The 55,392-nt window shown below is 40.9% G+C and carries 43 protein-coding genes and 1 riboswitch (1 of these 44 cut by a window edge); of the genes, 13 read left to right on the top strand and 30 right to left on the bottom strand.

Annotated elements, in window-relative coordinates:
- Window positions 1-576 precede the first annotated feature (576 nt).
- The 3 genes from tnpA to gltB all read right to left on the bottom strand — a co-directional run bounded on the left by tnpA (window position 577) and on the right by gltB (window position 7,952).
- Entirely contained in the window at window positions 577-1,029 is a 453-nt protein-coding gene (gene tnpA / locus KDU71_RS13645; RefSeq protein ID WP_212191642.1) for an IS200/IS605 family transposase, read from the bottom strand.
- A gap of 725 nt (window positions 1,030-1,754) precedes the next feature.
- Complete coding sequence (locus tag KDU71_RS13640; protein WP_212191641.1) at window positions 1,755-3,179, bottom strand: glutamate synthase subunit beta; 1,425 nt, start codon at window positions 3,177-3,179, stop codon at window positions 1,755-1,757.
- A 255-nt stretch (window positions 3,180-3,434) separates the two neighbouring features.
- A complete protein-coding gene (gene gltB / locus KDU71_RS13635; protein WP_212191640.1) occupies window positions 3,435-7,952 on the bottom strand; it encodes a glutamate synthase large subunit in 4,518 nt (1,505 codons plus the stop codon).
- Window positions 7,953-8,549: 597 nt separating this feature from the next.
- Here gltB and KDU71_RS13630 point away from each other — a divergent pair.
- The 3 genes from KDU71_RS13630 to KDU71_RS13620 all read left to right on the top strand — a co-directional run bounded on the left by KDU71_RS13630 (window position 8,550) and on the right by KDU71_RS13620 (window position 11,353).
- Entirely contained in the window at window positions 8,550-9,584 is a 1,035-nt protein-coding gene (locus tag KDU71_RS13630) for a porin (RefSeq protein WP_212191639.1), read from the top strand.
- A 203-nt stretch (window positions 9,585-9,787) separates the two neighbouring features.
- Window positions 9,788-10,132: a P-II family nitrogen regulator gene (locus KDU71_RS13625; protein WP_212191638.1), complete on the top strand. Its 345-nt coding sequence runs from the start codon at window positions 9,788-9,790 to the stop codon at window positions 10,130-10,132.
- Between the two features lie 30 nt (window positions 10,133-10,162).
- A complete protein-coding gene (locus KDU71_RS13620) occupies window positions 10,163-11,353 on the top strand; it encodes an ammonium transporter (RefSeq protein WP_212191637.1) in 1,191 nt (396 codons plus the stop codon).
- 122 nt (window positions 11,354-11,475) lie between these two features.
- Here KDU71_RS13620 and KDU71_RS13615 read toward each other — a convergent pair whose 3' ends face one another.
- From KDU71_RS13615 to KDU71_RS13605, 3 genes are all read right to left on the bottom strand, one after another.
- Entirely contained in the window at window positions 11,476-12,846 is a 1,371-nt protein-coding gene (locus tag KDU71_RS13615; RefSeq protein WP_212191636.1) for an aspartate kinase, read from the bottom strand.
- A gap of 141 nt (window positions 12,847-12,987) precedes the next feature.
- A riboswitch (SAM riboswitch) is annotated at window positions 12,988-13,086 on the bottom strand.
- A gap of 76 nt (window positions 13,087-13,162) precedes the next feature.
- Window positions 13,163-13,978: an NAD(P)H-binding protein gene (locus tag KDU71_RS13610; protein WP_212191635.1), complete on the bottom strand. Its 816-nt coding sequence runs from the start codon at window positions 13,976-13,978 to the stop codon at window positions 13,163-13,165.
- A gap of 31 nt (window positions 13,979-14,009) precedes the next feature.
- Window positions 14,010-15,047 (bottom strand): hypothetical protein, encoded by a 1,038-nt coding sequence (locus KDU71_RS13605; protein WP_212191634.1) that lies wholly within the window; start codon window positions 15,045-15,047, stop codon window positions 14,010-14,012.
- A 70-nt stretch (window positions 15,048-15,117) separates the two neighbouring features.
- Between KDU71_RS13605 and KDU71_RS13600 the strand changes: the two genes are divergently transcribed.
- From KDU71_RS13600 to KDU71_RS13560, 9 genes are all read left to right on the top strand, one after another.
- Window positions 15,118-16,062 carry a CHAD domain-containing protein gene (locus KDU71_RS13600; protein WP_212191633.1) on the top strand — a complete coding sequence of 315 codons (945 nt, stop codon included), beginning with the start codon at window positions 15,118-15,120 and terminating at the stop codon, window positions 16,060-16,062.
- Between the two features lie 91 nt (window positions 16,063-16,153).
- Window positions 16,154-16,594, top strand: a complete 441-nt coding sequence (locus tag KDU71_RS13595) for a hypothetical protein (protein WP_212191632.1) — start codon at window positions 16,154-16,156, stop codon at window positions 16,592-16,594.
- Window positions 16,595-16,669: 75 nt separating this feature from the next.
- Window positions 16,670-17,605, top strand: coding sequence for an ABC transporter ATP-binding protein (locus KDU71_RS13590; RefSeq protein ID WP_212191631.1), 936 nt, complete (start codon window positions 16,670-16,672; stop codon window positions 17,603-17,605).
- A gap of 6 nt (window positions 17,606-17,611) precedes the next feature.
- Window positions 17,612-18,961: an ABC transporter permease gene (locus tag KDU71_RS13585; RefSeq protein ID WP_212191630.1), complete on the top strand. Its 1,350-nt coding sequence runs from the start codon at window positions 17,612-17,614 to the stop codon at window positions 18,959-18,961.
- 113 nt (window positions 18,962-19,074) lie between these two features.
- Window positions 19,075-20,004 carry a Ppx/GppA phosphatase family protein gene (locus KDU71_RS13580; RefSeq protein WP_212191629.1) on the top strand — a complete coding sequence of 310 codons (930 nt, stop codon included), beginning with the start codon at window positions 19,075-19,077 and terminating at the stop codon, window positions 20,002-20,004.
- Between the two features lie 11 nt (window positions 20,005-20,015).
- Window positions 20,016-21,179, top strand: coding sequence for a sigma-54-dependent transcriptional regulator (locus KDU71_RS13575; RefSeq protein ID WP_212191628.1), 1,164 nt, complete (start codon window positions 20,016-20,018; stop codon window positions 21,177-21,179).
- 4 nt (window positions 21,180-21,183) lie between these two features.
- Complete coding sequence (locus KDU71_RS13570; protein ID WP_212191627.1) at window positions 21,184-22,626, top strand: lyase family protein; 1,443 nt, start codon at window positions 21,184-21,186, stop codon at window positions 22,624-22,626.
- 160 nt (window positions 22,627-22,786) lie between these two features.
- Window positions 22,787-23,332: a hypothetical protein gene (locus KDU71_RS13565; RefSeq protein ID WP_212191626.1), complete on the top strand. Its 546-nt coding sequence runs from the start codon at window positions 22,787-22,789 to the stop codon at window positions 23,330-23,332.
- A 93-nt stretch (window positions 23,333-23,425) separates the two neighbouring features.
- Window positions 23,426-24,967, top strand: coding sequence for a PAS domain S-box protein (locus KDU71_RS13560; RefSeq protein WP_212191625.1), 1,542 nt, complete (start codon window positions 23,426-23,428; stop codon window positions 24,965-24,967).
- On the opposite strand, the gene KDU71_RS13555 is transcribed toward KDU71_RS13560, so the two are convergent.
- From KDU71_RS13555 to KDU71_RS13505, 11 genes are all read right to left on the bottom strand, one after another.
- A complete protein-coding gene (locus KDU71_RS13555) occupies window positions 24,964-27,438 on the bottom strand; it encodes an AMP-binding protein (RefSeq protein WP_212191624.1) in 2,475 nt (824 codons plus the stop codon). The two genes, KDU71_RS13560 and KDU71_RS13555, sit on opposite strands and share 4 nt — an antisense overlap.
- A 99-nt stretch (window positions 27,439-27,537) precedes the next feature.
- Entirely contained in the window at window positions 27,538-28,761 is a 1,224-nt protein-coding gene (gene hydF, locus KDU71_RS13550; RefSeq protein WP_212191623.1) for a [FeFe] hydrogenase H-cluster maturation GTPase HydF, read from the bottom strand.
- A 383-nt stretch (window positions 28,762-29,144) separates the two neighbouring features.
- The gene (locus tag KDU71_RS13545) at window positions 29,145-29,492 is read right to left on the bottom strand and encodes a hypothetical protein (protein WP_212191622.1); all 348 of its coding nucleotides are present in this window, start codon (window positions 29,490-29,492) and stop codon (window positions 29,145-29,147) included.
- 137 nt (window positions 29,493-29,629) lie between these two features.
- Window positions 29,630-32,833: a two-component regulator propeller domain-containing protein gene (locus KDU71_RS13540; RefSeq protein WP_212191621.1), complete on the bottom strand. Its 3,204-nt coding sequence runs from the start codon at window positions 32,831-32,833 to the stop codon at window positions 29,630-29,632.
- Window positions 32,834-32,929: 96 nt separating this feature from the next.
- Window positions 32,930-33,898: a hypothetical protein gene (locus tag KDU71_RS13535; protein ID WP_212191620.1), complete on the bottom strand. Its 969-nt coding sequence runs from the start codon at window positions 33,896-33,898 to the stop codon at window positions 32,930-32,932.
- 2 nt (window positions 33,899-33,900) lie between these two features.
- Entirely contained in the window at window positions 33,901-35,304 is a 1,404-nt protein-coding gene (locus tag KDU71_RS13530) for a PKD domain-containing protein (RefSeq protein ID WP_212191619.1), read from the bottom strand.
- Between the two features lie 9 nt (window positions 35,305-35,313).
- Complete coding sequence (locus KDU71_RS13525; RefSeq protein WP_212191618.1) at window positions 35,314-36,249, bottom strand: PorP/SprF family type IX secretion system membrane protein; 936 nt, start codon at window positions 36,247-36,249, stop codon at window positions 35,314-35,316.
- On the bottom strand, window positions 36,246-37,928 hold the full coding sequence (locus tag KDU71_RS13520; protein ID WP_212191617.1) for a T9SS type B sorting domain-containing protein: 1,683 nt from the start codon (window positions 37,926-37,928) through the stop codon (window positions 36,246-36,248). Before KDU71_RS13520 ends, KDU71_RS13525 begins: the two co-directional genes overlap by 4 nt.
- A gap of 359 nt (window positions 37,929-38,287) precedes the next feature.
- Complete coding sequence (locus tag KDU71_RS13515) at window positions 38,288-38,686, bottom strand: HIT family protein (protein ID WP_212191616.1); 399 nt, start codon at window positions 38,684-38,686, stop codon at window positions 38,288-38,290.
- 11 nt (window positions 38,687-38,697) lie between these two features.
- Window positions 38,698-39,162: a transcription elongation factor GreA gene (greA, locus tag KDU71_RS13510; protein ID WP_212191615.1), complete on the bottom strand. Its 465-nt coding sequence runs from the start codon at window positions 39,160-39,162 to the stop codon at window positions 38,698-38,700.
- A 320-nt stretch (window positions 39,163-39,482) separates the two neighbouring features.
- Window positions 39,483-39,893: a hypothetical protein gene (locus KDU71_RS13505; RefSeq protein ID WP_212191614.1), complete on the bottom strand. Its 411-nt coding sequence runs from the start codon at window positions 39,891-39,893 to the stop codon at window positions 39,483-39,485.
- A 176-nt stretch (window positions 39,894-40,069) separates the two neighbouring features.
- Between KDU71_RS13505 and KDU71_RS13500 the strand changes: the two genes are divergently transcribed.
- Window positions 40,070-40,507 (top strand): Rieske 2Fe-2S domain-containing protein, encoded by a 438-nt coding sequence (locus tag KDU71_RS13500; protein ID WP_212191613.1) that lies wholly within the window; start codon window positions 40,070-40,072, stop codon window positions 40,505-40,507.
- Between the two features lie 136 nt (window positions 40,508-40,643).
- On the opposite strand, the gene KDU71_RS13495 is transcribed toward KDU71_RS13500, so the two are convergent.
- The 13 genes from KDU71_RS13495 to KDU71_RS13435 all read right to left on the bottom strand — a co-directional run.
- On the bottom strand, window positions 40,644-41,588 hold the full coding sequence (locus KDU71_RS13495; protein WP_212191612.1) for a pyridoxal-phosphate dependent enzyme: 945 nt from the start codon (window positions 41,586-41,588) through the stop codon (window positions 40,644-40,646).
- 3 nt (window positions 41,589-41,591) lie between these two features.
- Window positions 41,592-41,822, bottom strand: a complete 231-nt coding sequence (locus KDU71_RS13490) for a putative signal transducing protein (protein ID WP_212191611.1) — start codon at window positions 41,820-41,822, stop codon at window positions 41,592-41,594.
- A 457-nt stretch (window positions 41,823-42,279) separates the two neighbouring features.
- Window positions 42,280-44,193: a TonB family protein gene (locus tag KDU71_RS13485; RefSeq protein ID WP_212191610.1), complete on the bottom strand. Its 1,914-nt coding sequence runs from the start codon at window positions 44,191-44,193 to the stop codon at window positions 42,280-42,282.
- A gap of 82 nt (window positions 44,194-44,275) precedes the next feature.
- Window positions 44,276-45,355, bottom strand: coding sequence for a glutamine-hydrolyzing carbamoyl-phosphate synthase small subunit (carA, locus tag KDU71_RS13480; RefSeq protein WP_212191609.1), 1,080 nt, complete (start codon window positions 45,353-45,355; stop codon window positions 44,276-44,278).
- Window positions 45,356-45,614: 259 nt separating this feature from the next.
- Window positions 45,615-46,955: a citrate/2-methylcitrate synthase gene (locus KDU71_RS13475; protein WP_212191608.1), complete on the bottom strand. Its 1,341-nt coding sequence runs from the start codon at window positions 46,953-46,955 to the stop codon at window positions 45,615-45,617.
- Window positions 46,956-46,963: 8 nt separating this feature from the next.
- Window positions 46,964-48,295, bottom strand: a complete 1,332-nt coding sequence (gene argH / locus KDU71_RS13470; protein ID WP_212191607.1) for an argininosuccinate lyase — start codon at window positions 48,293-48,295, stop codon at window positions 46,964-46,966.
- A 158-nt stretch (window positions 48,296-48,453) separates the two neighbouring features.
- A complete protein-coding gene (locus KDU71_RS13465) occupies window positions 48,454-49,548 on the bottom strand; it encodes a M20 family metallo-hydrolase (protein ID WP_212191606.1) in 1,095 nt (364 codons plus the stop codon).
- 1 nt (window position 49,549) lies between these two features.
- The gene (argB, locus tag KDU71_RS13460; protein WP_212191605.1) at window positions 49,550-50,335 is read right to left on the bottom strand and encodes an acetylglutamate kinase; all 786 of its coding nucleotides are present in this window, start codon (window positions 50,333-50,335) and stop codon (window positions 49,550-49,552) included.
- A 4-nt stretch (window positions 50,336-50,339) separates the two neighbouring features.
- The gene (locus KDU71_RS13455; protein WP_212191604.1) at window positions 50,340-51,290 is read right to left on the bottom strand and encodes an N-acetylornithine carbamoyltransferase; all 951 of its coding nucleotides are present in this window, start codon (window positions 51,288-51,290) and stop codon (window positions 50,340-50,342) included.
- A gap of 271 nt (window positions 51,291-51,561) precedes the next feature.
- Window positions 51,562-52,809 (bottom strand): glutamate-5-semialdehyde dehydrogenase, encoded by a 1,248-nt coding sequence (locus KDU71_RS13450; RefSeq protein ID WP_212191603.1) that lies wholly within the window; start codon window positions 52,807-52,809, stop codon window positions 51,562-51,564.
- Between the two features lie 18 nt (window positions 52,810-52,827).
- On the bottom strand, window positions 52,828-53,916 hold the full coding sequence (proB, locus tag KDU71_RS13445) for a glutamate 5-kinase (RefSeq protein WP_212191602.1): 1,089 nt from the start codon (window positions 53,914-53,916) through the stop codon (window positions 52,828-52,830).
- A 3-nt stretch (window positions 53,917-53,919) separates the two neighbouring features.
- Window positions 53,920-54,720 (bottom strand): pyrroline-5-carboxylate reductase, encoded by an 801-nt coding sequence (proC, locus tag KDU71_RS13440; RefSeq protein ID WP_212191601.1) that lies wholly within the window; start codon window positions 54,718-54,720, stop codon window positions 53,920-53,922.
- A gap of 98 nt (window positions 54,721-54,818) precedes the next feature.
- On the bottom strand, window positions 54,819-55,392 hold the 3' portion of the coding sequence (locus tag KDU71_RS13435) for an NUMOD4 domain-containing protein (RefSeq protein ID WP_212191600.1). The gene runs 17 nt beyond the window's last position; only the last 574 of its 591 coding nucleotides appear in the window; its start codon lies off the right edge, out of view; its stop codon occupies window positions 54,819-54,821.

Below are 55,392 nucleotides of genomic sequence, written 5' to 3'. Positions count from 1 at the left end.
TACGACTCCGTTAGGGGGCGAAGCCCAATAGGGAGCACACAACCTAGCGATTTGCAATCTCGGATAGGGTCTAAGGTTGATAACGCACCATTTAGGTTGAAGATACAACCCTGGATGGGGTTGAATGTTAATAGAACACCCATTAGCTAGCCATATACGACTCCGTTTGGAGTCGAAGGTCTGATACCGTAAAACAGCAATACATAGAAAAATACGCAAACCTAATACCGCCAATCCAAAGGTAAGACCCCAGCCGGGGTCGGAGGTTGATAACGTGCCTATGAGCTATTAATAGGCCACCCCGAATGGGGTCTAAGGTTGATAGAGCACCCTTTAGATAACAATAATTCGACACCTACGGGAGTCGAATATTAATAGAAAGGATACAACCTGGCAATTCGCGACTCCAATAGGAGTCGAAAGTTGATAACGCACCAATTAGCTAGCCATATACGACTCTTGTAAGAGTCGAACGTTAATAGAAAGCTCACAACCTGGCAATTTGCGACTCCGCTAAGAGTCGTAGTTTAATAAATCCAAAAACTCCTCATAATCACCTTCCACATTGCTCCAAAACTAACCCAATAAATAAGCATCGTTGTAAGCCACATCGAATAACTTAAGAAACGCCACATACTCATCCCTAAAACTCTGTTTTCGATGATGTTCTTTCTGGTGCTTAATGTATTTCACAACCGAATCAATCTGTGAATGCCCATACGAAAAGGCACCAAAACCTTCCTGCCATCTAAAATCAAACTTACAATAGGCCTTTTCCTTTATCATGTTGGTAGATGCCTTCTTTACCTCACGCACCAAATCAGATAAACAACAAGCTGGCTTTATCCCAATAAAAATATGAATATGATCTTCTGTTCCATTAATAGCCATTAGCTTTTGCCCCTTATTCCTGATTACACCTGTTATGTATTTATACAATTCTTCTTCCCACGTTGGCTGAATCATTGCATCACGATTCTGAACAGCAAATACAATCTGGATATAAATGCGAGAGTAGGTATTAGGCATGGTTCTCTGTTTTAAGATTTAAAAGAATAAAAACCAAGATACAAAAGAACCTGACACGAATCCACCATAAAGCAAAGCTCATTGCGTTGATTTGCAAGCGCAAACCAAAATCCCCCACCCTCCAAAGATACGACCCCATCCGGGGTCGGAGGTTTATAGCAAACCCATCTGCTAGTAACAGACGACTCCGCCAGGAGTCGAACAATAATAGAAGGCTCATAACCTAGTAATATACAACCCCGCATGGGGTTGAAGGTTAATTGAACACCCATAAGCTACCAACATACGACTCTTGTAAGAGTCGAACGTTAATAGAAATCTCACAATCTGGTAATTCGCGACTCCGGTAGGAGTCGAAGGTCTGATACCAAAGCAGAAGAATATAGAAAAACCCCATCAACAGCAATTCCAAATCACTACATAGAAAAACCTCCATTAATCCTAAGATACGACCCCAGCCGGGGTCGGAAGTTAATAACGTGCCTACGAGCTATTAATATACGACCCCGGACAGGGTCGAAGGTTGATGACGCACCATTTAGCTAGTAACACACAACCCCGATGGGGTTGAAGGTTAATTGAACACCAATTGGTTGGCAATATCCGACTCCAGTAGGAGTCGAAGGTTAACACCTCCCCTTCACCGCACAAAAAAAGCCGCCCCAAAACGGAACGACTTCTCTTTGTAACAACCCTAATTAACCTCAGCCATTGGCTGATATTTTTTATTCTTTCGTCAGGAACTCATGTACACTTTTGGCAGCCTCACGCCCTTTGGCAATGGCGGTAACCACCAGGCTGGCGCCATTAGAGGCATCACCTGCAGCAAACACATTGGCCTTACTGGTCTGATACTGGGCATCTACTTTAATATTGCCACGCGCATCCAAGTCCAAACCAAACTCCTTCACCAAGCCTTCATGCACCGGGCTCACAAATCCCATGGACAGCAATACCAACTCGGCATCCATAATATAAGCAGTCTCTGGCTTTTCACTCATCTGCCACTGGCCATTATCTCCCCTTGTCCATTCCACCTCAACCAGCTCTACCTGCTTCAGCTTGCCGTTTTCACCAATGAAACGCTTGGTATTGAGGCTCCATTTACGCTCGCAGCCTTCTGCATGCGAAGTAGATGTTTTAAGCGTGGTTGGCCAGTATGGCCATGGGTTTCCTTCGGCTCTTTTTTGTGGTGGCTTAGGCAAAATCTCTATCTGCGTCACCGAGCTTGCTTTCTGACGGTTGGAGGTACCAACACAGTCGGAACCGGTGTCTCCACCACCAATCACCAATACATTTTTACCGGTTGCCAAAAGGCGATCACCATTGGTAAACACTTCACCTCTGTTGACCTTATTTTGCTGTTTCAGAAAATCCATCGCAAAATGCACCCCATCCAAATCGCGTCCTTCAACAAGCAAATCTCGTGGTTGCATAGCACCAATGGTTAGTACCACGGCATCATATTCTTTTGCCAGCTCTTCTCCTTTTACGGTTTCGCCAACACTCACATTGGTTTTAAACTGTATGCCTTCTTTTTCGAAGATAGCCACACGGCGATCAATCACCTTTTTATTGAGCTTAAAATCAGGAATACCATAGCGCAATAATCCGCCCACTGCATCATCCCTTTCAAACACAGTCACTGAATGCCCCGCCTGATTGAGCAGATCGGCTACCGACAAACCGGCCGGACCCGAGCCTACAACAGCCACTTTTTTCCCTGTTCTATGTGCAGGTATACGTGGCTCGATATACCCCTCTTCAAAAGCACGCTCCACCACCGAGCACTCATTCTCACGAATGGTTACGGCTTCTTCATGAATTGCCAACACGCATGATTTCTCACACGGGTTTGGACAGATGCGTCCTGTAAATTCAGGAAAGCTATTGGTTGAATGCAGGATATCACTTGCCAGCTTCCATTCTCCTTTATACACAGCATCCTGCCACTCGGGTATTTTACTCCCAACCGGGCAAGCCCAGTGACAAAATGGAATACCGCAATCCATACATCGAGATGCCTGGAGGGTGCGATCAGCCACATTAAGTGTTTGCTCCACCTCACCATAATCATCTACACGTTCGGCTACAGGACGGTAACCACCTTCTTTACGTCCATATTTTATAAAACCTTTTGGATCTGCCATAATCGTATTTTTTAAAGAAATCGGGGTGGCTCCTTTGAGCCTTTTATCACTCATTCTCCTTTTGTCCCCCGATGTTCTTTTATTTATAGCTGATAGCTACTTAATCTTTTTAACTACAAGCTGAATATTTATCTTAATCTATACCCCCACTCCCTTCGGGTATCTCCCCAAGGGGAGAACTGTCCATGACCTCTAAAAATCTTCCCCTGGGGGAAGTGCCTAAAGGCGATGGGGGGCAATAAGCGTTCAAACACCCTATTCCCTGATGTAAGGAGCATCTTCTGTTTCGCGCAGCTTACGCTCCAGCTCCTTTATCTTTTGCTCTTGTAATACCTTTTTATATTCAAAAGGAATCACCTTCACAAATTTTGGCAGGTATGACGTCCAGTTCACCAGCACTTCCTGAGCCTTACTACTATTAGTATGCAGCAGATGCTTATTGAGCATAAACTGAAGTTCCTGTACATCAGCGGCATCTTCAACCGGCGTTAAGTCCACCAGGCCTTTATTACAGTAGTAATCCAGGTTACCTTCTTCATCGAGCACATAGGCAATACCACCACTCATACCAGCTGCAAAGTTGCGTCCCGTTGGTCCAAGTACTACCACTCGACCGCCTGTCATGTACTCACAACAGTGGTCACCAACACCCTCGACAACGGCATGAGCTCCTGAGTTACGCACAGCAAAGCGCTCGCCTGCCACACCTCTCACATAAATAAATCCACTTGTGGCACCATACAGAACCGTGTTACCGATAATAATATTCTCTTCGGGCTTAAAGCTTGAACCATTTGGTGGTACAACTATAATCTTACCACCGGATAACCCTTTGGCCATGTAATCATTGGCATCACCCTCCAGACGGAAACTGACTCCTTTAGCCAGGAAGGCACCAAAACTCTGACCAGCCGAACCATGGAAGGTACAGTTAATCGTATTCTTAGGCAGGCCTTCTTCGCCATACTTCTTAGATACTTCACCCGATAGCATGGCTCCCACTGTGCGGTCGGTGTTGATGATATCGCTTGCCATCCACACCTTCTGCTTATTAATCAGCGCAGGCTGTGCCTGTTTAATCAGGCTCCGATCCAATACCTCATCCAGCTTATGATCCTGCTCAGTGGTATTACGGATTGGGTATTTCTTCCCTTCCTCAGGGAAGTATAGTAAACGACTTAAATCAACGCCTTTTGATTTCCAGTTAGAAATATTTGCATCCTGCTCCAGTAAATCTGTACGGCCAATCACTTCATCAAGCGATTTAAAACCAAGTTGAGCCAGGTACTCACGCACTTCTTCAGCAATGAAGTTAAAGAAGTTAACGACGTATTTATATTTACCGATAAAACGCTTACGTAGCTCCTCATCCTGGGTAGCAATACCTGCCGGACAAGTATTCAGGTGACACTTACGCATCATCACACAACCCAAGGTCACCAGGGCCGAAGTGGCAAAACCATACTCTTCTGCACCCAACATAGCCATCTTCATCACGTCAAGACCGGTCTTTAGCTGACCATCCGTCTGTAATTTAACACGGCCACGAAGATTATTCATCACCAGCGTCTGCTGTGTTTCCGATAAACCTATCTCTACTGGCAACCCGGCATGTTTGATTGAACTGGTTGGGCTGGCACCCGTTCCACCTTCTGTACCGCTGATAACAATCAGGTCGGCATGTGCTTTAGCAACACCCGCTGCAACAGTACCTACACCATTTTCCGATACCAGCTTCACGCTCACACGTGCCGATGGGTTGGTACTCTTCAGGTCGTAGATAAGCTGTGCCAAATCCTCGATTGAATAAATATCGTGGTGAGGAGGAGGCGAAATTAATGTGATACCAGGTGTAGAATTACGCAGACGTGCAATAATCTTATCCACCTTAAATCCTGGCAGCTGCCCACCTTCACCAGGCTTGGCGCCCTGAGCAATTTTAATCTGCAGCTCATCGGCATTGGTCAGGTAGTTGTTGGTTACCCCAAAACGACCACTGGCAATCTGCTTAATGGAGCTGCGTGCAGGACTCTTAAAACGTTCTGCATCTTCACCACCTTCACCGGTATTGCTTCGTCCACCCACTTCATTCATGGCCAATGCCATGGCTTCGTGCGCCTCTTTCGAAATAGAACCATATGACATGGCCCCCGTTACAAAGCGCTTCATAATCTCCGAAGCCGGCTCCACTTCACTGATATCAATCGGCTTTCTGTCTTTCAGCTTCATCAGGCCGCGAATAAACAATGGTGTTTTATTATCAGCATCTACCTGACGGCTGTATTCTTTGTATTTACTATAGTCTCCTTCGGAAGTAGCCCATTGCAGTAACCCAACAGTTTCGGGATTCCACCCGTGCTTTTCGCCATATTTTCGGTAGGCATAGCTACCTTTTGTATCAAATGGATTACTCTGAAAAGCAGGTTTAAATGCTTTTTTGTGATCAAGGATACTCTCCTGTGCAATTTCATCAAGCCCTACACCTCCAATCTTGGTAGGTGTACCAATGAAGTATTTACTGATCACCTCTTCTGAAACGCCAATAGCCTCGAAGATCTGGGCGCCATGATATGAACGCAGGGTACTGATACCCATTTTCGACAATACTTTCAACAGGCCTTTATCAACTGCTTTGATATAGTTTTCGCGTGCGGTTGCATAATCCATGTCAATCTTACCTGCTTTCACCATTTCGTTGATGGCTGCAAAACACACATATGGATTAATTACACTGGCTCCAAAACCAAGCAATAAAGCAAAATGCATCACTTCGCGGGCTTCACCCGTTTCTACAACCAAACCTACCTGCATACGCTTTTTGGCTTTAATCAGGTGGTGGTGCGTAGCTGCAACAGCCAGCAAGGATGGTACAGGCGCATGCTGCTCATCAATATCACGGTCGCTCAGAATGATGTAATTCATGCCATCATCAACCGCTTTTTCGGCTGCCTGACAGATGGATTCCAAAGCATCCTCCAGTCCTTTACCACCTTTATCAACAGGGAAAGTCATCGGAATTTTAACATGCGTAAACTCCTCACGCATATAATCCTTAATCTTACCCAAGTCAGTATTGGTCATCAGCGGGCTCTCAAATTTAATCGAGCGACACTGTGATGGCTCTTCTCGTAACAGGTTCTTTGAAACGGAACCAATATAGTTGGTTAATGCCATTACCAATCCTTCACGAATAGGATCGATAGGTGGATTGGTTACCTGGGCAAACAGCTGACGGAAGTACGAGAAAAAGCGTTGCGGCTTATCAGACAATACAGCAATGGGTGTATCGTTACCCATTGAACCAATAGGCTCACCGGCTGTATTGGCCATTGGCGCAATAATATGTTCAAAATCTTCGCGGTTATAACCAAAGGCTTTTATATAGGCATCATACTTTTCACCCAAACCTGATGGTACGCGTTCTTGCACATCAATATCGCGCATACGAATGCGATTCTCTTTCAACCAGTTACCATATGGGTGACGCTTAGCCAGCTGTGACTTAATTTCTTCATCAGGTATAATAACACCCAATTGTGTATCAACCAACAACAGCTTACCAGGCTTCAATCGCCCTTTTTCTTTGATGTCTTCTGCAGAGAATGTCTGAACACCAACTTCAGAACCCATCACTATCATGTCATCTTTGGTAATGACGTAACGCGACGGACGTAATCCATTTCTATCCAAAGTACCTCCCACATAGCGTCCATCGGAGAACACGATAGAAGCAGGACCATCCCATGGCTCCATAATGGTGGAATGGTATTCGTAATATGCTTTTAAACTTTTCGGAATCGGGTTCTTACTATTCCATGATTCAGGCACCAGCATACTCAGCGCATGAGGTAAAGAACGTCCTGTCAGGAACAGGAACTCCAGCACGTTATCCAGCGATGCTGAGTCACTCATATTGGGTGTCACCACCGGGAATAGTTTCTTTAGATCATCGCCAAATAAATCAGACTCTAACAGACTCTCACGCGCCTGCATCCATAAGCGGTTACCTTTAATGGTATTGATTTCACCATTGTGCGCCATGATGCGAAATGGCTGAGCCAAATCCCAGGTAGGGAAAGTATTGGTACTAAAACGTGAGTGCACTAAAGAAATGGCACTTTTTACACGCCTGTCCTTCAGATCAAGGAAATATAGGCCCAACTGCTCCGGCGTGAGCATACCTTTATATATAAATATCTTGGAAGATAAACTTGGTAAATAAAATGCTTCCTTTTCCTTTAATTCAGATGCTCTAATGGCATTTTCAGCCTGCTTTCGTGCCAAATACAAATGACGCTCCAAGGCATCTTGCTCATAGTTTCCTTTAACAAACACCTGACAAATCTTAGGCTCAGTTCCCTGGGCTATCTCCCCAATTACATCGCTATCTACCGGCACATCCCTATAGCCTATCAACTCTAATCCCTCAGCAACAAAAAACTTATCAAGGACCCCCTGACAATAGGCTGCTTCCTTTTCATCCTGAGGAAGAAACACCAATCCGGTACCATACTTACCAGCAGAAGGCAGATTAAATCCGAACGTCGTGAAGTATTCATGAGGCACCTGCATGAGAATACCAGCACCGTCTCCCGACTTATTATCAGAACTTTCGGCACCCCGGTGTGTCATATTCGTAAGCACCTCCAAGCCTCTCATCACTATTTCATTGGATTGTGTACCTTTAATATTGGCCACAAATCCAATCCCACAATTATCACGTTCATTAGCAGGATCGTACAACCCCTGAGGATTTGGAAATCTTTTTATCATACTGTTTTGTTTAAGAGAAAATCTACTTATACCCCCTTCGTAAGGAATCTCATTCTCGCCGTTGGATTGGATGAACTACAATCAAATCATCTTTCATTCAGAAAGCTTATTGTGATTTTATATTATAATTCGAAAGCAAAAATAGAATTTTCATTTATATATACCAACTTATCGGGACGAAAGCTGTATTTTTTTATGACATTTGACATGTTTATTATGAAGTGTATTTTTATTCACTCCCTTGTATGATTATTCACTTTCACTGAATTTCAAGTAATTATATCACCTAACGCCACATATCACCACCCTTATTCTTTCTAATCAAAAAATATGAGCTCATTAAAAAGGGGGCATCTCACTTTCAAATCACTCTTTTTTACCACACACCCCCTTTCAATTAGGGGGTATTTTATTATTTTTTACTTTATTTTCATATTTAACCCTATTTCAATAGGGGTGTAATTAAATATTTTTATATGTTTGCAGTGTCGACCTATGAAAAATCAGGGGTACCCACGAATAAAAAGTGTTTTTTTAGGCAGACACCCCCCAATCAACAAGATGTAAAGCAAAAATTAACTTTTTAACCGTTCATCTATGAAAACGATTTTATTGATTTTGGGATTAGGGCTTGCATTAACCACTGCTAACGCTCAAGAGGAAACAAAAAACAACCTGGAAATAACAGGTTCAGTTGACACCTATTTTAAATATGATTTTGCAGGTCAGTCAAATATTCCAACAAGTTTTGCTGACGACCATAATTCCATTTCGATTGGCATGATTGATTTAGGCTTAAGTCAAACTGTTGGAAAGGCCACTTTTGTTGGAGAACTTTCCTTTGGACCCAGAAGTTACAAATCTATACCAAGTGTTGGGTTTCTAACCACCTTTGGCGAAGTCGAAACCCAGAGTGTCAATATTCAGAATGCATACATTAGCTATGCATTAAGCGATGCTGTATCATTAACAGCAGGCTACATGGGCACATTTGTTGGCTACGAGGTTATCTCACCTGCTGCAAATTTTAACTACTCCACCTCGTACTTGTTTTCGGCAGGCCCGTTTCAAAATGCCGGATTTAAGGTGGATTGGTCGATTAGTGAAAGCATAGCCTTAATGCTTGGGGTATTTAATGATTGGAATGTTTACCAGGATATGAATGGCCTTTCTGATTTTGGAGGACAATTAGCACTATCGCCGGTTGATGGATGGGATGCATATATCAATTTCTTGACTGGGCCTGAATCTGGCACCATCATAGATTTAACAACCGGCTATCAAATTTCAGATGCGTTTTATCTTGGATTAAATGCTGCCGATTACTCAGTAGCCGACAAGTATGGCGACGCCGGGTATACAGGTTTCGCATTATATCCTCAATATAGCTTTTCTGATAAAGTGGCCATCGGTTATCGGGCCGAATATTATAAAGAAAAAGAAAACAACTGGTTAATTGATACCGAAAGTGTTTTCTCAAACACTATTACACTAAACTACTATCATGGACCTTTTACACTGTCAAGTGAACTCAGAATGGATTCTGCTAAAGATGAAATCTTCCTTGATAATAATGATGAAATCACAAAGTCTGCATCGCAATTCCTGATTGCAGCTATTTATTCATTTTAAAACACACAAACCAAATCTATGAATGAAAATAGGGGTGGCTCAATCATATTGTCCTAATTAGCTTAAACCTTTATCGCCATCAACGGGCCACTCTTATTTTCCATTCAGAATATGCCAAAGCAGGCTTGTCATATTTATCCTGTACAATTCGGATAAATAGCAAGTCTTATCACAAAGCTATTTGACCATTAAAACATTAGCACATGAAAAAGATTGAAGCAATTATCCGCTTAACACGCTTCGAAGCTGTAAAAAAAGCGCTGGAAGAACAGGACATAACATTCTTCTCATACTGGGATGTAAGAGGTACAGGCGTTGCCCGCGAGGGACATTTATACAGAGGTACAGTCTATGACACCAGTATTATTGAACGACGCCTGCTGTCAATAATTGTACGCGATGAAAATATGGACAAGACAGTAGCGGCCATTATCAACGCTGCTAAAACCGGCGAAATAGGCGACGGACGCATTTTTGTTACCGACATAGCAGACACCTTCAGGATACGCACAGGGGAGTCTGGTCCGGAAACACTTTATGAGAAATAATCGAATCGAAACCTTGAAAAATTAGAAATTATGGATGCAAATAGCGCATTAGATATATTATGGGTATTACTGGCCGGTATTTTAGTATTTTTTATGCAGGCAGGCTTTGCCATGGTGGAAGCCGGTTTTACACGAGCCAAAAACGTAGGTAACATTATCATGAAGAATTTCATGGACTTTTCAATAGGCTCCCTGATGTTCTGGATTATTGGATACAGTATTATGTACGGGGGAGAAGGTGCATTTTTTGGTTCACTTGACTTCTTTTACAATGATGGTACTGACCTGCACAACCTATTTTTCCAAACAGTATTTGCTGCCACAGCCGCCACCATTGTTTCAGGTGCCATGGCTGAACGCACAAAATTCAGCACCTATTTGTTGTTTTCACTCATTATTACAGTTGTCATCTACCCCATTTCAGGCCATTGGGTTTGGGGTGGTGGTTGGTTAAGCGAGCTCGGTTTTCACGATTTCGCCGGTTCAACCGTTGTTCACTCTGTAGGTGGATGGGCAGCCTTAGCTGGTGCCTGGACCATTGGTCCACGAATTGGCAAATACAATGGTAAAGCCAACGCCATACCTGGTCATAACATGGTCATTGGAGCTTTAGGAGTTTTTATTCTTTGGTTGGGCTGGTTTGGTTTTAACCCTGGTTCTCAGTTAGCCATCAGTGGAGACAATGCCTATGCAGTTGCCCTGATTGTTATCACCACCAACCTTGCTGCAGCAGCAGGTGCTATAGTAACTATGTTTGTTACCTGGTTCAGATACAAAAAGCCCGACTTATCGATGACCTTAAACGGTGCACTTGCAGGATTAGTAGGCATTACAGCAGGTTGCGACATTGTTTCGCCAGCAGGCGCTGTGGCCATCGGAGCCATTGCCGGACTAGTAGTTGTATTCTCCATTGAATTTATCGACCACAAACTTAAAGTGGATGATCCGGTTGGTGCCATCTCTGTACATGGTGTTTGCGGCGCCTTAGGCACTCTTTTGGTCGGCATATTTGCCACAGATGGCGGACTGCTGTATGGCGGAGGCTTTTCGTTGCTGGGTATTCAAGCAATGGGAGTGGTCAGCATCGGCATTTGGGCCTTTGCCATCGGACTAATCCTCTTCAAAGTGCTTAAAGCCACCATTGGCTTACGCGTGTCGGAACAGGAAGAACGTGAAGGATTGGATATTCACGAACACGGTCAAAGTTCCTATAACTACTAGGAAAATGTTGCTGATGAATACCATCACGCAGCAAACGCTCCTGACCAACTAGAAAAATGTTGCGTTGTTTTATTTTTATATTGAAAAGCAATGGCCTGTACGAACGGTGTACAGGCCATTCTTTACTTAAAGAATTCGTCATGTATCGCCTCAATGGCACTATCGCGATCATCTTTGGCGACCATAAAATAGCTTGCCACGGCAGATGCTCCTGATACAATCATCTGAACATTAATATCTTTACGCGCCAGAGCCATAAACAAGCGCCCAGCCACACCCGGTCGATCCAATAAGCCTTCGCCTACGACTGCAATGGTTGAAATCTGCTCTGAGGCAATCAACTCGGTTATAGAAGACAACTCCAGCTCTTCAACAATGGAATAGGCACGCTTTATATCCTTAGCGGACAACAACAGGTTAATAACAATTTGTGACGTAATCACTGACTTAATATTGATACCTGCCCGATCCAATGCAACAGTCACCTTGGCCAGCACTCCTTTTTTCAGACCAACACCAGGCCCTCTCATCTTCAGAATGCAAAAATCATCACTATAAGTCACACTTTTAATGATGCAATCGGTAACTGTTTCAGTGCCATGCACAACTGTGCGGGGAGCTACACTACCATCAAAGGCATCAATATTACCGATGTGAATAGGGATACCAACCTCTTTTAATGGTTCCACGGTGCGCGGATGCAGAATGCTAGCTCCAAAGTAGGACAACTCAGCCGCTTCGGCATATGACAGATTTGTAATGCGCTGTGGCGATGTTACTAATTTAGGATCAGCACTCATAAAGCCATCCACATCTTTCCACACATCCAGTGATTCGGCCTCAAGACATCTGGCAATTGCAGCAGCTGAATAATCACTACCTCCACGGCCCAGCAGGGTTACTTTCCCTTGTTCCGAAACGCCGTAGAAGCCAGGCACCACATATATCTTATTTTCAGCCAACCGTTTCTGAACATTGGCTGATGATATATCAAAATCTACTGTAGCATTACCAAATTCACCATCGGTAACAAGCGGCATTTGTTCAGGTAAAGCTTCCTCAGCATCAATACCATTACTTTGCAAAATGGAAGTCAGCACCAATGAACTTAATCGCTCACCATAGCTCAAAATAACATCCTCAACAAACTCAGGCACATCACCAATATAATGGATACCAGTCAGGTAACGGCTCAACTCTTTAATGCGCGACTGAACGGCATTTAAGGTTCTATCCTGCCAATCTTTATCATCAAAATTCTCCAGAATAGCCTCCTCTTTCAACTCACGCAGAAAACGCACCAGTTTTTCAATGTTTGACTCATCCTTCTTAACATCATCCATTGCCTGAATCAGGTGATTGGTTATCCCATAGAATGCAGAAACCACAATCACCATAGGGCGATCATAGGCCTTTATTACCCGCACCAGTTTTTGAATATCTTCTTTTTTCTTCAGGTTGGAACCCCCGAATTTGGCTACTACTTTTTTCATTATTTACATATAGATATAGCGGCTCAATGCCATTACAAAAAACGACTTAACATCTGATTATATCAGAAAAACGTGGAATATTAGATTACGCCCGGCCGGGCATTCGAAAGTAAAAAAGTTGCATCATCACATTATTGTTTAAATTCATTAACATCCAAAAGGAATCAGGTTTTGGCACCTGCCCAAAGGGTGGTTGCCAGAGGTTCGCCGAGCCTGTCTCTCCCCTCTTCTCAATAAACTCAAACATCTGCACCATTCGCGCAGAATTGATTGCAAACATAGGTGATTGCATTAAAACTACCAAATGCCTTTGTGGTCATTTTCTATTCCACAATGTATCATCTTTAATCATCTCCATCAGGTCGCTATGCACAAATTCGAAACCTAGTTCCTCTTTAACTTTTTGATTGGGTATTAGTTTAAAAGGTTGCTCCTTATCAGAAAAAACCGGAGGCAATTGCCCGTTAAGCTTAGCTGCCAGAGAATAAAACGCCTCTTTGGTAGGATGTGTATCAGCAACACCGTTAAAGACATGACCAAACGCATCGGCCTGTATAATACTATAAATCAACCGAACGCAATCGTTCAGGTGGATAAGGTTAATGGGCTGTTGCGCTCCGTCAACTATTCTGGCAGACGTAAAAAATCGCCCCGGATAACGCTCACCGCCAACCAATCCGCCAAAACGAACAACAGTGCATTTAAAGTCATTGCGCTGAAACAATCTCTCAATATCCAGCAGGGCATTATCACCATCTTTTATTTGTTCGGTATCTGCCTCATGCGCTGTTTGATTTAAAGACGGGTAAACAGAGGTGGAACTAATGAATATCACTTTCATTGGGCCACTTTGCTTAATCTTTTCAACCAGCGGATGGTAGTTAACCACATTGCGAAGCACTTTGGTAGGCGGAATATTAACCAATAGATATTCTGACTTAAAGAATCCATCCGCCAGAGATGCCTTATCCGTAATATCTATTTCATAAGCCTCAATCCCAATATTTGTCAACACATCCACCTTATCCGCTGAAGTGGTTGAACCTTTAACCTGCCAACCTTTATTGACAAGGTGACTGGCCAGCGGCAATCCCAGCCAGCCACATCCTAAAATACTTATTGTTTTAGCCATACCCATTTAACCAGTTTTTCGTGCCATTTGTTTAGTACCTGTTCATACACGAATTATGAATGGATCGTATAAAAGCTTCTGGCTTCTTGAGCTGTTTATAGAAGTTTGAGATATACTTATATAACTGCTTTCGGTCTCTCATATCCAGGTGCTCGAAGTTTAATATCGTTTCATAAACCTGTTCTTCTATGGCTAGAAATTCTCCAATTAAGGCATAATAATTATCATCATAATCCCTGCAACGCCCGGTATAGTCACGCTCTGTTACATCATCTGCACTCGACCACTCTGCAGGTTTTGCATAAGATGCATTAACAAATCCGGCGTGATCAAAATCGTAAGGAATAGCTGTTACCTCTTCGCGCCGATGGCCGAATCGTTTTATAAATAGCACGTTATGTCCACTCTTAATACGCCAATCGGTATTGCCAATCATGTAATTGAAAAAAGCAACACGATCGGCATCCATAGCATTAATTTCATGGTCTTTAAAGTATTCCCCATCAATCTCTATGGTATTGGTCCGCTCCGACATCATATATACAGGTTCCAGAAAAAATCCTTTTGCCTGATAATTTTTGCCGCGCTCGCCAAAGTCAAAATATTGAATGTCGCACAAACGCGTTCTTAGAGCATATGGACTAAGCAACGCCCACAGTTTATATATCAGGTATTCCTTAAGCATGTATTCCTCGTACACTTTACTACCCGAACAATGAGTGACCAACTTCAGTTTAGTAAGGTAACCATCTTCTGTAAACAGCGTATCGGGCTTGAAATTGAGCATTACAGGGGGAAAAAAACAGTTATCTTTCCGATAATTTCCCCGGGCCCTGCAGCGCACATTAATTACGGCAGAGTCGGCAGCACTATAATAGATCACCACTTTACTATCGCAATACTCCTCGCTTTTTTTGCGGATATGACTGGTAATATCAAAATACAAACTCACCTTTAGCACCTCGCCATTGTCAAACAAAGAGGGGAAAACAGGTTTATCGGCAACTTGAGCAAATAACACATTTAGCCCAAATAAAAAAGCAGTGAGCAGGCCCGTAATTTTCGTCATAATAGTCAGCAGTCGAATAATTGAGTGATAATTTATAAAAAAAATAGATGGCTAGAAAATCGGCTTGAAATTGAAAATATTAATACGTAGTTTGAAGTATCAAAAACAACTGCGTATGTATTTATTCGCCATTGACAATCAGGAAGAGCTGCAGGAAGGAATTACCAGAGTTTTAAAAGAACAGTATGAGTACATCACTTATTTGGCGACTATTCCAAAAGATATAGATCATACCGTACATGAAATAAGAAAAGCCCTTAAACGTATCAGGGCTATTTTCAGACTGGTAAGATGGGATATTGGCGAACAGTTGTTTCAACGCGAAAATATCAAATTCAGGGATTTAGCAAGACAACTTTCTGATTTACGTGACTTTCATGTGATAATCAGCTATCTGGCAGCCAACTTTGAAGCTCAGGAACTTCGCATTGAAGAATCAGCCTATATCAGACTGGTGGAACACCTCAACCAGAAAAAAGAAACGGAGCTAAAACACATCATCGAAAAGCAGACATTAGAAACAATTAAAGAACATATGGCGATTGCCAAAGAGGAATTATCCGCTTACCCCTTTGATTTTTTAGGACCACACACCATACGCCAGGGCGTCACAAACACTTACAGCCAGTGCCTTGACAAGATAGCAGAATCACAGTTAAAATTAGAAGACCTGCCACTGCACGAACTGCGTAAACGAGTTAAATACCTGCTTAATCAGATGAGTCTCATCCAGGAAGTATGGCCCGACTTCTTCAAGAACTATGCTACATCATTAAAGCGGGCATCTGACCTGCTGGGCGATGATCACAATATTTCCGAAACAGTTACAATGATGAATAAACTGCCTGAAGCGATTCTCTCAATTTCTGACAGAGCAAGTTTGACTAAATCAATGGAGGCTGAGCGAGAACATATCCATCGTGAAGTTTGGCCATTACTGGGTAAGCTCTTCACCGAAGATGCCGACACCTTTGTGAAGCGCATCACCTCATACTGGCTCATTAGTCGGGAGTAAAATCAACTGAACATCCTTTTTGCACAAGAAGCTGGTATTTTAGCAGAACAAATGGTGCTGTACTATGTTTATCTACTAAAAAAATAAACATATGTACAACGGACTATTACACGCACACAGTGGCATAAGGTATATTGCTCTAGCTTTAATGCTTATTGCTATTTTACAAGGACTTATTGGCTGGCTGACCAACAAACAGTTTGGCAAGGTGCATAAACGAATCATTAATCTCAACATGGGCGTTTTCGTTGCTCAACTGGTAATTGGAATCACCCTTTATATAATTAGTAGCAAAGTGTTGTTTGATCCAGCCATGTTCAAAAGCACTCTGCTTCGATTCTACACACTTGAGCACCCGCTAATGATGCTAATTGCCAGTATAATTGTCATACATTACTCATGCAAAGCCAAAGCAAACAGCAGCTACCACACTCATAAAAAGCTATTTATTTCACATACCATTGCTCTAATTATTATAGTTGCTTCAATTCCATGGCCATTCAGAGAGCAACTGGGAGCAGGCTGGTTTTAAGCTTTTTAACAAGCTCTTTTAAACTCGCTTCAAAAAGCTTATCTTCACTGCTCAAATAAAAACAACAACTAACCTATGATGTTTCTTGAAGCAAAGCGTGTGGTGAAGAAATACGCTAACCACCTGGCACTAAATGAAGTAGATTTGCAAGTGCCAGCAAACAGCATTTACGGTCTGCTTGGGCCGAATGGCGCAGGGAAAACAACCCTCATCCGAATTATCAACCAGATTACAGGCCCTGATTCAGGCGAAATCATTTTCAACGGCCGAACATTACAATCCAATGACGTACAACGTATAGGCTACCTGCCCGAAGAACGTGGATTGTATAAGAAAATGAAAGTGGGCGAACAAGCCATTTACCTGGCCCGCATGAAAGGTCTGTCGCGCCAAGATGCCATTAAAAAGCTAAAATACTGGTTTGAAAAATTCGAAATTCAACCCTGGTGGGACAAAAAAGTAGAAGAACTCTCTAAGGGGATGCAGCAAAAGATTCAGTTTGTTGTAACGGTTTTACATGAGCCCGAACTTCTCATTTTTGATGAACCCTTCAGTGGCTTTGATCCCATAAATGCCAATTTATTAAAACAGGAAATCTTACAGCTCAAAGAGAATGGGGCCACCATCTTATTCTCAACTCACAACATGGGCTCAGTAGAGGAATTGTGCGACCACATTACCCTCATTAATCAGTCCAAAACCATTCTAAACGGACAGATTGACCAAATCAGGCAAAGCTATAAGGACAACCTTATTAAACTTGATTTCTTGGGGGATGCCAATGCTATTTCTGCAAAACTACAGGGTAATTTCGCCATCGAGAACCTCGAAAAGGTGAACGGCCACCAAACAGCCTATGTTAAAATGCTTAATAACTCAACTATAAATTCCTTAATAAATCAGGTCATTAATGACATTGAGATAGTTGGTTTGCAGGAAGTGCTACCAACCATGAATGACATCTTTATTAAAGTAGTGGAGCAAAGTAACCTTTCTAAAACCCAAAAATAATTGACCATGAGTAAAATTTCATTGATAATACAACGTGAATACATCACGCGCGTAAAGAAGAAAAGCTTTATTGTGATGACCATTATAGGTCCAATACTATTTGCGGCTATGATGGTATTGCCTGGTTGGTTTGCTTCCATGGAAGATACCGAATCAAAGAACATTGCCGTTGTTGATCAAACCGGCAAGTATAATCAGCGCATTAAAGATACAGAGTACTTAAAATTCTCATGGCTAAACCAGCAAGATGCTGAAACCATAGCACAAGATTACCAGGACAAAGGTTATACGGCCTATCTTGTAATAGAAGATGATCTGCTGCAAAAACCCGATGCGGCCAAAATCTATTCCGAGTCACAAATAACCATAGATGTCAAAGAGCACATTGCCAGAAACCTGGAAAAACACCTGGAAAATGAGAAGCTCAACAGCTATCAGATTGATGGCTTAGATGCTATTGTAAAAGACATCTATAGTGTTGACATCAAGCTCAAAACCATCAAATTATCTGAGGATGGGTCTGAAAAAGAAAGCTCTACTGAACTGGTAATGATAGCGGCCATCATTTTTGCCATGATGATCTACATGTTTGTTCTGATCTATGGTATGCAGGTAATGCGCGGTATTATGGAAGAAAAAGTCAGCCGCATTGTAGAGGTGATTGTCTCGTCAGTTAAACCATTTCAGCTTATGATGGGGAAAATAATTGGCATTGCCCTGGTAGCATTAACTCAATTTTTCCTGTGGGTTGTTTTAACCGTTTCTATTGTAGGCACATTGCTGGCCATATTTAGTAACGATGCTACAACAATTGACACCAGCAAACAAATTGAGATGATTGGTAACGCCAATAGCCAACAAATTGATAATGCACAGGTGAATGAATTCGCCGAAGGTTTTACCAATATTGTTGACAAATTATTATCACTTGACCTCATTGGAAGCCTTGTGTTGTTCGTCTTTTACTTCCTGGGTGGTTATCTTTTGTATGCCAGTTTATTTGCCGCCATTGGAGCTGCACTGGACAATGAAGCAGATAGTCAGCAGTTTGTAATGCCAGTCATGATGCCGCTGATACTTTCTATATACGTGGCCATGGCAGCTTTTCGAAATCCAACAGGAGACATTGCTGTATGGTTTTCAATGATACCTTTTACATCACCGGTTGTAATGATGGCACGCATCCCATTCCAGCCACCTATCTGGCAAATTATAGTTTCCATGCTGCTGTTGATAGGCACTTTTATCTTAACCACATGGTTTGCCGGCCGTATTTATCGTACAGGTATTCTAATGTATGGCAAAAAGGTTTCCTACAAAGAATTATGGAAGTGGTTTAAGTACTCAGGCCGATAATTAGCACATAAAAAAATATCGCTTCATGAGGTTGTTTCAGGCATTTTGAAACAGCCTCTTTTCATATCTACAGCCTAATTATGTATTTTAGTCGGTCCAATTTATAGCATCATATGAGAATAGCAATTATAGACCTGGGAACCAACACCTTTAACTTATTAATAGCTGAACAAACCGAAGACAGCTACTCGATACTGTTGGAAAAAAAATATCCGGCCAAGCTTGGGAAAGGAGGCATCAACGATAAACGCATCCTGCCTGATGCCATGGAAAGGGGAATAGCAGCTCTTCAATCGCATCTGAGCACCATGGAACCATTTAAAGTTGATAAGGTGGTATGCATGGCTACAGCCGCTATTCGAAGTGCAGTCAATGGTCAGGATTTTGTAGACAGGGTTAAAAAAGAACTTGGACTTACCATTAATGTTATTGATGGCCAGAAAGAGGCAGAGTTAATATTCGACGGCGTGAAGCAGGTAGTACCAATTGGCGAAGAACGTGTCATGATATTAGATATTGGCGGAGGTTCTAATGAGTTTATTATTGCCAATAAAGACGGTGTGCTGTGGAAACACAGTTTTGACTTAGGCATAGCTCGCCTGCTCGACCGCTTTGCACCTTCAGATCCAATTACTGATTCAGAAATTGCAGCAGTGGAGGAGTTTATTCAGAAAGAACTGGAACTCCTCTATAAAGCAATGGAACAATTCCCTACTTCTACATTAATTGGTTCTTCGGGTTCGTTTGACACGATTGCCGGTATGCTGGCAGCTAAGCATCATCCGCATTTAGATATGAGCAAAACGATGACCTACCTAATACCATTACCTCATGCCCGCCAGTTACACGAGCTTTTCTTAAAGTCGACAGTAGAAGAACGTAAAAACATGAAGCGCATGGACTTACATCGCGTCGAAATGATTGTTTTGGCCAGTATTTTTATTAACTTCATCGTTAAAGAATTTGATATTAAAGAGATGTGGCAATGTGGCTTTGCTTTAAAAGAAGGTACCATCTTTCAACTAATAAACAATCAACTATAACTCCATAAAATATGGCAAAAATACTAGTAATAGACGATCAACGCAGCATTAGAAATACACTTAAAGATATACTTGAATACGAAAGTCACTCGGTAGATTTAGCTGAAGATGGAGAACAGGGACTCGAACAGTTCAAGGCCGGAAAATACGATGTAGTGCTTTGCGATATTAAAATGCCGAATATGGATGGCATGGAGGCACTCGATAAACTGCATGAATTAAACCCTGACACACCGGTTATTATGATTTCGGGACATGGTAATATTGATACAGCCGTGGAAGCCATTAAAAAAGGTGCTTACGACTTTATTGAAAAGCCCCTGGACCTGAATCGCATGCTGGTGACCATTCGCAATGCCATAGAGAAGAAAGATCTGGTGACCGAAACAAAGGTATTAAAACGCAAGGTAAGCAAGACCTATGATATGATAGGGGAATCGGAGCCTATTGCGCGTGTTAAGGAAATGATTGATAAAGTAGCACCAACGGATGCACGTGTACTTATTACTGGAGAAAATGGTACGGGTAAAGAGCTTGTGGCTCGCTGGCTGCACGAAAAGAGTAACCGTGCAGGTCAACCGTTTATCGAGGTTAACTGCGCTGCCATTCCATCCGAACTGATTGAGAGTGAGTTATTTGGCCACGAAAAGGGAGCGTTTACTTCAGCACACAAACAGCGGAAAGGAAAATTTGAGCAAGCCAACGGCGGCACCATCTTTCTGGATGAGATTGGCGATATGAGCCTGCCAGCACAAGCCAAAGTACTTCGTGCACTACAGGAGAATATTGTAAGCCGGGTAGGTAGTGATAAAGATATAAAGGTAGATGTACGTGTTTTAGCCGCCACCAATAAAAACCTGAAGGATGAAATAGCCAACAGTAACTTCAGAGAAGATTTGTACCACCGCCTAAGTGTGATACTGATACATGTGCCGGCACTCAACGACCGTAAGGATGATATTCCACTACTCACTGAGCATTTTAAAGACATCATCTGTGATGAGCTGGGAATGCCCAAAAAAGAGTTTACTGATGATGCCATTGATGAGCTAAAAGCAATTAACTGGACAGGTAACATTCGCGAATTCAGAAACGTTATTGAACGCTTAATAATTTTGGGCCAGACAACTATTTCCAAAGAAGATGTAATGGCATATGCCCGCCCTATGAACTAAGCCAATGAGGACAGAGAAGGATTTTTTAGGCGAATTACAGCTGCCTGATGATGCCTTGTATGGCATCCACTCGGTACGAGCAGTTGAAAACTTCATGGACCAAACACCATTTTCATATGAATGGTATAAAGCGGTTGGTATTGTCAAACTCGCTTGTTACCAAACATATCAAAAGTTTAAGTCTGCAGCTGTAGATAAATTCGAAGAAGAAGTTCTTCCCATCCGCTTTTTTGATGACAAAATCATTGATGCACTTTCAATAAGCGCATCAGAAGTAAGTAATGGGGATTATTTCAAACACTTCATTGTTCCCGCTATCCAGGGTGGAGCTGGCACCTCTATTAACATGAACGTTAATGAGATAATTACAAATGTTGCCTTGCAACAGCTAAACCAGCCAATCGGCAACTATTCTGTTATCGATCCGTTTGAACAAGCCAATGTCTTTCAGTCTACCAACGATGTGATACCAACAGCATTGACAGTCGCTGCCATGCACCTGTTAAACACCCTTGAAGATGCAATTAATAATCTAAGGCAAAAGGTAGAACAGCAGGAAAGCCGATTCAGAAATGTTTTACGTCAAGGCTACACTCAAATGCAGGCTGCCGTCCCAAGCACCTATGATAAATTATTTAGCTCCTACAACAACGCTCTATCGCGCGACTGGTGGCGGGTTTCAAAATGCTTGGAGCGCATCAAAGAAGTCAACTTGGGTGGAGGTGCCATTGGCACCGGCATCAGCATTCCGCGTTTTTTTATCATGCAGGTTGTAAGTGAATTACAGCATCTGACAGGTTTGCCACTTACACGTAGTGAAAACCTGAGCGATGCCACAGCTAACCTCGACAGATTTGTGGAGGTACACGCCATACTGAAAGCTCATGCAGTTAATCTCGAAAAGATGGTAAATGACTTGCGGCTAATGAGCTCCGACCTCTTTACCACTCGCGAGTTAAGCATCCCGCAACGTCAGGTGGGCAGCTCAATAATGCCTGGGAAAGTCAATCCCGTCATACCTGAATTTGTAATAAGTGCTGTGCATAAAGTATATGCCAATGATCAAATGATAGCTGCTTTGTGCGGGCAAGGATGTCTGGAACTCAACGCCTATTTGCCCAGCATTGGACACGCATTGCTTGAATCACTCAAACTTCTTATCAACAGTAACACAACACTCCGAAAGCACCTGTTTGATAACCTGAGTATTGAATCGGCCAACAAAAAAAACCACCCTTGCTATTTCAATCCTGCTATCACCACTGCATTAACACCTTATGTAGGCTATCATCAGGCAGCTCAATTAGCCAAATTGATGAAAAATGAACAGATTAGCATATTTGAAGCAAACCTGTTGATGAAACTCATTAGCAGTGATAAGCTTGATGAACTAATGAAACCTGAATCATTAATACGCCAGGGCTATAGCCTTAATGATTTGAAATAACTTGCTGAAAGCCAAAAAAAAGCACTTTCTTGCTTTAATCTCAAAGTTCTTTCATATATTTAGCAACAAAATATCACTAAACCAACTCTTTAACACCCAATAAAGCGTGGACCGCAACACAAATGAGTACAATAATGCATCTATTATTAATAACTCAGGAATGAAGCAACCTTTTCATTTCACATATAATCTCACAGGTGTTGGTCAGGTTGAGGGACTTGTTCAAGCAAATAATCAATCAGTAGATTTCAAGCTAACTAATAGCAGCAATCCTTTAAATGATCTGCTGAAAGGTATGATCAAATTAATCTTTGAACCTTCTCATATATGGGGAGAAGACAATATTAGCTGGGTTGACTGGTATGAAGAAAACGGTGGCATTAAATGGGTGTTATCAACCGAAGACGGTCACGTGGTTCATGTCAAGATAATTCGCTATGAGGATTTCTTTGATGAATCAACAGGTAAAGTTGTTTTAGACACAGCCCTGAGTTTACTGGATTTTTACTACGCCATTATTCAACAGCTTGATATATTACTTAAAAAAGTAGGGCTACTCAACTACGAACAGAAATGGCAGAAAGATGAATTTCCGTTTACCTACTTCTTGCTCCTGAAGAAATTCCTTATTGAAAAGGGACACTGGATTCCTACAAAGGAGCGCCTTGGCACTTTGAGTGACGAAATAGATTTTCTGCTGACGTAGTTTATCACATCAAACGATGCATCTATCAATATATTTTAATTAATTCACTCATTTTTTGCTACCTTAATTGAACCAAATACAAGTTCAATTGCTATGCATAACGCCCCCTCATATGACGATCTTCTTAAACGCATTAAGGAGCTTGAAAACATCATTACCAATCATGCATTTAAGGAATACAACCAAGCTATAAAAGATAGTGAAGAACGCTTCAGAGCCTTATCAGAAGCGGCTACTGAAGGTATCTTTATCACCGAAAACGGTTACTGCCTGGAGGCTAATAAAAGTGGCTGTGAGTTATTTGGTTATGAGCATGATGAACTGGTAGGCATGCTAGCCACAGAAGTATTTGACAAAGAATCAAGGCAATTAGTGATAGACCACATCAAAGAAGAGTACGAGGATAAATACGAAGCTATTGGTCTCAGAAAGGACGGTAGTAAGTTCCTGGCTGAGATACACGGGCAGAATTATATTTACAGAGGCAAAAATGTCAGAATCACTTCGATAAGAGATGTAACCGAACACCGCCATGCGCAAAGGGCACTAACGGAAAGTGAAGAAAAGTATCGCGAAGTAGTTGAAAATGCAGGCGACGGTATTTTACTTGGTAATTTAAAGGGCGAAATCATTGAGGTTAACAAAGCCTTTTTAAAAATGACGGGTTATACCATGCAGGATTTACTCAACAGGCACATTAAAAACCTATTTAAACCCGATGTATTGGATGAGAAACCATTACGTTTTGACTTGCTGAATAAAGGCCAGTCAGTATTGATTGAAAGGGAGATAATAGGTAAAGATGGCACAATAATTCCTGTGGAGATGAACTCTAAACGACCGCACGACCAATATTACCTGGCCATTATCCGGGACCTGAGAGAACGAAAAAAAGCCGAAAAGCACCTCCAACAAACCAATGAACAACTACGCATAGCCAAAGAAAAAGCTGAAGAAAGTGATCGGCTTAAATCGGCATTCCTGGCCAACATGAGTCATGAGATTAGAACCCCGATGAATGGCATTATCGGTTTTGCGGAACTGTTAAAGTCAGATGTTGGGAGATATGGCAAACAAGCCGATTATGTTGATATCATTATCAAAAGTGGTAACCAACTGCTTAATATCATAAACGATGTGCTGGAAATATCGCGCATTGAAACCGGACAGATTCAATTAAACTACAGTCAATTTAGCATCGGGCTGCTCATTAATGAGCTCAGAGCCTTTTTTGAGCCAATTGCCCATAAACAGCATAATATTATTCAAACTCAGCTACCAAATAAAGAACTACTTATCAACTGTGATGAAATCAAGGTCAAGCAAATTTTGACCAACCTCATCTCTAACGCCAATAAGTTCACTCAGAACGGCATCATCATCATTAGCATTCAAGAAGTTGATGAGCACATTTTGGTATCTGTCAAAGACACTGGAATTGGGATTCCCTCCGAATACCTTGACAAAATATTTGAACGCTTTCTGCAGGCAGAGAACAAAAACATCATGCACAATGGCACTGGTTTAGGCTTGTCTATATGCAGAAAGTATCTGGAATTAATGCAAGGTAAAATTTGGGTTGAGTCAACCCTGGGTGTTGGCTCAACCTTTACCTTTTCGCTACCAAAAACTTAACCATTAGCCAGTTTCTGATTAACTGAAATACTATTGTAAACCAGCTCAGACAATCGTTCGTATGATTCGTCGCTTGGATATACAGGCTTTAAAAATTCTACACTGACCTTTTTAAACGGCCGAGGAAATTTAGACCCTCTCGGCAAAGCATTCACAGCACCCTTAATGGACACAGGAACGATTGGCACATTCAGCTCTCGACTTAGAATTGCAAATGTTTTCTTGAATTCACCCAAAGAACCATCAAACGAGCGTGTACCCTCAGGGAAAATGATAAGGTTCTTCTTTTTCTTTAAAGCTTCGCCCATCTTCTGAATCGATTCTTTAAGATCTTTATTCAGATCCATGATAATGATATGGTGCCGGTTGGCAAAGAACTTAAGGAAACGAGATTTAATATGTTTCTCTTTGGCATAAAAGTATGTGTTACGTATGCTTTTATTCTTTAACCACGAAGCAACAAACAAGCCGTCAAAATAGCTCTGATGATTTGGCGCTATAATACATGGACCTTCTGGTATATTGGCCGTTCCTTTACCTTTGAATCGAAAGTAAAGGTGAAAAAAATACTTGGAAGCCTTTAAAAACAATGCACCAGTAAACCAGGTACGTGGCAACTGCAGATGCACCTTCTCTTTCAATATCTTCGACCAGTTAATCTTTTCAACGGCTAACTTTGTCCGCTTCTCTGCTATATATTCACTCAATTCCAATACCGAACCAAAGCTCACCAACTGCTCTACTTCCATCTCAATACCAAAGGTAGATTGTATAAACACCAATAAACCAACTTTATCGAGCGAATCAAGAGCCAAATCATATTCGATATGATCGCCTGGTCTTACATTACAATTCTTCTCACTACTTATAAAATCAACCAGCACTTTATATTCTTCCAAGGTAATCTTCTCTATAATGGCTGGCTCGATCTCTTTATCGGCCTTAGCCAACTCGGCTAATTTGAAGCGCTGAAGTTTACCCAATCGTGTTCGAGGCAAGTCATCATCACTAACTGAGAAATCCATGATCTTTTTATAGGGAGAAACAGACTTATTGTAAGCATCAATCACCTCCCATTTCAGCTTATCCTCTACCTGCTCGTTGCTAAGTCCTTTCAGCTCCGCTCTGTTAGGAACAATAATGGCTTTTAATTGATCCAGATCGGCATAAACCCCTATCTCTGCAACACAGGCAGCCATATTTTCTATCTTGGTCTCTACCTCAGATGGATTGATATTCTTCCCATTGGATAATACAATAATTTCTTTTTTACGACCCGTAATATACAGGTAGCCTTCCTCATCCATTCGGCCCAAATCACCGGTATACAACCAGCCATCTTTTAGCACCTCTGCAGTTTCCTCAGGGCGATTAAAGTAGCCCTGCATCACATTTGGCCCCTTAACTACAACTTCACTGTCACGTATCTCAATCTGAGCTCCAGGCAAAGCCTCACCAGGACTTCCAATACGCACTCTGCCAGGCCTTGTAAAGGTAATCATTGGCGCAGCTTCGGTCATTCCAAATCCTTCCAACACCTCAAACCCAAGGGTCTTAAAATCATCACCCACTTCAGGATCAAGTGCGGCACCACCACTCACCATAAACTTTACAGCTCCACCAAACTTTTGATGAGCCGATTTAAACACCTTCCTGGAGAAGCTCTTTGAGTTAAGAGACTTGGCCAGGCTAAACAAAGCCCTGGCAATGGGACTGCTATCAATCTTTGTTCGGATTCCTTTTCGAATAGCCGAATATAAACGAGGCACGCCAATAATAATGGACACCTTATTATCCTGAAGTGTTTTCATAATATCTTCAGACGCCATAGATGGCGAAACAGCGATGGTACCACCAACAAAAAGTGGTGCTATCATTGTTCCCATAAGCGGAAAAATATGATGCATCGGCAAAAGCATCATTACAACCTCATCCTTAGTGTAAATATTTATTTGGTTCGAAACAGCATCAACGTTGGCCATCAGATTAGTGTAAGAAAGCATCACCCCTTTAGGACTGCCAGTTGTTCCGGAGGTATAAATGATGACAGCTGTCTTATCGTCAGATGTATCTATGGTTCCTAATGAATTAACATCTGCAAGTAGAAGCTCATTGCACTCCTCTATTACAAAAATACGAGTAGTAATACCAGCCTTTTCAATTGCCGTCTCAAGGTGAGCTTTTTTATCTTTTGAGGTAAAAACAACCTCAGGATAGCAATCTTTAAGAATGTACGCCACCTCGTCTTCTGAAGACATAAAGTCAATAGGTACAATTGTGGCATTATTATACCAACCGGCATAAAAGGAATAAATCCAACCCACCTGATTTTCAGAAAAAACAGCAACTCTGTTTAAAGGTATATCATTTAAAAGCTGAGCAAATGTGGCTATCTTAACTTTTAAATCATCGTAACTGATCTTTGTATCACCACATGATACCGCTGTTTTATTACCTGCATTATAAATCATATTCAATATCCTTTCCGTTGTTTTCGTTCCAACAAACCTACTTTAATATTCTGACATTTAATAAAGTAATTAGAATACAAATGGTTCATTGGTACCCGATTATAAATAATCGGGCGCTATCATATTTTTAGTTTTCACAAAGGGACTTATTGCCCTGTTATAAATTCCCTGCACATAAGCAATTGCCATGCCATAGTTGGTGATTGCTATATCACTGGCTTTGGCTGGACCAAGACGATTATGAAGCTGCTTGCGGGTTATCATGCAGCCACCACATTGGATAACCAAGGCATAATCATCAATCGGGCGCTCTACATTATTTAAGCCTGCTACCACATCAAATTCAAGCTGACGGCCTGTATAAGCAGCTATCCACCTGGGGATTTTCACTCTGCCAATGTCATCGCAGGCCACATGATGCGAACACGATTCAAGCATCAGCACACGATCACCATCTTTTAGTTCATCAATTTTAGGTGTGCCTTTAAGGTAATTACTGAAATCACCCTTAAAGTGAGCCAGGAGTATACTAAAACTGGTCAATGGTATTTCCTTAGGAATAGAAGCATCTGCCTTTAGGAAAATCTGGCTATCGGTTATTGCCAAAGTCGGCTTAATGTTAGTTTTGCGCAGGAAGGCGTCAACCTCTCGCTCTTTAAGTACAACACAAATAGCATCATTATCAAGAATATCACGAATTGCCTGCACCTGCGGCAAAATTAGCCTACCTTCAGGTGCTTCAATATCAATAGGTGTGATTAACAAAACAATATCGCCATAACTAACCAAATCGCCCACTAGTGACGGCACTGAATAAGCCGACTCAGGAATAGCTTCTTTAATCGCTCTGATTAAAGGCTCAGCATCTCCGTTAAGGGCATTAAAAGAAACCACTGACAAACACCCCAACTCATGACACTTATGGCTAAAAATAGCAGTATTTTGAACCAAATCACATTTATTGTGCACAACAATAAAGGGTGTATCCTGATCATTAAATTGCTTCACAAGAGACATCTCTTCATCTGACCATTGGTTATTCGTCACCACCAATATGGCCAAATCAACGAGCTTAATGGCTCCCAAGGTTTTCTTAATGCGCTGTTGACCTAAATCGCCAACATCATCAATACCTGCTGTATCAATTAGCACTACAGGGCCAAACCCTGAAATTTCAAACGACTTTTTAACCGGATCGGTAGTTGTACCAGCATGGTCCGATACTATTGCAATATCTTGATTAGCTATTCTGTTAATGATGGAGCTCTTCCCGTTATTACGTCGGCCAAAAAGTCCAATATGAGGTGTTCTTTCTCTACCCATCCTGATTAGTTGCGATTGTATGCAAATTTAAAAATAATAATTTCAATTTAATACACACTTAAACAACTACCATAGTGATGCTTACAACACAGAGTGAAAAACAACAATAAAAAAAATGATAATAATGTCACCCCTTTTATTAAATGGAGTGTCTATATAACTGAATGCGAAAGCGTATTAAGCTATTGGCGTAAGTGAATAGTTTCTCATGGGTTTAGAAGGGCTGTGGATTTTTTATTCTTTTTAATACACTAAAGGTTTAAGCAAATACTAGGATATTCCACAGCCCGTTTTTTGTAGCGTATTTTAAGATGGAATGGGCAACATTTTATCCCTTAAACAATTAACCTCAAAAGGGGATTACTTAAGTAATCCCCTTTTTTTTAGCCAACGAATCCCATCATATTCTGATTCATAAAGATACGATAAGTCAGACTATCAATTTGCTTGAATGGTAACACTGCCATATGATCAAACTTAAGATGGTGCTCAAATGGTAATAAGATTTCATCGATATTTTTGGCGTAAGCAGGATACAACTCTTTAAGTCTTTTACAGGTTTGTCGAACGATTTCAACTTTTACATCATTTTCTTCATGAGGTGTGGCTATGGCAGCCAATCGATCTTTGACGGTATTTAGTACATGAATTTTTTTTGCTCTCTCTGATTCGATGTCACTCCATATAGTAGTTGCCTTCTGAACGAGCTTATTTAAAATGATATTTTTCATTGTTATGCCTGGTTTTGTGTTTCTTTACTTATTAATAGCAAAAAACACAAAACGTAACACTTTTTAGTAATTTTTGGACATGAAAAAAGCTGCATCACACTGAGCAGCTTTATTTTAGCATTTTTATCATATTATATTTATAGCTTCACACCTATAAACAGCACATCGTCAATTTGCTCCAGTTCCCCTTTCCATTTCTCAAAGTTCTCTTTAACAGTTGTATACTGTTCCTCACCAGATTGTTGATGCATATTATGAATCAGGTTTTGCACACCTACCTTCATAAACTTCTTACCCAATGGCCCACCAAACTGGTCAGGATAACCATCGGAAAACATATAAATCTGATCGCCCCGTTTGCAATTATACTCAACATTAATGTAGGGGCTCAATTGCGCTTCATAACTATCTCCAATACTTCTCCGACTTCCTTTATACACAGTTAGCTCATCGTTCATAATAAGATATACAGGGCGTTTAGCCGATGCCAACCTCACACGTCTCGTGGGTATATGCACCTCCAACACTGAAATATCCATGCCGTCCATACTTTCGTTACCCTGGTTTTTCTGAAGCAATTTTTTAACCTCTTCATCTAGTTTTTCAAGTATAGCGGCTGGTGAATCAATGGATGGTAAGCGGTATATATCATTTAATATTGTTGTACCAATCATTGACATAAAAGCACCAGGAACACCATGCCCCGTACAATCGGCACAACAGGCAACAAAGTAGTCTTTAGAACGATTAAACCAGTAGAAATCCCCACTAACGATGTCGCGAGGGAGAAAATAAACAAACGAATCCGGAAACACATTCATCAAATCATCCATAGAAGGCAAGATGGATGATTGAATCTTCTTGGCATAATTAATACTGTCAGTAATATCCCGGTTCTTCCGCTCAATCTCAGCTTTCTGCTCTCTTAACACAACTGTTTGAGAGGCCACCTCCTGCTGCAGTAACTGCTTCTGGCGAATCAAGGCTTTCTCACGGTATTTTATCAATCCATAAATGGCCAATACCAAAAGACAGCCTGCTAAAATCAAAAACCAGGTGGTAAACCAGATTGGTGGTGCAACCTCAACCGTAATAACCCGAGATAAACTACTCTCCTGTCCATCTGCATTGAAAGCTCTCAATCGTATTTTATAACTACCTGGCCTCAGATAATCAATCTCCTTACTATTTACTTCATTCAGCTTCGACCATTTTACGGACTCACCTTTCTCACCTTCTTCTTCGATCTTGATTTCGTAGCTGACTTCCTCGGGGTTTTTAAAGCTAATCGCTCTAAACTCTAATCTGAGTTTATAATACCCTTTCCCATATGGAAATTTTAACTTTAGTCGATTGGTCAATGGTATTGGTTCATCATTTAAATACAAAGCCGTTAAATTGAGAATTGGAGCTACTGTATTTGGCCGATCATTCTCGGGTAAGTAATTTACCACTCCTTCATTTGATGTCAGCCAAACTGTGCCCTCATCATCCTGACGTACCTGATAAAAAACACTGCCTAAGTCATCATTATGCCCATAGGTAGAAATAACATGCTTATCATCACTTGCTGGTTCTATTCTGGATAGTCCGCCATCATGAATGATCCATAAACGCTTTTTAATATCCCGCTGTATACCATAGCAAAAGTCTTTTTTAAGCCCATCGGCAGTTGTAATCTGATGCTTAACACTTCCATTAACGTAACAGATGACGCCCTCACCTTTTGTGCTAATCCATAGCTTTCCTTCATCGTCCTCAGCCATGCCAGTAACATCCATAGCCACTTCATCTTTCACCGGGTGACGCTCAATCCTGTCCAGTGCGATATTTATTTTACAAAGCCCTCCATCTTTTGGTCCAACCCAAATATTCTTTTTCGAATCGACGTATACAAAGTTGATGTTATTATGGGACAGGCCATCTTTAATTTCGTAGTTCTTTACTTGATTGGATTGTAGATCGATAATAAACAAGCCACGCTGCGTTGCCAATAGCAGTTGGTTTTCGTACCCGGCTAAATCATTGATTCGCAAGGCCAGCTGATCATTAAAGTAATTACGCTTCTTAAAGCGCTCAGAATTTTTCTCTTTATAATACAGCCCATTGCTGGCAGTTGCCACCCATAATGTCTCGTCACCACTCTTGTAAAAATCAACTATCGCATCATTTGGTATACCGCCATATTGTGCATCATAATACCTGACATCAAAACACATAGGATCTGTCAGCACAAGGCCACGTTCCAATCCAATCCATAAATTCTTACCATCTTTGAAGACTGACTGTGCATTATAGTGAAAACCAATATCATGCATTTTATAGAAGACAAAATACTGATTGACAAGTAAAGATACGCCGCTGCCCTTTGTTCCAAACCAATAATTGCCTTCACGGTCGCATAATATATCGGTGACATCATTATTGCTTAATCCATTATTACTGGAGTATTTGAATGAATCAGAAAACTCTCCGGTCACCGGATCAAAAATCAAACGAATCACACCATTCCCAAGGGTTGAAATCAGAATATGCCCTTCAGCTTCCTCATAAATATCCGTTACTTCCTCTGATTGTATATTAAACTTTGTACACAGGTTGTTGTCTGTAATATGCCTTACTCCTCCTGCTTGCTGCCCTTCACTATAGGAGTAAAATCCGTTTCCACGCGTACCAATCCAATATTTATTGGTATTCTTACTCTTAACAATTGTATTGATCCATGTACTTGGAATGTCTGTTACTTTATCTATTTCAACATCGTCAAAATTGGTGTCGAAATTAAATACAAATAAGCCTTTACGAGCTGTTCCAACCAATAATTGAGTAGGTGACAAGGCTTTTACAGTCGTATAATTCTTTCTTCCGAACTTCTTACGATCAAAAAACGTCTTAATTTCTCCAGATTGATCAATCCGAATTAAACCCTGCTTCTGGTCAACGGCCCAGATCGCTCCCTGTCCATCTCCCGTCATACCGGATATCAGTTGAGATGCCCCTTCAATATCAAGCCTGGTAAATCGACCGTCTTCATAATACGATATTAAACCATTCTTATGCCCAATCCATAACCTGCCATTATGATCGAAATGCAGGCAATTGATATAATTATGCGCCAGGGAATCGGCTGTGGTATAGACATTGTAATCGATACCATCAAAACGAATTAGCCCTTCATCAGTACCCATCCATACATAGTCGTTTTTATCCTGGGCTAGAGTAATAATATCGTTATCAGCTAGGCCTTCTGAAGTATTGTATATTTTAAAATCAAACGATTGAGAAAACGCAGTTAACGGCATCAAAAACCCCAGCATTAACAACCATATTATTTGTTTCATGAGCATCAATCTTATCGTTTAATCTTTATAAATCAATAATTAAGCAATTAACAGCTGACGTGAGTCCTGAATATCGAAATGCCAGAACAATAACTATTACAATTCTTCAGCAGTTGGTTTACCCTTATACTTAGGAACACCACCAATAGGTACACTGTAAGATTTAAGTAATTCGCCATACTGGTTTTCGAAGTAAATAACTACATTGTTATTGCGAATATTTCCTGAAGGATGCTTTTTCATCTGAATATCCAACGATGTATTGTACTCCTCCTGCTTTATCTGATAAACACTTGATACCCACTCATCATCGCCAGATATCTTCATCATATTACCTGCCGTAGCTACCGAACGTACAATAATCCAACCATCTCTATCCCAGTCAAAATTCGTTTGTTTGATAGATACAATACTTGAATCATTGATATATGGATAAATGTGAGATAATTCTTTGGGATTATCGTGCAAGCGAATGGTGTACTTATAATAAAAAGCATAACCACCTTCTACTTCAACTTGTTGCTGTTCCGACTTACTCATATACAACTGATACATATTGCCATCATCTCCAGATACCCCCTCAACAATTACTTTAAACACATGTCCACCTTCTTCAGGCAAGTATTCTCCTTCTGAAGGATTAATAGGACCAAAGGTATACCACTTGCCATCGTATTCAGACTCATTCCCAAATGTTTTGGAAGCCAGCAATGTCCCTTCGTCGTAGTTACCATCAAGGTTTAAAGTTTGTGCATCTTTGCTGGAGCAACTACCTTTCCCTCCATATATGCTAAAAGAGGTTTCCGTATCCCACTCACCTTGTATTTCGTCATTTTCACCCCCACAATCAGGATCATATACCTGAATATAAATGGGCGCAGTATGATTCTTTGGCACGGTGAAAAAGATAATCTGACAAAAATTGGCATCTCCCCACGAAGTCTCAGCATCGGCACCAAAAGTAATTAGGTTAGGTATGTTCTCATCAGCACCAGGCACAGGCTGCGCCTTTGTCAATGAAACTGTTAACAAAAATAAGAATGCTAGTTTAAGTAGTTTGGACATAATTATTCAATTACATTAATTTCTTTATAGGTACACATCTTCAAATTCGGATCATCTTTACTAATTGTACCGCATCTCACAATCTGCTTTCCTTTTGTTCGAAAAACATACTGAATAGTTACACCTTTTTGCCTGGTTCCATCTGGCAACTCCCAATAAAAGCCATTGGGTTCGAAGTCACCCAGGTTCGACTCCAATGCATCAAGTGTTTGTGGCTCACCTACTCGCACATTATCAGAAGAGGTAATATATACTTGTACTTTCTTTTTAACTTCCTGATAAAAATCATTCAAAACGAATAGTTCTACATTCTCAATTGAATCTACCAGAAGTGACTGAACATGGTAGTTACCGGGCTGTTTATACTGATGAATGACAGTATCTCCTTCGGCAGTTTGTCCATCGCCAAAATGCCATACATATTTCAATGGTCCATCGCCCTTACCTCCCATAGTGTCATAAAACCGATAAGTAAACGTGTTTTCCTTCTGTTTGGTAGCTTGTCCGAATACTGGGAACAGCGTAATAAACTCATACAAATCATCATCACCAGTCCTGTCTGAAGCAAAGTAACCACTCTGCCCATCAGCACTAATATAACAGCTAAATTCATTGGCAGCCGTATTAATACTATTACCCAGGTTAATTGGAGTTGACCAGCCTTCGTCAGTGCGAACAGTGTATAATATATCAAGACCTCCTTCCCCAGCATGACCATTGGACGCGAAATACAATTTGCCACTTTGGTGGTAAAACGGAAAAACTTCGCTTCCTTCTGTATTGACTGATGGGCCCATATTTATGGCTGGACCCCAGCTATCACCATCTCTTTCTGATACGTAAATATCCGTTTGCCCGTAACCACCCTCCTGATCTGAGACAAAAAACAAGTACTGACCATCGGAAGATAGAGTTGGGTGAGCAGTATTATAACTGCGTCGAGAATTAAAAGGCAGGCTCTGTGCCTTGCTCATTTCCTTTTCAGTTAAACCAGCCACAAATATCCCATGCAGGTTATCGCTATTCTTCGCCAGGCGTTGCTTGTGCTTATATTGCGTTTCTGTAAAAAAAACTTCATTAAACTCAGGATAAAAGGCAATTGTAGAGGTGTGGTATGGTAAAAAATAATCCTGCTCAAATTGCCTTTCATCCATCCATGACGAATCGCTTGCCTGCTGGATAGTAAAAAGGTTGTAAAAATTATTATTATCCTGATCAATTGGCTTATTTAGCCATTTAACATTTTTGTCTGAACTAAAATAGAGCAAAGAGTCATACACCATTGGAGCAATTTCACTTTGATTCTTTTTACAAAATGGCAGCCTTTTAACACTCACTCCCTGAGCTTCTGCTATCTGAAAAGTAAGTGCAAATAATACGCTTAATAGAAAAATTTTCTGATGCATAGATTAGGTTTAGAAGAATTTAGGATTTGGTGTTTTTACTTTGTAGCCGAAATCGTATTGAATAGCAATTTCGTGTGTTCCATTATTGAATGAGCTTATCTCTCCTGTGGTGTAATCCAGACTGTAGGAGAACCTCAGCTGTGGTGTTACCTGATAAGCAAGCATAGCCACAATATCTTTGGTTGTTCGGTAAGCCGCACCTACCCAAATCATATTGTCATAAATAACAGAGGCATTCAAATCAAGCGAAGAGCCAAACTCTGGATTTACCCTTGCCATAAAACTAGGTTGAAGGTGCCACCTGTCAGCTATTTCGAATAGATACCCGGCGGTTGCCAGATAATCGGCCTTATCCAACGCAAAGCTGTTAGACCCACCTTCAATGTAGGGATCGTAATAAAAGAAATTGGGAATTGAGAAACCTGCAAAAAAGCGGTTGGAATACCACGCCGCACCAAATCCAATCATTGGCGCAAAGTTTGATTCATTGCTGGCAAACATATTATCCAACTGCCCCGATGCATCTCCTAATGTGGCCACATCTGTCCAATTGGCATTGTAAAAACCACCTCCTCCATTAATACTAAAAGCCAGTTTTTGATGATTGGCCATTTTTATCCGGTAGGTATACGAAAACGTAAAGCCCGTTTCTTTATTAACACCATACTGCTGGTTATACACCTCGAAGCCAAGTGCCACATTCTCATTTTTCAGGGCCGAATGCATACTAAATAGCATTGTACCCGGGGCACCTTCAAAACCTGCCCATTTCTTCCGGTAACCACCATATAACGATAAGACCTCCCTGTTGCCTGCAAAGGCAGTATTCAGCGCATAACGATTATGCATGTACTGACTCATCACCATATCCTTCTGTGCCATGAGAGGCGCAACTGTAAGGAGCATAAGTACCAGTAGTGTTAGATTTATGGTTAGTTTTCTCATTTTGTGCTCCCTTTTATGATTAGGTAATTCTTTATTGGCTCAATACCATTGCCGGTAAATATGTAGTAATAGGTACCATCCTTTCGCTCTCCGTTATTCTGGTAGCCATTCCAACCTTCTTCGGTATCAGACCCGGAACGGCAGAAATCAGTTGTTTCAAAAACCACCTTACCAGTCACATCAAATACTATCAGCTTATTACCTTCCACATTGGCGGCACCACCAATCATGAAAGTCTCATTAACTCCGTCTCCATTAGGTGAAAATCCGGTGGTTTGATAGATATCATTCACACGAATCAGCTTTTCTGCTGTTACAGCAGGACAAACTCCATTCTCTATAGTGCAAATAACCTGGTTATTACCAAGCGACAGACCTGATACAGTAACCTGAGGCACTTCCTGTTCATCAACACTTACACCTTCCGGTAAATTCCAGGTCAATGGCATATCCTCTAACCCAGTGGTAGAAAATACAATCTCCTTATCAAGATAAACAGTGGTGTCGTTGCCTAATGAAACATTCTTTGGCATCTTATTAAACTCTATCTCCACCTCATCAAAATCGACACATTCGGTATTTTCACTATTAACTTCTGTCCATCTGAGTGTATAGTATTCAAGGGTATATTGAGCACCATAATTAAGACTGGCCTTTGATATCGGGTTGTCACTATTTTCGATTGTTAACCCTGATCCCTCATGATCATCAATAATAGTCCAAAAGCCTGTATTCCCATCCTCAAGACTTGCTCCAAGCTGAATTTCTTCGCCACAAACAGGCTGACTAAAAAATCCGGCATCAGTAACAGGTGTTCTATCTACATTGATGTTAACATTCTGATTAATGATGGTTTCACAGCCATCAACATCTCTTAACCTAAATAGCTGATATATCTCGCTATCAATTAGTGTGCGAGTAACAATCTGCTTCACATCTGTTTCCAGAAATACCAACTCTCCATCTGTATAAAAAACACTGATCGGGAAAGTACCGGTAATATCAAGTGCAATAGTTGCCTGGTTATTAGAACAAATTGTTTCACTATCAGAGATAGAACCGCCGGATGGACTTGGCTTATTAACAACATTAATAGGGCTGCCTATTTCCTTTTCACATACTCCCTGAATCTCTTTAAAGTATACGGTGTAATTACCTTCAGCTATTGCACTAAAAACAGGATTTAGACTATTTTCATCCGTTAAAGTTCCATCTACCGTACCATTTCCCAACCTCCATATCGTACTGCTTGTTTCAAATTCTTTACTCCCACTCAAATGAACATCTAAATCACAAGTCCGGATTGGATCATGAATTGTGGGATTAGGCATCGCATCAACTATCACAGTACCTTCCCCGTTATTAACAGTTCCCGCAATCCCATTAACATCTTCTAAATCATACACTCGCAGAAAGCCTGAGTTAGGAAAATTAATAGGAAGTGTAAAAATATCGCTATTATGATTTGTCACGACGACTCCTTGATCAACTATCCCATTATTAATCCAATACTTAAAGTCATAAGGAGCATCTCCTGTAAAGTTAATTGTCAAAGTTACTTCCCCCGATTCGCAAAAACGCAACTGGTCATAACTCACATCAGCTACAGGCTGTGCATAAGCTTTTCCTGCTCCTACACTGAGTAGAAGCACAATAAGCACTAGTAGATTATTTTTCATCCCATTAGTATTGTTAGCAAACGTACATCCCCAAAACTGCTCAACAATGATAAACTTATACGCTTGATAATTAATAATGTTCCATCACTTACAAACATAATTAAAAAAAGGCGAAATGTGATGATTTTAGCCACTCACAGAAGCCGCTTTACCGTCACAATTGATGTATTCGTCAAAAAAAGCTATTGACATCCGAAAGTACGCATAACATCTAACGCTTAAGGCGATCTGCAGACAACGACCTGATTAGGGGCTTTACGGCAGTATTAAGACTCAAACGCCCATATACTAAGGAACTAATTTAAAGAACATAAAAAAGGCTGCGCATGGCAGCCTAATAGTATCTATGATTGCTGTTATTAGATACGTACTTGCTCACGAATAGCTTTCGCTATCGCCTCAAATTCATCAGCAGACAGTTCAAGCTTTGGATTTCTAAAGTTAATGTCAGCTTCACTATTCATCGGAATGAGATGAATGTGCGCGTGAGGCACCTCAAGCCCTAAAACAGCCACTCCAACACGCTTACAGTCAATCACCTGCTTCTGAGCAACTGCAATCTTTTTGGCAAACACATTCATATCAGCCAAAAGATTATCATCCAAATCAAACAAATAATCAGTCTCTTGTTTAGGCACCACTAAGGTGTGCCCTTTGACCAGCGGATTGATATCCAGGAATGCAAAAAAGCGGTCGTCTTCAGCAATTTTGTAACATGGAATATCGCCATTAATTATTTTAGAGAAAATGGTTGACATGGCTCTTTGTGTTAAATTGATATTTCGATCACTTCAAAAGTCATCATACCCGATGGCACCTGGATTTCCACCTGATCACCTACTTTTTTGCCTAGTAATCCTTTTGCAATTGGCGTTGAAATAGAGATCTTTCCTTCCTTCAGATTTGCCTCACTTTCGGGCACCAGCGTATAGGTCATCGTTGCCTTGTTCTTCAGGTTTTTGATTTTCACCTTATTCAACAACTGCACCTTTGAAGTATCTATGCGTGATTCGTCAATGATCCGACTATTGGCAATTGTATCCTTCAATTTTGCTATGCGCATTTCCAACAAACCTTGGGCTTCCTTAGCAGCATCATACTCTGCATTTTCAGATAAATCACCTTTATCACGAGCTTCGGCAATCTGCCTTGAAATGGAAGGTCGCTCATAAGTTTCCAATTGATGCAATTCGTCTTTTAGCTTCTTTAAGCCTCCTTCTGTTATATATTTCATCGGTTCAAATTTTATTTATTATAGCCTGCTATCACTCACCAGTTTTATCATCTTTTTGAATTTGAGAATTTCTTCTCGTGGCTCGTATAGCGGCATCTGTTAATATATGCTATTAGCTACATACCAATATTGTTCAGTGCCTATCTGAACAATTTTTTGCATTTCACTAAGTATTCGTGTAAAGCTTTAATTCGATTATAAAAAAATAAAAGAATTCCGATTTCCCAGAACTCTTTGATACAAATATATGAAAGTTAAAATGAAATTCAAAAAAGACGCGTTTATAAGCGAACCCCTTTAAATACCAGCGAACTATTCAACTATTCGTATGGTCGTTTTAATATTTCAGAGTAAATAACAGCCTGTCTCAAATCAATTTGCTCTTTATCAAAGTATGATACTTCCTCCAATTCTTCAACCTCAAGAATCACAGGAGCTGGTGGCGGAGTGGGCGCAGTCTTTTTAACCTCTTTTTTGAATGTTCGAAAAGCCGTCGCTTGATTCTTTTCTGGTGACTTTACAACAGCCGGCTTTGGCGTTTCAATTTTTGGCTTCTGAAAGAGTTCTTTTAACTCGCTCACAATATCTTCTTCATCCATTGGATGATAGGTTGGCGCCTGTTCATCTGGTGCAGGCATTTGCTTTTTGGCCTGTTTTTGTTTTTTAAAAGCACTAAAAACTAAGGCAGCCAACATTGCTAATATGTACAGTATATTCCCTATATCATCCATAATCTTCGGTTTGAATATTGAGCCAAATTACCAATTTTAAGCGAACAATAACAAAAATAACACTTGATATCTTTAAGCACACTGACTTTTAATAAAAAAAACCACGCAAATGTTATAGTGCTAATTAACCAACAATATTACATTCGCACCTACGTTTTAATGACAAATAATTAATGATGAAAAAGCTATTAACACTACTTTCAATATGCATATTGACCCTTAGCTGTCAAAAAGATTCTGTTGAAATAATTCCTAATGTGCGATTCACCGCCGAGATTAATCTGGATAATCCACAATACTCTGGCAGTAATCCTTTTATTGTATTACCTGGCGGCACTAACCAGCACGTTGGCATCAAAGGAGTGGTGGTGTATGAGTTAAGCCGAAGCGACTATTATGCCTTTGATTTGATGTGTACCCATCAACATGAAAAAACCACACCATACTTTGTACAAATTGTTAAACCGGGTGACATTGTATTAAAATGCCCTGAGTGTGGTTCTGAATATAATGTAGCGGTAGAATATGGAAGCGTTGTGAAAGGTCCGGCCAAATGGCCACTAAAACGCTATCAAACATCGGTTAGCAATAATATCCTGCGCATTTGGAACTAACGGCGTATATATGGCATAGTATTTGCTTAAATCAAAGTCTTGTCAGTAATTCAACATACTGAAGTAGCACACTTGTTACATTCCCCCTAAATGCCCCGGCTTTGTCGGGGCATTTTTTTAATCCTCTGATTTCGATTTAGAAAGGCAGATTTCCCAGATCGACATTACCACCAGAAATTATGAGCCCGACCTTTTGATTGGCAAACACAGCTCTATTCTCAAGTATGGCGGCCAAAGGTACTGCCGACGATGGCTCAATAATAATTTTCATGCGCTCCCACACCATACGCATGGCTATACGGATGCTTTCTTCTTCAACCACATAAATATCATCCACTTTATTTTTGATGATCTCAAAAGTTAAAGTACCTAGTGATGTTCTTAATCCATCAGCTATGGTATTGGGATTATCAACCGGAAAAAACTCACCTGCTTTAAACGAGCGATAGGCATCATCGGCCATTTTAGGCTCGCCAGCCACCACCTTAATTTCAGGAAATTGTTCTTTCACAAAGGTTGCCGTACCACTTAGCAGTCCACCTCCGCCTACCGGCGTAATGATGGTATTTAAATCACCTTGCTGACCTAGCAACTCCATGGCTGCTGTTCCCTGCCCGCAAATAACTTCCCACTGGTTATATGGATGCACCATTGTAGCTCCTGTATCACTAATTACCTTCACCAGCGTCGATTCTCTTGCCTCAAGCGTTGGCTGGCAAAATGTAATTTTCGCACCATAGCCCGCTACAGCTTTCTTTTTAATTTCAGGCGCATTCTCAGGCATCACAATATAAGCCGTTGCACCATTCTCCCTCGCCGCCAAAGCTAAAGCCGCAGCATGATTGCCTGATGAATGAGTTGCTACACCTTGGGCTTTCTGAGCGTCAGACAATGACAATACCGCATTACATGCTCCACGGTATTTAAATGCTCCTACTTTTTGCAGGTTTTCACACTTAAAAAACAATTCGCAACCAACAATCTGATTAATACTCTTGCTTGTAAATACAGGTGTTTGATGAATATGACTTTTTATACGGTCGTAAGCAACAATAACATCTGCAGCCAAAGGCAAATTCATAATCTATCGCTTTAACTCATTGACAAATTGCTCAACAATCTCGCGCGCCCTAAGCTCATCTTGAGCCATTACATACAAATCAACGGATGTTACTGTACCAGCAACAAATCCGGCTGAAACACCAGACTCAAAATCATTCTTAATCATTGACTCGATACCTTTGTCTGCTAATACGTTTTTAAGATGCGACACTGTTAATTCAGTATCTGAATAAATATTTACAATATCCGTCATAACGATGAATTTTATAAGTTCATAGCGTGCAATACGCACCCAATAAAGATATCATAATTAAGATAGTTAGTTCGAATAATTTGTTAGAAAGTTGATTTAATCTCAGACCGGACTGAAGCGGATCAAAGCTAAAGCGCCAACACTTTTTAACGTTATCTCGCTCTAATAATGTCACTTACACCATATGCGTGGCACACATTTTGAATTACAATAAGTGAACCAATAAAGTTATTACTATGACACGAGTAGAAAAAACAGCATATTATCGCACGTTAATATTGGGACTAGCAACAATTGCCTTACAGGCCCTGTTGCTGGCAGCATTTATATAGGCCTTGAATACGATGCAAGGCCTTAATATCGACTCATAAAGTGGTTCAACCGAAAGTAGATCCAATATAATCAAGCGCTTTATTGATGCGGTAATTATATTCACTGTGCATCTTCATCTAAGTAGTTATAAACTGTTTACATACTCAAAACGGTAATCATCCAACATATTCGAGTATGCTGAACTATTAATCTTTGCATCCAAATCAAGTTTGGAAGATTTAAGAATTTCACCTGGAATTAGAAAGTTAACTTTTATTTCAGGAGCATTAAGAGTCATCGACTTTCCGTTTTCAGAATATTCTCCGGAAATATAATTCCCTTTTTTATACTTCTCCACCAGACTAATATTGTTTGATAAAGTCAGGCTCCACTCACCTGTACGTAATTTGTTTTGCAATTCTCCACAAATAGTAACAGTATCGGCATGGTTATACACAGGCACCTTAAATTGCCAGGTTCCGTTACCATCTTTTAACACCTGTTGCCCTGAACTATCGTATGAGCTTATTACTTCAAATGACTGTCCGCTAACATTTAGGAGATGTTGAGAGCTTCCATTTTCATAATAAAACTTCCAGAGTCCCAATGGCATATCATTCTCAAACAGATACTCACTCTTGAGTTGTCCGTTAGGGTAATAAAACTGAAAGACACCGTCTTTATTGCCATAATTTAAGTGCCCTGTGGCGTAGAGTGTACCATCCATACGATAATCCTGATATGCTCCTTCAATTCTTAAACCATTCGCTATCTTGGCCAAACGGCAATAACTGGCGTATGCTGGAATGGTAAGTTCCCATTCGTTATTATAAAAGAGTTTAGCACACTTGCTGTAGCTTATAATCTCAGGATGAAGATACGTTGATGACGACCTGATTTGCTTGTAGATGCCCGCATAATCCTTTTCATCTGTATGCCCAAGTAATTTGAGGGCATTTTGTCGCTGTTGATAAACTTCAATGGCAAAAGGATTACGTACCAGGTATTCAGAACTCACCCGAAAAGCTTCATTTGCATCCATTGCTGCAATTTCTTCATATTCTTCAAGCAATTGACATTCTGAGAAATTCAATTGATCAATTCTGAAACTGATGGGCAATATGTGCGACGAATGGATAGGCTTCCCATTCACTTTTGCAGGCTCCACCCACTTATCTTCTGTCAATTCAATCAGCCTTAAAGCTTCTTTATCCAACTCGGCCGACACCGAGTGCAGAACCTTAATATTCTGCATCTTTGCATCAGAAGTAATATCAAATTGCAGCAGCACCATTCCCTCCTCCTGCTTAAATAAGGCAGCATCCGGATAATTCAATTCGAGGCTAACAAAATTTACTAAGCTTGAATCATTCCCCACAATACAAACAGGCATCTCCACATTTTCAACAGGAAAAACCGGATGATTAATTGGTCTTAAATCCTCATTATTACATTTATAGAAAAAATAATTCTGACAAGATTTATTATAATCTCTGGCATAAAGCCAATCCAAACAGGCTTCCCGTTTCATCTTAAGATTGAACTTTGCTGCACCCCGACTAAAATAAAGGTTATACTTTTCGGGTTCGCGAGCCAATACGAAGTTATAATCTCTAATAGCACTTTTAAAATGCTGTGATTCAAGATGAATATTTCCGCGATAGTTACGATAGCGGGCATTATTGGGCTCCATACTAATAAGCAGATCGAAATAAAAAAGTGCATTATCCATCGCACCACTTTTATCAAGAAACTGACCTTTCATATAGAAATACTGTGAATCAATAGGCTTATATACATATGCCTGTTCAAGTTCGGCGAGTGCCTGTTGATGATTCTTCAGATGATAGTTGATATAACTTTTCCTAACATAGGTATTACCATAATAAGGATTGTCTCTTTCGACTTCATCAAAATAATTGAGGGCTTCTGCATATTGCTTTGACTGATACATTTCCTCAGCCTTATTCCACACCTCCCAGTTTATCTGGGAAACAGCTGAATGAACACAGCAAAAAACAAAAAAGGAAAGTAATAGAGGTTGGCGATAATCTTTCATAGGTGATTTAATTTCTCACCTAAAAATAATAAAAAAGAGCAACCAACCAGCTGCTCTTTTTATCCAATATAAAATATTATTCTTATTTACTTGCTTCAATATTCTTGATCAACTCATCAAACAGGAACTCGGTATCTGTTGGTCCGCTTGATGCTTCGGGGTGGAATTGCGTTGAAAAGAAAGGTTTTGTTTTATGCTTAATCCCTTCGTTTGTTTTATCATTAATATTTACAAACAATGGCTCCCACTCATCACTCAAGGTATCATTATCGATGGCGAAACCATGGTTCTGACTGGTAATATAACACGTATCTGTACCTACTTTTATAACCGGGTGATTATGTGCACGGTGACCATACTTCAGCTTGTAAGTGGATGCGCCTGATGCAATTCCCAACAGCTGATTACCCAGGCAAATACCAAATATCGGTTTACCAATTTCAATCGCTTTCTGGATATGCTTGATAGTTACTTCACACATTTGCGGATCCCCAGGCCCGTTTGACAGCATGATACCATCATAGTCTTCCTGTGTGAAATCATAATCCCAGGGCACACGAATAACGGTTGTATCACGCTTCAATAAACAGCGTAGAATGTTGTTTTTAGCCCCGGTATCAACCAGCACTACTTTGTGCTTACCATTACCATACACTTTCTTCTCCTTCACGCTAACTTTAGCTACCAGATTTTCTTTGTTAGGATCAACAAAATCAATTTCTTCTCCTTCCACCTCAATCTTACCAAGCATCGAGCCTTTTTCGCGTAAAATCATGGTTAAGGCTCTTGTGTCGATACCAAAGATACCAGGTACTTTATTCTGAATCAGCCATTCACGAAGGCTGTTCTCAGCATTCCAGTGACTATACTCAAACGAGTAATCAGAAATTACCAGTCCTGAAATATGAATGCGATCTGATTCATGAAACTTAGGAATCCCATTCTCAGTATCATTCTTAGGCACACCATAGTTTCCAATTAGTGGATAAGTAGAAACAAGGATTTGCCCTTCATACGACGGGTCGGTCAAACTCTCGGGATAACCTGTCATGGCGGTATTAAACACTACTTCACCAGCCACCGACTTATGGTATCCAAACGATTTTCCTTCGAAGACAGTTCCGTCTTCCAACACTAGCTTAATCTTTTGTACTTCAGGCATACCTTCTGATACTTAAATCTTTTACAATAAATTCTACACAAAAAATGCATTTATCCGTCCATTGGAATAAATGCATGCATAGGGCTTCCCTTATGCGGCACAAATGTAATAATTATTTACATTACCTCCGAATTTTTAAGTTTTGTTTGCATATTTATAACATATATTTTTCACACAGCGCATAAGTATACAAAAAGAGGGACCCTGCAAATCTCCCCCATGCAAAGGTCCCTCATACCCAATCAACAAAAACTCTTCTTTATCTATTGTCTAATTCTATGTAATCAATCCTGTCACATACATTTTTATATGCCGGACGAATAATGCGTTTACTTGAGAAAGTCACTTCTTCAATTCGGTGAGCACACCATCCTGCAATGCGCGATACCGCAAAAATTGGCGTATAAATTTCTTTCGGTATCTGTAAGCAATCATATACAAACCCACTGTAGAAATCGACATTGGCACAGATAACTTTTGCATTAGCACCTTTAAAGTCATAGAAAACCTGAGGTGCCAGTCGTTCAATGGCAGCATATAAGTGAAACTCATCTAACCTGCCCTTTTCAATGGCCAGTGCTTCGGCCTTCTCTTTGAGCAGTACTGCACGCGGGTCTGAATTAGTATAGATGGCATGTCCAATACCGTATATTTTCCCGGTATTATCAAATGCTTCTTTATTTAATATTTTTAAAAGGTAAGCCTTAATCTCTTTTTCATCGCGCCAGTTCTGAACATTGGCTTTAATGTTCTCCATCATGTCCATCACCTTTAGGTTAGCCCCTCCATGTAAGCCACCTTTCAGTGAGCCTAAAGCTGCTGCAATGGCCGAATAAGTATCGGTTTGTGCCGAACTGACCACACGCGTTGTAAAGGACGAGTTATTTCCACCACCATGTTCGGCATGTATCACCAGGGATAGATCAAGTAAATCAGCTTCCAGTTTCGAATAGTTATCTCCCTTCAGCATATACAGAAAATTCTCTGCCGTACTTAAACCTGGTTGGGGATGACGAATGACCAGCGATTTTTTCTGAAAAGAATGGCGCATGCCAAAATACGAGTAAGCCACAATTACCGGAAATTTAGCAATTAAACTAACAGCTTGTTTAAGCAGATTCTCTGGTGACAGGTCCTCAGCGTTATCATCGGCTGTGTATAGCCCCAGCACAGAACGAGCCAGCATGTTCATGATATCTCTTCCACGTAAAGAAAGAATCATGTTCTTTGAAAAGAATGGTGGCAAATGCCGCTCCTCTTCCAGCTCTTTGGTAAAGGCTTTCAGTTCTTCTGTATTTGGTAAACTCCCTGATAACAACAGGTAGGCCGTTTCTTCGAAACCATGCCTTTGTTTCGACTGAAAACCTTTGGCTAGATCCTTGAGCTCAACTCCGCGATAGAATAGTTTACCATCCTTTGGCACCAGTTTACCATCTACTTTATCGTAGCCCTCAACATCGCCAATAGTGGTTAACCCAACCAATACACCAGAGAAATCGGCATTTCGCAAACCTCTTTTAACACTGAAAGTATCAAATAATGACTTATCAATATCACTTGATGCTACTGCATCCTTCGCCAATTTCTCATACAATGTCATACGCAATTTTATTTTAAAAGGCTTTTTAAAGCTTTATCCACTTTATCAAAACCAAATTCTTTGATTATCTTATCTTTTTTTAGTTCAACCCTATCATTACATAGGTTCCCTATTGAGCCCTCATGACTATGATTAACTTTACCGTCTGTTTCAAACTGACCAGCTTCGATTGCCAAACCAACTTGTTTATAAGCATCCCTGAATGGAACACCACTCAATACCAACTTATTCACTTCCTCAACACTAAACGCAAGCTTATACTTCTCATCCTGCATCACATCAGTCTTTACCTCAATATTCTCGATAGCAAAAGTGGCTACATCCAAACAGTCCAGTAACTCATCAAAAGCCGGCATAAACACTTCTTTAATCAACTGCAGATCTCTAAAATAACCTGTTGGCAAGTTGGCTGTTATCATGCCAATTGTCTCAGGTAAAGCCTGCAGCTTGTTACAATGTGCCCTTAACAATTCAAACACATCCGGGTTCTTCTTATGCGGCATAATACTTGAACCTGTTGTCAATTCATCTGGCAACTTCAGAAATCCGAAGTTCTGACTGGTAAACAAACAGCCGTCAACCGCTAACTTGCCCAATGTTTGAGCAACAGAAGACAGGGCATAGGCCACTGTTCGTTCCATCTTCCCACGTGCCATTTGCGCATAGCCCACATTGTAGTTCAAATCCTCAAATCCTAACAATTCGGTTGTCTGAGTCCTGTTCAAAGGAAATGAGGAGCCATAACCAGCAGCTGTGCCAAGTGGATTTTGATTAGCTGTTCGCCAGGCAGCCTGCACTAACAGCAGATCATCGGCCAGACTTTCGGCAAATGCGCCAAACCATACACCAAATGATGATGGCATAGCCACCTGAAGGTGCGTATAGCCAGGAATCAGCACATCTTTATGCTCATTACTCTTATGCTGAAGCATTTTAAACAGTCTGTCCACAGCATTTACCACATCTTCAATACGACTACGCGTATACAGCTTTAAATCGACCAACACCTGATCATTGCGTGAGCGGCCACTATGAACCTTCTTACCAATATCTCCCAGTTGACGAGTTAGCATCAGTTCAACCTGAGAATGCACATCTTCAATGCCCTCTTCAATTACAAACTGGCCATCAACTGCTTGCTGATAAATAGCTCTAAGTGCCTTCAACAGCTCATTCAGCTCATCTTTAGACAACAAACCAACGCCTTCAAGCATGGTAATATGCGCCATGGTTCCCAATATGTCGAAAGGCGCCAGAAGTACATCCAGCTCACGGTCGCGTCCAACCGTAAATTCCTCAATTCGTTTATTCACAGAGGTTCCTTTATCCCAAAGCTTCATAACTTATCCTTTTATGTTGATTGAATAACTACCACTCCAAAAGAAAGTTACTATTCGTTAGTATTAAACACCTCTATCTTTCGAATTGGCAAATATATTTACTTTTTATTTATAATTAAATATTTTTTGAGTAATTTATATGACTTATGTCACTATTTTTACTTCTTATAAACAACGTCCTGGTCAATAATACACAACCCGTTAAGAAGTTCATAGTATATCTTAACGCCTTCCTTAATTTCGGAGAGATAAATATATTCATCGGGCGTATGTGATCGAGCCGAGTCTCCACAACCAATTTTAACGGTTGTAAAATTCATTACGGCCTGATCAGATGTGGTTGGCGAGCCATAATATGACAGACCCAATTCAATACCTCTTTTGACCAGTGGATGGTCCAAAGCAATAGCCGAGCTGTTCAACCTGTAAGAACGTGGCTTCACATCACATTCCACCTGGCTACTTATAAATTGATGCAGTTCAACATTACTATAGCATTCGTTAAACCTTACATCAACCACAAAACGGCATAAATCGGGTACAACATTATGCTGACTTCCAGCTTCAATTTGCGTGACAGTCATCTTAACCGGTCCCAAATGAGGCGATACTTTCTCAAACTTGTATATCCTGAACCACTCAATATCTTTAAGCGCCTTATACAATGCATTATCGCCCTCTTCACGAGCGGCATGTCCGGTTCTTCCGTGTGCTTCACAATCAAGCACCATCAGGCCTTTTTCTGCCACCGCCATTTGCATTTGCGTGGGCTCACCAACAATACCCAAATCAATGTCACCTAACTCAGGTAATATTGATGCCACTCCATTAGCCCCGGAAATTTCTTCTTCGGCAGTTGCGGCAAATACCAGATTATAATCCAATGCCTCATCTTTCAGGCAAAGAAATGCAGCCATTAGAGCTACCAGTGGTCCACCTGCATCATTACTTCCCAAACCGGTTAGCTTATCCTCTTCGAGTGTTGCCTGAATAGGTTCGTACGTCCATTTTGACGATGGTTTTACTGTGTCGAGGTGTGAATTTAATAAAACAGTAGGTTTTGTGGCATCTTTAGCTTTAGCCCAGCACCACACATTATTGCCCTGCCGATTCACCTTCAAGCTCTTTTGCTCAAGGAAGTCAAACATGATGGTGGCCACTTCATCCTCTTCACGACTAAATGACCGGGTCGAAATCAGCACCTTTAACAGCTCAATGGCTTCACTGGAATATAGTTCTAATTTATCTGTCATACTATTCATTAAAGGATAGCTGTGTTCCTGTTGAAAATCCAGTCTTTAAACCATCTATATTTGTAATAAACACCTCAGAAACACCATGCTTAATGGCTGAAAAACCATTATCCAATTTAGGAATCATGCCTTCATTAATCACGCCACTTTGTTTATACTCATCAAACAGCCTATAGCTAAGGTGAGTAATAACCGAGTTATCATTAGAAGGATCTTCCAATACCCCTTTCTTCTCGAAGCAGTAAACCAGTTGAACCCGGTAGATTTTAGCAAAAGCCTTGGCTAATTCAGCAGCCATGGTATCGGCATTGGTATTTAGCAACTGTCCTTGTCCATTATGCGTCAGAGGGGCTACCACAGGCACAACACCATTGGCAATCAGCTCCTCTATATGCTCAGTATTTACGGCAGTGACGTCACCTGCGTACCCATAATCAATATCCTTAACCGGGCGTTTCACGGCTCGCACCAAATCTAAATCGGCACCAGTCAGCCCCACAGCCTGTTTGTTGAGCGCCTGCAATTGAGCCACCACATTTTTATTTACTAAACCACCATACACCATCACTACCACATCAAGCATGGACTTATCGGTGATACGCCGCCCCTCCACCATCTTAGTTTCTATTCCTAATTGATTGGCAATAGCTGTGGCCGACCGTCCTCCTCCGTGAACGAGGATCTTTTGACCTGCTATACTGGCAAAATCCTTTATGAACGAACTTAAAGCGTCCGGTTCTTCAACAACTTTACCTCCAACTTTTACAATGGTTAATCTATCGTGCATACACCTATTTTAATGCTTCCAACATTCGTTTAATAACTACCTGGGCAGAAACAACGCGGTTGGCTGCTTCGTCAATCACAATGCTGTTTTCACTATCAATCACGCCATCTGTCACAATCATATTACGACGTACAGGCAAGCAGTGCATGAACTTGGCATCATTGGTTAATAACATCTTTTCTTCATCAACCGTCCAACTTTTATCCTGACTTAAAATCTGTCCATACTGCTCATATGAAGCCCAGTTTTTAGCATAGATAAAGTCAGCGTCCTTAAATGCTTTCTTCTGATCGTATTCAACAGTAACACCATCGGTAAATTCAGATGACAACTCATAACCTTTAGGATGTGTCACTACCAAATCAACATCAGCCACCTTCATCCACTCAACAAAGGAATTAGGCACGGCCTGAGGCAGAGCCCTTGGGTGTGGTGCCCATGTAAGCACAACTTTAGGTCTTTCTTTATTCTTATATTCTTCTATGGTGAATAAATCGGCAAAAGCCTGAAGAGGATGCCGCGTGGCAGATTCCATACTAATAATTGGCACACCTGCAAAATTGATAAACTGATTCAGGATTTCCTCTTCATAATCTGCCTTTTTATCTTCAAAAGAGGCAAATGAACGTACCCCAATGATATCACAATAACGACCAATAACCGGCACTGCCTCACGTAAATGCTCAGGCTTATCACCATCCATCACCACGCCAAATTCGGTTTCCAGCTGCCAGCCATCTTTATTAACATCAAGCACAATCACATTCATACCCAGGTTCATAGCGGCCTTTTGCGTACTAAGACGAGTTCGCAGACTTGAGTTAAAAAATATCAGGGTAATGGTTTTGTTCTTACCAAGTGTATCCCATGCATAGGGTGCTTTTTTAACTTCGGCAGCTTCTTTTAGAGCTTGTCCTAAATCACCTATATCATCAACCGTTAAAAATCTTTTCATGTGTTTATATTTTGTTCTTTATTGCCACATGGAACTCGCCAAAAATAATCATGCTCCTGCGTGAGAAGCAATTCTAATGGCTCGTTTCATATGTCTATTTTTTCCTTTTTATAATATTAATAGCAGCCTGAGGCTTCGACACCAATATGACAAACCAGATCCAGATTTACAGTCACTCTCACCACTATAATTGCCTACTATTTAACACGGTACCGCTTGTTAGTGCACTATATGCAACAAAATAGCATTTGTCAACAAGCCCCTTACAATTTTAGGCAGGTCGCACCTGGCCTTCACCCATAACAATCCATTTGTAAGAAGTCAGTTCTTTTAGCCCCATAGGTCCGCGAGCATGCAGTTTTTGCGTACTTATTCCTATTTCTGCACCCAAACCAAACTGAGCTCCATCTGTAAAAGCGGTACTGGCATTTACATACACAGCTGCGGCATCCACTTCATTCAGGTAGCGCTCAATCACATCCTGATCCTCAGCAATGATAGCTTCACTATGCTTTGAGCTGTATTTATAGATATGATCCAGTGCCTCATCAAAAGACGCTACCGTTTTAATGGCGAGCTTATGCGACAAGAACTCAGTACCAAAATCATCTGCTGTGGCTTTTTTCAAAAGCGCATCAGGATATACACTCTGCAGATGTTCATAAGCGCTTTCATCGGCATAAACGACCACTTGTTTTTCAGCCATTGGCTCCACCAGTACAGGCAAATCACTCAAACGGCTTTTGTGAAGCACTAAGCAATCCAGCGCATTACAAACACTTACCCGGCGTGTTTTAGCATTGAACACCACCTTTTGTCCCAGTTCCCAATCGCCTGAAGCATCAAAATAGGTATGAACAATGCCGGCACCTGTTTCGATAACCGGCAACTTTGCATTATCGCGCACCGAATTAATTAAGCCTTGTGAGCCTCTCGGAATCAGCACATCAACATAACCAACGGCCGCCATTAGAGCATCGGTAGCCTTTCGGTCAGCCGGCAGCAGTTGCACAATATCAGGGTTAATTTGCTTGTATTTCAAAACCGACTGAATAATATTCACCAGCACCTCATTGCTATATTCAGCATCACTCCCTCCTTTCAACACACAGGCATTACCTGAGCGCAGACACAAAGCAAACACATCAATCGTTACATTCGGCCGTGCCTCATATATCACACCTACAACACCTAGAGCTACGCGTATTTTTTTAAGTTTAAGCCCATTATTAAGCGTACGTTCTTCGAGTATATCGCCAACAGGACAAGGTAATTTAGCCACATTTAGTAAATCGTCTGCAATGCCCTCAATACGCTCAGCCGTTAACTTCAACCGGTCATATTTAGGATCAGCTTCATCCATCCGGTCTAAATCCTTTTGATTAGCAGCCAATATATCAGCTACAGAATTTTTCAGCATATTGCTGAGCTCTTCCAACACGGCAGCAGTCTTATCTGCACTTAACCGGGTAAGTTCCCTTGAGGCTTGTTTTACTCTTTCGAAATATGCTTGATACATGGTGATAGGTTTGATGATTCAACTTAAAAATTCAGGAAAAACATACAGGTAATCGTAATGCACCAATGGCTTGTACTTACTATCCTGTCTGTGTTTGTTTGCTTTATCTATACTATATGAAGCCTTACCAATACCAATGGTCTGCTTCTGTTCATTCACTATTTTTATCAGATCGCCTTTTTCAAAATCACCCGAAAACTCAACCACTCCAGCCAATAACAGGCTGGTAGCTTTAGATGAGCACAAGGCTTCGATGGCTCCTTGGTTAATACACACCTCTGCTTTTGCAAAACCTTCGGAGTATGCAATCCACTGTTTAACGGCCGGATAGCCCTCCCCGGCAGTGAAATGTGTATGCCTTATTGCTTTGCAATCGGTGAACAAATCCGTAAGAATACCGTCTTGCTGACCATTGGCAATGTGTACATGAATACCTGACATGGCAGACTTTTGAGCAACACGGCACTTGGTTAGCATACCACCACGCCCAAAATCAGATTTGGCGGCTGATATGTATTTCGATAAATCTTTTTCATCGGCCTGGATAACAGGAATCACATTGGCATCCTCATCATCCGGATGCCCATTATAAATTCCATCCACATTTGACAAGATGATTAATCCGTCACACTGCATCATCGAAGCCATCATTCCGCTCAGCTCATCATTATCTGTAAACATAAGGGCTGTAACAGACACCGCATCATTTTCATTAACAACCGGTAAAACCCCACTTTCCCACAAGGCCTCTACACAATTTTTCATATTGAGGTAATGCTCCCGGGTACTAAAATCTTGTTTAGTTACCAGCACCTGGGCTATTGGAATATCATGCAAATCGAACAGTTGAGCGTATAGGTTCATCAACTTCACTTGCCCAACCGATGACAATAGCTGACGCTGCGATACCCGATCCATCTTTTTATCTACAGCCACAGAGTTGCGGGCCGCAGCAACGGCACCTGACGACACCAACACCATCTTTTTACCTGCCTTATGCAAGCGGGCGATCTGCATCACTAATTCATTGATACGACTCTTATTCAAGCCGCCTTCAGAATTAGCCAACACATTAGAGCCAATCTTTATACAAACCTTATCGTACATGCACTACTTTCCGTTTTCAATTTTATTAAACGACGTTAATAAGCCTTTGATTAATGAAGAGCTAAAGCCCTGGTGTTCCATCTCATTAAGACCCGATATGGTTACACCCCGAGGCGTTGTTACCTTATCAATCTCATCTTCGGGGTGAGTCCCCTTTTGAATCAACAAATCAGCTGCTCCTTTAATAGTTTGGGCAGAAATTTGCAAGGCCAGCTTCGAACCAAATCCTATTTCGATACCGCCTTGTGTTGCTGCTCTTATAAAACGCATGGCATAAGCTATGCCACAAGCAGCCAATACGGTAGATGCCGCCATTAGTTCCTCAGGAATAATCAAAGCTTGTCCCATCTGTGAAAATAACTTGAGAACTAAATCTTCCTGCTCCTGATTAGCATTATAGGCAGACACACAAGTCATCGACTCGCCGATTTCGATAGCTGTATTGGGCATAGCACGGAATATTGGCAGCTTCACTGAGCTAAAGCCCTGAATACTTTCGGAGGAAATTCCCGTCGCCAGTGAAATAAGAATGGTATGAGCTTTTAACTCAGGACCAATCTCTTTAACAACCTGCTCAAGCTGATATGGTTTAACACCAAGGAGGATAACATCGGCACCTGACGCTGCCAGCCGATTATCATTTGAAACATTAACACCCTTTTCCAGAAACTCATTCAACAAGGCAGTACGACGCCTGGTAATGTATATCTGTGAGGCTTCTAAAAGACCGTTTGCTAAAAGGCCTTTGGCAATGGCGGTACCCAAATTACCGCCACCAATAATAGCAAGCTTATTAACTTTCATGCTGTAGATTTTTGAGTGGTTCTTACATCAACTTATAAGAAAAACACTGTTTGAGCTTATAAATTTAGGTAAAAACCATCAAAAACCCGACTTAAAGTCTAATCTCGTTCTCGTTCAGGCACCTCAACATTTACGTGCGCCCAGTTTTCACCCGATTTAATTCTGTATAATTGCATCTCACTAATACCAAACTCCCTGGCTATTAACTTTAAGCGTGTTTTGCGATTCGGATCGTTGATCTTCTTCTTCAATCGCATAACCTGTGTGGCACTTAGCTTATGACCTTGTTGTGTCTTCCGTCCTTTTTGCTTTTCTCGAGCTTCTAAAACAGATGGATTGCCTTGCTGATGCGCAAACATCTCAGATTTGCTTGCCCACTTTAGATTCTTGGCGTAATTGTTTGATTTGTTATAATCCAGGTGGATTACAAATTTTTGTTCCTCGGAGGCTTTAGGTAAAAATAATTCAGCTACCAGCTTGTGAATGTAGAACGTCTTTGACTTACCGTTGGGTCTTAAAGGTAATGTTGGATATCCCCTTAACTTTCCACCCCTTATGTAATCGCCGTCCTCGATTTTGTTGGTGTAACTAATAATCCTTCCGTAGTTTGAAATAGCATATCTCTTTTGTAATGCTCCTTCTTCAAACTCTACCTCTTTCCATTCTTCGTTC

It is taken from the genome of Carboxylicivirga sediminis (assembly GCF_018156225.1).
GTDB classification, from domain to species: domain Bacteria; phylum Bacteroidota; class Bacteroidia; order Bacteroidales; family Marinilabiliaceae; genus Carboxylicivirga; species Carboxylicivirga sediminis.
Note: the sequence above shows the minus strand (reverse complement) of the source record. Positions and strands in the feature narration are given on the sequence as shown.

Bases quoted from the DNA above. Each gene is read 5' to 3' on its own strand.
- KDU71_RS13590 (WP_212191631.1), top strand. From the start codon at position 16,670: ATGATGTTTCTTGAAGCAAAGCGTGTGGTGAAGAAATACGCTAACCAC.
- KDU71_RS13585 (WP_212191630.1), top strand. From the start codon at position 17,612: ATGAGTAAAATTTCATTGATAATACAACGTGAATACATCACGCGCGTA.
- argB (WP_212191605.1), bottom strand. From the start codon at position 50,335: ATGCACGATAGATTAACCATTGTAAAAGTTGGAGGTAAAGTTGTTGAA.
- KDU71_RS13495 (WP_212191612.1), bottom strand. From the start codon at position 41,588: ATGAATTTGCCTTTGGCTGCAGATGTTATTGTTGCTTACGACCGTATA.
- KDU71_RS13565 (WP_212191626.1), top strand. From the start codon at position 22,787: ATGAAGCAACCTTTTCATTTCACATATAATCTCACAGGTGTTGGTCAG.
- KDU71_RS13555 (WP_212191624.1), bottom strand. From the start codon at position 27,438: ATGATTTATAATGCAGGTAATAAAACAGCGGTATCATGTGGTGATACA.
- argH (WP_212191607.1), bottom strand. From the start codon at position 48,295: ATGAAGCTTTGGGATAAAGGAACCTCTGTGAATAAACGAATTGAGGAA.
- KDU71_RS13640 (WP_212191641.1), bottom strand. From the start codon at position 3,179: ATGGCAGATCCAAAAGGTTTTATAAAATATGGACGTAAAGAAGGTGGT.
- KDU71_RS13525 (WP_212191618.1), bottom strand. From the start codon at position 36,249: ATGAGAAAACTAACCATAAATCTAACACTACTGGTACTTATGCTCCTT.
- tnpA (WP_212191642.1), bottom strand. From the start codon at position 1,029: ATGCCTAATACCTACTCTCGCATTTATATCCAGATTGTATTTGCTGTT.
- KDU71_RS13475 (WP_212191608.1), bottom strand. From the start codon at position 46,955: ATGACATTGTATGAGAAATTGGCGAAGGATGCAGTAGCATCAAGTGAT.
- KDU71_RS13545 (WP_212191622.1), bottom strand. From the start codon at position 29,492: ATGAAAAATATCATTTTAAATAAGCTCGTTCAGAAGGCAACTACTATA.
- KDU71_RS13540 (WP_212191621.1), bottom strand. From the start codon at position 32,833: ATGAAACAAATAATATGGTTGTTAATGCTGGGGTTTTTGATGCCGTTA.
- KDU71_RS13630 (WP_212191639.1), top strand. From the start codon at position 8,550: ATGAAAACGATTTTATTGATTTTGGGATTAGGGCTTGCATTAACCACT.
- KDU71_RS13485 (WP_212191610.1), bottom strand. From the start codon at position 44,193: ATGAAAGATTATCGCCAACCTCTATTACTTTCCTTTTTTGTTTTTTGC.
- KDU71_RS13465 (WP_212191606.1), bottom strand. From the start codon at position 49,548: ATGACAGATAAATTAGAACTATATTCCAGTGAAGCCATTGAGCTGTTA.
- KDU71_RS13500 (WP_212191613.1), top strand. From the start codon at position 40,070: ATGAAAAAGCTATTAACACTACTTTCAATATGCATATTGACCCTTAGC.
- KDU71_RS13570 (WP_212191627.1), top strand. From the start codon at position 21,184: ATGAGGACAGAGAAGGATTTTTTAGGCGAATTACAGCTGCCTGATGAT.
- KDU71_RS13515 (WP_212191616.1), bottom strand. From the start codon at position 38,686: ATGTCAACCATTTTCTCTAAAATAATTAATGGCGATATTCCATGTTAC.
- KDU71_RS13560 (WP_212191625.1), top strand. From the start codon at position 23,426: ATGCATAACGCCCCCTCATATGACGATCTTCTTAAACGCATTAAGGAG.
- KDU71_RS13535 (WP_212191620.1), bottom strand. From the start codon at position 33,898: ATGTCCAAACTACTTAAACTAGCATTCTTATTTTTGTTAACAGTTTCA.
- gltB (WP_212191640.1), bottom strand. From the start codon at position 7,952: ATGATAAAAAGATTTCCAAATCCTCAGGGGTTGTACGATCCTGCTAAT.
- proC (WP_212191601.1), bottom strand. From the start codon at position 54,720: ATGAAAGTTAATAAGCTTGCTATTATTGGTGGCGGTAATTTGGGTACC.
- KDU71_RS13580 (WP_212191629.1), top strand. From the start codon at position 19,075: ATGAGAATAGCAATTATAGACCTGGGAACCAACACCTTTAACTTATTA.
- KDU71_RS13595 (WP_212191632.1), top strand. From the start codon at position 16,154: ATGTACAACGGACTATTACACGCACACAGTGGCATAAGGTATATTGCT.
- KDU71_RS13450 (WP_212191603.1), bottom strand. From the start codon at position 52,809: ATGTATCAAGCATATTTCGAAAGAGTAAAACAAGCCTCAAGGGAACTT.
- KDU71_RS13530 (WP_212191619.1), bottom strand. From the start codon at position 35,304: ATGCATCAGAAAATTTTTCTATTAAGCGTATTATTTGCACTTACTTTT.
- greA (WP_212191615.1), bottom strand. From the start codon at position 39,162: ATGAAATATATAACAGAAGGAGGCTTAAAGAAGCTAAAAGACGAATTG.
- KDU71_RS13625 (WP_212191638.1), top strand. From the start codon at position 9,788: ATGAAAAAGATTGAAGCAATTATCCGCTTAACACGCTTCGAAGCTGTA.
- KDU71_RS13615 (WP_212191636.1), bottom strand. From the start codon at position 12,846: ATGAAAAAAGTAGTAGCCAAATTCGGGGGTTCCAACCTGAAGAAAAAA.
- carA (WP_212191609.1), bottom strand. From the start codon at position 45,355: ATGCCTGAAGTACAAAAGATTAAGCTAGTGTTGGAAGACGGAACTGTC.
- hydF (WP_212191623.1), bottom strand. From the start codon at position 28,761: ATGGGTAGAGAAAGAACACCTCATATTGGACTTTTTGGCCGACGTAAT.
- KDU71_RS13605 (WP_212191634.1), bottom strand. From the start codon at position 15,047: ATGACGAAAATTACGGGCCTGCTCACTGCTTTTTTATTTGGGCTAAAT.
- KDU71_RS13575 (WP_212191628.1), top strand. From the start codon at position 20,016: ATGGCAAAAATACTAGTAATAGACGATCAACGCAGCATTAGAAATACA.
- KDU71_RS13620 (WP_212191637.1), top strand. From the start codon at position 10,163: ATGGATGCAAATAGCGCATTAGATATATTATGGGTATTACTGGCCGGT.
- KDU71_RS13455 (WP_212191604.1), bottom strand. From the start codon at position 51,290: ATGAAAAGATTTTTAACGGTTGATGATATAGGTGATTTAGGACAAGCT.
- KDU71_RS13610 (WP_212191635.1), bottom strand. From the start codon at position 13,978: ATGGCTAAAACAATAAGTATTTTAGGATGTGGCTGGCTGGGATTGCCG.
- KDU71_RS13520 (WP_212191617.1), bottom strand. From the start codon at position 37,928: ATGAAAAATAATCTACTAGTGCTTATTGTGCTTCTACTCAGTGTAGGA.
- proB (WP_212191602.1), bottom strand. From the start codon at position 53,916: ATGTACGATAAGGTTTGTATAAAGATTGGCTCTAATGTGTTGGCTAAT.
- KDU71_RS13490 (WP_212191611.1), bottom strand. From the start codon at position 41,822: ATGACGGATATTGTAAATATTTATTCAGATACTGAATTAACAGTGTCG.
- KDU71_RS13505 (WP_212191614.1), bottom strand. From the start codon at position 39,893: ATGGATGATATAGGGAATATACTGTACATATTAGCAATGTTGGCTGCC.